Origin of the sequence: Citrobacter sp. BDA59-3 (assembly GCF_015167655.1) — a bacterium.
GTDB lineage: Bacteria > Pseudomonadota > Gammaproteobacteria > Enterobacterales > Enterobacteriaceae > Phytobacter > Phytobacter diazotrophicus.
In genome coordinates this window covers 1,957,868-2,013,667 of record NZ_CP063427.1, presented here as the reverse complement: position 1 = coordinate 2,013,667, position 55,800 = coordinate 1,957,868, and the positions used below count along the sequence as shown (strand labels likewise).

At 51.3% G+C, this 55,800-nt stretch carries 60 protein-coding genes and 6 pseudogenes (2 of these 66 only partly in view); 22 read left to right on the top strand and 44 right to left on the bottom strand.

The genetic code is table 11. The annotated features are described in order from the left end of the window. The 3 genes from prc to IP582_RS09480 form a co-directional block, all read right to left on the bottom strand. Positions 1–81, bottom strand: the 5' portion of a protein-coding gene (gene prc / locus IP582_RS09490; RefSeq protein WP_193795757.1) for a carboxy terminal-processing peptidase. The gene continues 1,968 nt to the left of window position 1, outside the view; only the first 81 of its 2,049 coding nucleotides appear in the window; it begins with the start codon at positions 79–81; the stop codon falls past the left edge of the window. Positions 82–100: 19 nt separating this feature from the next. After that, complete coding sequence (proQ, locus tag IP582_RS09485) at positions 101–787, bottom strand: RNA chaperone ProQ (protein WP_193795756.1); 687 nt, start codon at positions 785–787, stop codon at positions 101–103. Between the two features lie 97 nt (positions 788–884). Further along, positions 885–1,382 (bottom strand): GAF domain-containing protein, encoded by a 498-nt coding sequence (locus IP582_RS09480; protein WP_193795755.1) that lies wholly within the window; start codon positions 1,380–1,382, stop codon positions 885–887. A gap of 133 nt (positions 1,383–1,515) precedes the next feature. Between IP582_RS09480 and yebS the strand changes: the two genes are divergently transcribed. The 5 genes from yebS to IP582_RS09455 all read left to right on the top strand — a co-directional run bounded on the left by yebS (position 1,516) and on the right by IP582_RS09455 (position 7,569). Continuing rightward, complete coding sequence (gene yebS / locus IP582_RS09475; protein WP_039078784.1) at positions 1,516–2,799, top strand: membrane integrity lipid transport subunit YebS; 1,284 nt, start codon at positions 1,516–1,518, stop codon at positions 2,797–2,799. Next, the gene (locus IP582_RS09470) at positions 2,768–5,401 is read left to right on the top strand and encodes a PqiB family protein (protein WP_193795754.1); all 2,634 of its coding nucleotides are present in this window, start codon (positions 2,768–2,770) and stop codon (positions 5,399–5,401) included. Before yebS ends, IP582_RS09470 begins: the two co-directional genes overlap by 32 nt. Positions 5,402–5,479: 78 nt before the next feature. Continuing rightward, entirely contained in the window at positions 5,480–6,919 is a 1,440-nt protein-coding gene (gene rsmF / locus IP582_RS09465; protein WP_193795753.1) for a 16S rRNA (cytosine(1407)-C(5))-methyltransferase RsmF, read from the top strand. A gap of 114 nt (positions 6,920–7,033) precedes the next feature. Further along, on the top strand, positions 7,034–7,273 hold the full coding sequence (locus tag IP582_RS09460; protein WP_039078750.1) for a YebV family protein: 240 nt from the start codon (positions 7,034–7,036) through the stop codon (positions 7,271–7,273). A 104-nt stretch (positions 7,274–7,377) separates the two neighbouring features. Beyond that, entirely contained in the window at positions 7,378–7,569 is a 192-nt protein-coding gene (locus IP582_RS09455) for a YebW family protein (protein ID WP_193795752.1), read from the top strand. Here IP582_RS09455 and pphA read toward each other — a convergent pair whose 3' ends face one another. Then, entirely contained in the window at positions 7,570–8,214 is a 645-nt protein-coding gene (gene pphA / locus IP582_RS09450; RefSeq protein WP_193795751.1) for a protein-serine/threonine phosphatase, read from the bottom strand. A gap of 171 nt (positions 8,215–8,385) precedes the next feature. On the opposite strand from pphA, the gene IP582_RS09445 reads away from it, so the two are divergent. After that, on the top strand, positions 8,386–9,330 hold the full coding sequence (locus IP582_RS09445; protein ID WP_071195201.1) for a VirK/YbjX family protein: 945 nt from the start codon (positions 8,386–8,388) through the stop codon (positions 9,328–9,330). A 606-nt stretch (positions 9,331–9,936) separates the two neighbouring features. On the opposite strand, the gene IP582_RS09440 is transcribed toward IP582_RS09445, so the two are convergent. Beyond that, entirely contained in the window at positions 9,937–10,155 is a 219-nt protein-coding gene (locus tag IP582_RS09440) for a hypothetical protein (protein ID WP_039078747.1), read from the bottom strand. Positions 10,156–11,352: 1,197 nt separating this feature from the next. On the opposite strand from IP582_RS09440, the gene IP582_RS09435 reads away from it, so the two are divergent. Both IP582_RS09435 and IP582_RS09430 read left to right on the top strand, forming a co-directional pair. Further along, positions 11,353–12,024 carry an SOS response-associated peptidase gene (locus IP582_RS09435; RefSeq protein WP_193795750.1) on the top strand — a complete coding sequence of 224 codons (672 nt, stop codon included), beginning with the start codon at positions 11,353–11,355 and terminating at the stop codon, positions 12,022–12,024. 86 nt (positions 12,025–12,110) lie between these two features. Further along, entirely contained in the window at positions 12,111–12,425 is a 315-nt protein-coding gene (locus IP582_RS09430) for a hypothetical protein (RefSeq protein ID WP_228007957.1), read from the top strand. 388 nt (positions 12,426–12,813) lie between these two features. On the opposite strand, the pseudogene IP582_RS09425 reads toward IP582_RS09430, so the two are convergent. Then, positions 12,814–12,978 (bottom strand): annotated as a pseudogene (locus IP582_RS09425) (IS630 family transposase); the annotation flags it as partial. On the opposite strand from IP582_RS09425, the gene IP582_RS09420 reads away from it, so the two are divergent. After that, a complete protein-coding gene (locus IP582_RS09420) occupies positions 12,968–13,243 on the top strand; it encodes a hypothetical protein (RefSeq protein WP_228007956.1) in 276 nt (91 codons plus the stop codon). The pseudogene IP582_RS09425 and the gene IP582_RS09420 overlap by 11 nt on opposite strands. Before the next feature lie 27 nt (positions 13,244–13,270). Here the strand turns inward: IP582_RS09420 and IP582_RS25305 are convergent. The 10 genes and pseudogenes from IP582_RS25305 to IP582_RS09375 all read right to left on the bottom strand — a co-directional run. Further along, positions 13,271–13,422, bottom strand: a pseudogene (locus IP582_RS25305) (IS630 family transposase); the annotation flags it as partial. Between the two features lie 393 nt (positions 13,423–13,815). After that, positions 13,816–14,898 carry an acyltransferase gene (locus IP582_RS09415; protein ID WP_193795749.1) on the bottom strand — a complete coding sequence of 361 codons (1,083 nt, stop codon included), beginning with the start codon at positions 14,896–14,898 and terminating at the stop codon, positions 13,816–13,818. A gap of 248 nt (positions 14,899–15,146) precedes the next feature. Further along, positions 15,147–15,566, bottom strand: a complete 420-nt coding sequence (locus tag IP582_RS09410) for a tail fiber assembly protein (RefSeq protein WP_193795748.1) — start codon at positions 15,564–15,566, stop codon at positions 15,147–15,149. 1 nt (position 15,567) lies between these two features. After that, entirely contained in the window at positions 15,568–15,906 is a 339-nt protein-coding gene (locus tag IP582_RS09405) for a hypothetical protein (RefSeq protein ID WP_193795747.1), read from the bottom strand. Between the two features lie 133 nt (positions 15,907–16,039). Next, the gene (locus IP582_RS09400) at positions 16,040–16,447 is read right to left on the bottom strand and encodes a hypothetical protein (protein ID WP_228007955.1); all 408 of its coding nucleotides are present in this window, start codon (positions 16,445–16,447) and stop codon (positions 16,040–16,042) included. Between the two features lie 57 nt (positions 16,448–16,504). After that, positions 16,505–16,738, bottom strand: a complete 234-nt coding sequence (locus tag IP582_RS09395) for a cor protein (protein WP_193795746.1) — start codon at positions 16,736–16,738, stop codon at positions 16,505–16,507. A 108-nt stretch (positions 16,739–16,846) separates the two neighbouring features. Then, positions 16,847–17,521, bottom strand: coding sequence for a hypothetical protein (locus IP582_RS09390; protein WP_193796221.1), 675 nt, complete (start codon positions 17,519–17,521; stop codon positions 16,847–16,849). Continuing rightward, complete coding sequence (locus IP582_RS09385; RefSeq protein ID WP_193795745.1) at positions 17,521–17,823, bottom strand: hypothetical protein; 303 nt, start codon at positions 17,821–17,823, stop codon at positions 17,521–17,523. The genes IP582_RS09390 and IP582_RS09385 overlap by 1 nt, the downstream gene beginning before the upstream one ends. Next, positions 17,823–20,918: pseudogene (locus tag IP582_RS09380) on the bottom strand (phage tail protein); the annotation flags it as partial. The gene IP582_RS09385 and the pseudogene IP582_RS09380, both read right to left, overlap by 1 nt. Further along, positions 20,917–22,239: pseudogene (locus IP582_RS09375) on the bottom strand (ClpP-like prohead protease/major capsid protein fusion protein); the annotation flags it as partial. The pseudogenes IP582_RS09375 and IP582_RS09380, both read right to left, overlap by 2 nt. Before the next feature lie 418 nt (positions 22,240–22,657). On the opposite strand from IP582_RS09375, the gene IP582_RS09370 reads away from it, so the two are divergent. Next, positions 22,658–23,059, top strand: a complete 402-nt coding sequence (locus IP582_RS09370) for a BPSL0067 family protein (protein WP_193795744.1) — start codon at positions 22,658–22,660, stop codon at positions 23,057–23,059. After that, positions 23,046–23,414: an STY0301 family protein gene (locus tag IP582_RS09365; RefSeq protein ID WP_193795743.1), complete on the top strand. Its 369-nt coding sequence runs from the start codon at positions 23,046–23,048 to the stop codon at positions 23,412–23,414. Before IP582_RS09370 ends, IP582_RS09365 begins: the two co-directional genes overlap by 14 nt. A 110-nt stretch (positions 23,415–23,524) precedes the next feature. Here the strand turns inward: IP582_RS09365 and IP582_RS09360 are convergent, their stop codons facing one another. The 12 genes and pseudogenes from IP582_RS09360 to IP582_RS09305 all read right to left on the bottom strand — a co-directional run bounded on the left by IP582_RS09360 (position 23,525) and on the right by IP582_RS09305 (position 30,493). Further along, positions 23,525–23,713 (bottom strand): hypothetical protein, encoded by a 189-nt coding sequence (locus IP582_RS09360; protein WP_193795741.1) that lies wholly within the window; start codon positions 23,711–23,713, stop codon positions 23,525–23,527. A 7-nt stretch (positions 23,714–23,720) separates the two neighbouring features. After that, positions 23,721–24,071, bottom strand: coding sequence for a hypothetical protein (locus IP582_RS09355; protein ID WP_223878761.1), 351 nt, complete (start codon positions 24,069–24,071; stop codon positions 23,721–23,723). After that, positions 24,068–24,648 (bottom strand): annotated as a pseudogene (locus IP582_RS09350) (tail assembly protein). Before IP582_RS09350 ends, IP582_RS09355 begins: the two are co-directional and overlap by 4 nt. A 153-nt stretch (positions 24,649–24,801) precedes the next feature. Continuing rightward, positions 24,802–25,089: a hypothetical protein gene (locus IP582_RS09345; RefSeq protein ID WP_193795740.1), complete on the bottom strand. Its 288-nt coding sequence runs from the start codon at positions 25,087–25,089 to the stop codon at positions 24,802–24,804. Continuing rightward, a complete protein-coding gene (locus IP582_RS09340) occupies positions 25,076–26,992 on the bottom strand; it encodes a ClpP-like prohead protease/major capsid protein fusion protein (protein WP_193795738.1) in 1,917 nt (638 codons plus the stop codon). The genes IP582_RS09345 and IP582_RS09340 overlap by 14 nt, the downstream gene beginning before the upstream one ends. Next, the gene (locus tag IP582_RS09335; protein WP_193795736.1) at positions 26,989–27,183 is read right to left on the bottom strand and encodes a hypothetical protein; all 195 of its coding nucleotides are present in this window, start codon (positions 27,181–27,183) and stop codon (positions 26,989–26,991) included. Before IP582_RS09335 ends, IP582_RS09340 begins: the two co-directional genes overlap by 4 nt. 162 nt (positions 27,184–27,345) lie before the next feature. Continuing rightward, complete coding sequence (locus IP582_RS09330; protein WP_228007954.1) at positions 27,346–27,675, bottom strand: hypothetical protein; 330 nt, start codon at positions 27,673–27,675, stop codon at positions 27,346–27,348. Positions 27,676–27,693: 18 nt separating this feature from the next. Next, positions 27,694–28,056: a hypothetical protein gene (locus IP582_RS09325; protein ID WP_193795733.1), complete on the bottom strand. Its 363-nt coding sequence runs from the start codon at positions 28,054–28,056 to the stop codon at positions 27,694–27,696. Positions 28,057–28,236: 180 nt separating this feature from the next. After that, a complete protein-coding gene (locus tag IP582_RS09320; protein ID WP_193795732.1) occupies positions 28,237–29,607 on the bottom strand; it encodes a helicase RepA family protein in 1,371 nt (456 codons plus the stop codon). Then, positions 29,604–29,971 (bottom strand): annotated as a pseudogene (locus IP582_RS09315) (hypothetical protein). The gene IP582_RS09320 and the pseudogene IP582_RS09315 overlap by 4 nt, the downstream one beginning before the upstream one ends. After that, positions 29,968–30,222, bottom strand: a complete 255-nt coding sequence (locus IP582_RS09310; RefSeq protein ID WP_108700605.1) for a hypothetical protein — start codon at positions 30,220–30,222, stop codon at positions 29,968–29,970. The pseudogene IP582_RS09315 and the gene IP582_RS09310 overlap by 4 nt, the downstream one beginning before the upstream one ends. Beyond that, a complete protein-coding gene (locus tag IP582_RS09305) occupies positions 30,215–30,493 on the bottom strand; it encodes a host cell division inhibitor Icd-like protein (protein WP_193795731.1) in 279 nt (92 codons plus the stop codon). Before IP582_RS09305 ends, IP582_RS09310 begins: the two co-directional genes overlap by 8 nt. A 54-nt stretch (positions 30,494–30,547) precedes the next feature. On the opposite strand from IP582_RS09305, the gene IP582_RS09300 reads away from it, so the two are divergent. From IP582_RS09300 to IP582_RS09290, 3 genes are all read left to right on the top strand, one after another. Next, positions 30,548–31,108, top strand: coding sequence for a 3'-5' exonuclease (locus IP582_RS09300; protein WP_193796219.1), 561 nt, complete (start codon positions 30,548–30,550; stop codon positions 31,106–31,108). 64 nt (positions 31,109–31,172) lie between these two features. Further along, the gene (locus tag IP582_RS09295; protein ID WP_107222989.1) at positions 31,173–31,445 is read left to right on the top strand and encodes an excisionase; all 273 of its coding nucleotides are present in this window, start codon (positions 31,173–31,175) and stop codon (positions 31,443–31,445) included. Next, positions 31,420–32,526, top strand: a complete 1,107-nt coding sequence (locus tag IP582_RS09290) for a tyrosine-type recombinase/integrase (protein ID WP_193795730.1) — start codon at positions 31,420–31,422, stop codon at positions 32,524–32,526. The genes IP582_RS09295 and IP582_RS09290 overlap by 26 nt, the downstream gene beginning before the upstream one ends. A gap of 345 nt (positions 32,527–32,871) precedes the next feature. Here IP582_RS09290 and IP582_RS09285 read toward each other — a convergent pair whose 3' ends face one another. From IP582_RS09285 to yobA, 3 genes are read right to left on the bottom strand one after another with little or no spacing between them, the layout of a single operon-like run. Further along, positions 32,872–33,213: a YebY family protein gene (locus IP582_RS09285; RefSeq protein WP_107222991.1), complete on the bottom strand. Its 342-nt coding sequence runs from the start codon at positions 33,211–33,213 to the stop codon at positions 32,872–32,874. 14 nt (positions 33,214–33,227) lie between these two features. Further along, a complete protein-coding gene (gene copD / locus IP582_RS09280) occupies positions 33,228–34,097 on the bottom strand; it encodes a copper homeostasis membrane protein CopD (RefSeq protein ID WP_193795729.1) in 870 nt (289 codons plus the stop codon). Between the two features lies 1 nt (position 34,098). After that, positions 34,099–34,473 (bottom strand): CopC domain-containing protein YobA, encoded by a 375-nt coding sequence (gene yobA / locus IP582_RS09275; protein WP_039078744.1) that lies wholly within the window; start codon positions 34,471–34,473, stop codon positions 34,099–34,101. A gap of 137 nt (positions 34,474–34,610) precedes the next feature. Between yobA and IP582_RS09270 the strand changes: the two genes are divergently transcribed. Further along, the gene (locus IP582_RS09270) at positions 34,611–34,841 is read left to right on the top strand and encodes a DNA polymerase III subunit theta (protein WP_039078743.1); all 231 of its coding nucleotides are present in this window, start codon (positions 34,611–34,613) and stop codon (positions 34,839–34,841) included. Beyond that, a complete protein-coding gene (gene exoX, locus IP582_RS09265) occupies positions 34,838–35,515 on the top strand; it encodes an exodeoxyribonuclease X (RefSeq protein ID WP_193795728.1) in 678 nt (225 codons plus the stop codon). Before IP582_RS09270 ends, exoX begins: the two co-directional genes overlap by 4 nt. Here exoX and ptrB read toward each other — a convergent pair. From ptrB to IP582_RS09245, 4 genes are all read right to left on the bottom strand, one after another. Next, positions 35,512–37,572 carry an oligopeptidase B gene (ptrB, locus tag IP582_RS09260; RefSeq protein ID WP_193795727.1) on the bottom strand — a complete coding sequence of 687 codons (2,061 nt, stop codon included), beginning with the start codon at positions 37,570–37,572 and terminating at the stop codon, positions 35,512–35,514. The two genes, exoX and ptrB, sit on opposite strands and share 4 nt — an antisense overlap. 78 nt (positions 37,573–37,650) lie before the next feature. Beyond that, a complete protein-coding gene (locus tag IP582_RS09255) occupies positions 37,651–38,310 on the bottom strand; it encodes a tellurite resistance TerB family protein (RefSeq protein ID WP_193795726.1) in 660 nt (219 codons plus the stop codon). Between the two features lie 96 nt (positions 38,311–38,406). Beyond that, the gene (yebF, locus tag IP582_RS09250) at positions 38,407–38,754 is read right to left on the bottom strand and encodes a protein YebF (RefSeq protein WP_193795725.1); all 348 of its coding nucleotides are present in this window, start codon (positions 38,752–38,754) and stop codon (positions 38,407–38,409) included. Between the two features lie 65 nt (positions 38,755–38,819). Next, the gene (locus IP582_RS09245) at positions 38,820–39,161 is read right to left on the bottom strand and encodes a YebG family protein (RefSeq protein WP_193795724.1); all 342 of its coding nucleotides are present in this window, start codon (positions 39,159–39,161) and stop codon (positions 38,820–38,822) included. 133 nt (positions 39,162–39,294) lie between these two features. On the opposite strand from IP582_RS09245, the gene purT reads away from it, so the two are divergent. Continuing rightward, positions 39,295–40,473: a formate-dependent phosphoribosylglycinamide formyltransferase gene (gene purT / locus IP582_RS09240; RefSeq protein ID WP_193795723.1), complete on the top strand. Its 1,179-nt coding sequence runs from the start codon at positions 39,295–39,297 to the stop codon at positions 40,471–40,473. A 93-nt stretch (positions 40,474–40,566) separates the two neighbouring features. Here purT and kdgA read toward each other — a convergent pair whose 3' ends face one another. The 3 genes from kdgA to zwf all read right to left on the bottom strand — a co-directional run bounded on the left by kdgA (position 40,567) and on the right by zwf (position 44,764). Further along, the gene (gene kdgA, locus IP582_RS09235) at positions 40,567–41,205 is read right to left on the bottom strand and encodes a bifunctional 4-hydroxy-2-oxoglutarate aldolase/2-dehydro-3-deoxy-phosphogluconate aldolase (protein WP_039078734.1); all 639 of its coding nucleotides are present in this window, start codon (positions 41,203–41,205) and stop codon (positions 40,567–40,569) included. 39 nt (positions 41,206–41,244) lie between these two features. Next, complete coding sequence (gene edd / locus IP582_RS09230) at positions 41,245–43,056, bottom strand: phosphogluconate dehydratase (RefSeq protein ID WP_047370897.1); 1,812 nt, start codon at positions 43,054–43,056, stop codon at positions 41,245–41,247. A gap of 232 nt (positions 43,057–43,288) precedes the next feature. Then, positions 43,289–44,764: a glucose-6-phosphate dehydrogenase gene (zwf, locus tag IP582_RS09225; RefSeq protein WP_039078732.1), complete on the bottom strand. Its 1,476-nt coding sequence runs from the start codon at positions 44,762–44,764 to the stop codon at positions 43,289–43,291. A gap of 345 nt (positions 44,765–45,109) precedes the next feature. Between zwf and IP582_RS09220 the strand changes: the two genes are divergently transcribed. Continuing rightward, entirely contained in the window at positions 45,110–45,979 is an 870-nt protein-coding gene (locus tag IP582_RS09220; RefSeq protein ID WP_039078781.1) for a MurR/RpiR family transcriptional regulator, read from the top strand. A gap of 121 nt (positions 45,980–46,100) precedes the next feature. Next, entirely contained in the window at positions 46,101–47,543 is a 1,443-nt protein-coding gene (gene pyk, locus IP582_RS09215; protein WP_193795722.1) for a pyruvate kinase, read from the top strand. A 41-nt stretch (positions 47,544–47,584) separates the two neighbouring features. Here pyk and lpxM read toward each other — a convergent pair whose 3' ends face one another. The 3 genes from lpxM to znuA form a co-directional block, all read right to left on the bottom strand. Continuing rightward, positions 47,585–48,556, bottom strand: a complete 972-nt coding sequence (gene lpxM / locus IP582_RS09210) for a lauroyl-Kdo(2)-lipid IV(A) myristoyltransferase (protein WP_193795721.1) — start codon at positions 48,554–48,556, stop codon at positions 47,585–47,587. 118 nt (positions 48,557–48,674) lie between these two features. Continuing rightward, positions 48,675–50,003, bottom strand: coding sequence for a murein DD-endopeptidase MepM (gene mepM / locus IP582_RS09205; protein ID WP_193795720.1), 1,329 nt, complete (start codon positions 50,001–50,003; stop codon positions 48,675–48,677). A 15-nt stretch (positions 50,004–50,018) separates the two neighbouring features. Beyond that, positions 50,019–50,963 (bottom strand): zinc ABC transporter substrate-binding protein ZnuA, encoded by a 945-nt coding sequence (znuA, locus tag IP582_RS09200; protein ID WP_193795719.1) that lies wholly within the window; start codon positions 50,961–50,963, stop codon positions 50,019–50,021. A 78-nt stretch (positions 50,964–51,041) separates the two neighbouring features. Between znuA and znuC the strand changes: the two genes are divergently transcribed. Both znuC and znuB read left to right on the top strand, forming a co-directional pair. Then, positions 51,042–51,797, top strand: coding sequence for a zinc ABC transporter ATP-binding protein ZnuC (gene znuC / locus IP582_RS09195; RefSeq protein WP_193795718.1), 756 nt, complete (start codon positions 51,042–51,044; stop codon positions 51,795–51,797). Further along, positions 51,794–52,579, top strand: a complete 786-nt coding sequence (znuB, locus tag IP582_RS09190; protein WP_039078726.1) for a zinc ABC transporter permease subunit ZnuB — start codon at positions 51,794–51,796, stop codon at positions 52,577–52,579. Before znuC ends, znuB begins: the two co-directional genes overlap by 4 nt. 84 nt (positions 52,580–52,663) lie before the next feature. On the opposite strand, the gene ruvB is transcribed toward znuB, so the two are convergent. The 3 genes from ruvB to IP582_RS09175 form a co-directional block, all read right to left on the bottom strand. Then, positions 52,664–53,677, bottom strand: a complete 1,014-nt coding sequence (gene ruvB, locus IP582_RS09185) for a Holliday junction branch migration DNA helicase RuvB (protein ID WP_039078725.1) — start codon at positions 53,675–53,677, stop codon at positions 52,664–52,666. Between the two features lie 8 nt (positions 53,678–53,685). Then, positions 53,686–54,297 carry a Holliday junction branch migration protein RuvA gene (gene ruvA / locus IP582_RS09180; protein ID WP_039078724.1) on the bottom strand — a complete coding sequence of 204 codons (612 nt, stop codon included), beginning with the start codon at positions 54,295–54,297 and terminating at the stop codon, positions 53,686–53,688. 109 nt (positions 54,298–54,406) lie between these two features. Next, positions 54,407–55,276 (bottom strand): SDR family oxidoreductase, encoded by an 870-nt coding sequence (locus IP582_RS09175; RefSeq protein WP_193795717.1) that lies wholly within the window; start codon positions 55,274–55,276, stop codon positions 54,407–54,409. Between the two features lie 95 nt (positions 55,277–55,371). Here IP582_RS09175 and IP582_RS09170 point away from each other — a divergent pair, with 95 nt between their 5' ends. Continuing rightward, positions 55,372–55,800, top strand: partial view of a helix-turn-helix transcriptional regulator gene (locus tag IP582_RS09170; RefSeq protein WP_193795716.1) — the 5' portion only. 414 nt of this gene lie beyond the right edge of the window; 429 of the gene's 843 nt are visible here — the first part of the coding sequence; its start codon is at positions 55,372–55,374; the stop codon falls past the right edge of the window.

Genomic DNA, 55,800 nt, shown 5'->3' with positions numbered 1-55,800 from the left:
GGTAATATCTTCCACTGCGAAAACCTGGCCTGTTACTAATAACAGGCCAGCCAACGCTGTGCGCTTAAACAAAGTGTTCATGCCAGGCCAGGCCTCCGTTTCAGAACATCAAATGTTCTGCGCGTACAATCATCGACATACCCGAAATAAGCTGTACGCGAACGCCATCTTTGGTGATTTCCAGGACGGTGGCGTCCATCGCATTATTACCCGCTTTAACCTTGAGGTTTTGACCTACGGTCAGTGCAGATAAATCTGAAACTGGCGTATGGCGTTCTTCTCGTGGCGCACGCTGGGGTTTTGCGGCAGGTTTGTCAGTACGAGGTTTACGCTCGCTATTTTCCTTACGGCGCGGTGCCGGACGGGGTTTACGCTCACGACGCGGAGCCTCTTCCGTCTCACCTGCTGCAATGGCTGCTTCTCGTTTTTTCGCTTGTTGTTCAGCGCGTTGTGCCTGAACGCGAGCTTTGGCTTCTTCAAGCTGTTTACGGGCGTGCTCAACGTGTTGCTCATCCAGAACGCCACACGGGTTACCGTCGAGATCGACACGGGTCGCGCCAGCTTTGATACCGTACAGGTAACGCCAGCTTGAAGTGTAAAGACGTAAAGCGGAACGAAGCTGAGTTTTGCTGAGATTCATCTCGCCCTCAACTCGTGCTACTAAATCCTGAAAAATACCGATTTTCAGGGGACGCGCTTCGCCTTCTGCACTGAAACAGTGAGGAAAACGTTCGGACAAAAAGGCGATAACTTCTTTACTGCTATTCAACTTAGGTTGATTTTCCATGAAATTTCCTGATTACAACGGACGTTGCCAACAAGCCGCAGGCATGAACAGGCGTCATTATAATGACGCTATCCGTAAATGCTACGTTATCCGTTGATTATCCTGCGACGCTCGCAAAGAATTTTTTATAATCGGTCTGTACAAGCGTGTTTTCCAGGTGCGAAACCAGCTCACGCAACCCTTGTTCATCCTCTGCAGTAAAGCGCGAGAACGCGACGCTATCGATATCAAGTACGCCAATAATCTGATTATTCAGTGTAATGGGCAGTACGATTTCGGCATTACTGGCAGCATCACAGGCAATATGCCCGGAGAACTGATGAACATCTTCCACGCGTTGCACGCTATTTTGTGCCACAGCAGTACCACAAACGCCGCGTCCAACCGGAATACGCACGCAGGCAATCTTGCCCTGAAATGGCCCCAATACCAGCGTATCATCTTCAAGGAGATAGAAACCGGCCCAGTTCACGTCACTCAGCCGCTCAAAAAGCAGCGCACTGGTGTTAGCGAGTGTCGCTAAGAAACTGGTTTCACCTGCCATTAACGCCTGAAAATCACGGTTTAAATCCGCGTAAAATTCTATTTTGTTCATTATCCAATCACTTTATGTCTTACTTCGGTCATGCAGTGTAGCCTATTAAAATAAGCATTAAATGCATTGATGCTCAAGAAGTTCCCATCATGAGTTAAGATAGATTTATTCCTGATTTATTCATATGCATGCAATGGCCCTGAAAAACCGACAGATAACGCCTGCTAAAAAAATGGCCGTCCACGCCATCGGCGACGCCTTGCCCCGCGCACATTATCAGCGATGTCCGCAATGCGATACGCTTTTCGCCCTTCCGGTCATGAAATCGCACCAAAGTGCATTCTGCCCCTGTTGTGATGCGAAAATTCGCGACGGTCGAGACTGGTCATTAACCCGGCTGGCCGCAATGGCCGTGACAATGATACTGCTCATGCCATTCGCATGGAGCGAGCCGTTGCTGCACTTCTATCTGCTGGGAACACGCATCGACGCTAACCTGCTCCAGGGGATCTGGCAGATGACCGCACAGGGCGATCCGCTCACGGCTGCGATGGTGCTGTTTTGTACCGTGGGAGCGCCGCTGGTACTGGTCGCCGCGATCGCCTACTTATGGTTCGGTAACATACTGGGGATGAATCTCCGCCCGGTTCTGCTGATGCTCGAAAAGCTAAAAGAATGGGTCATGCTGGATATTTATCTGGTGGGCATCGGTGTTGCCTCGATCAAAGTGCAGGACTATGCCTTTCTGCAACCAGGTGTCGGCCTTATCGCTTTTGTTGCTCTGGTGATTTTAAGCATTCTGACGCTGATTCACTTGAACGTGGAGCAGCTCTGGGAGCGTTTCTACCCGCAACGACCGGCAAATCGTCCTGATGAAAAGTTGCGCATCTGCCTGGGATGTCACTTCACCGGCTTCCCGGATCCGCGAGGTCGCTGTCCGCGTTGCCATATTCCTTTGCGCTATCGCCGCCGTCAGAGCGTACAAAAATGCTGGGCTGCGCTTATCGCATCGTTAATTTTTCTGTTTCCGGCTAATCTTCTTCCCATCTCGGTGGTTTACGTCAATGGGGCACGGCAGGAAGACACAATTTTGTCCGGCATTATGTCACTGGCAAACAGTAACGTTGCCGTTGCAGGCGTCGTGTTTATCGCCAGTATTCTGGTGCCGTTTACCAAAGTTATCGTGCTATTTACACTGCTTCTTAGCATCCACTTCAAATTTGAACAGGGGTTACGTACACGCATCCTGCTTCTGCGCTTTGTGACCTGGATTGGGCGTTGGTCCATGCTCGATCTGTTTGTCATCTCACTGACAATGTCACTGATTAACCGCGACCAGTTACTTGCTTTTACCATGGGACCGGCTGCGTTTTATTTCGGCGCAGCCGTAATATTGACTATTCTTGCTGTGGAATGGCTGGACAGCCGCTTACTTTGGGATGCACATGAGTCAGGAAACCCCCGCTTCGCCGACTGAAGCGCGTATAAAAACAAAACGCCGCATTTCACCTTTCTGGCTGCTGCCGGTCATTGCGCTGCTGATTGCAGGCTGGCTGGTTTGGGGAAGCTATAAAGATCGCGGTAATATCATCACTATCGATTTTATGTCTGCTGACGGTATCGTCGCAGGCAGAACGCCGATTCGTTATCAGGGTGTTGAAGTGGGCACCGTTCAGGATATTCGCCTGAGCGAAGACCTGAAAAAAATCGAAGTGCGCGCCAGCATCAAAGCCAATATGAAAGATGCCTTACGCAGTGAGACGCAGTTCTGGCTGGTCACGCCAAAAGCCTCGCTGGCGGGCGTTTCCGGGCTGGATGCGTTGGTCGGGGGTAACTATATCGGTATGATGCCCGGTAAAGGGGAGCCGCAAGAGCATTTCACCGCCCTCGACACGCAGCCTAAATATCGCCTGAATAATGGCGAACTGATGATTCATCTTCATGCCCCGGACCTGGGTTCGCTTAACAGCGGGTCACTGGTCTATTTCCGAAAAATTCCGGTCGGGCGCGTTTACGATTACTCCATCAATAACAACAAACAAGGCGTCACTATTGATGTGCTGATAGAGCGCCGGTTTACCAATCTGGTGAAAAAAGGCAGCCGCTTCTGGAATATTTCAGGTGTCAAAGCGGATGTCAGCCTGAGTGGCGCAAAAGTCGAGCTTGAAAGCCTCGCCGCGCTGGTTAATGGCGCGATTGCATTCGACTCTCCGGACTCATCACAGCCAGCGACCCAGGATGATGAGTACGGTCTTTACGAAGATCTCGCCCATAGCCAACGCGGTGTGTTGATCAAGCTTGATCTCCCAGGCGGAGATGGGCTGAAAGCAGGTTCGACTGCCCTGATGTATCAGGGGTTGCAGGTCGGTCAGTTAACCAAACTCAATCTCAACCCCGGTGGCGCAGTGACCGGTGAAATGACGGTTGATCCGGGCGTCGTTAATTTACTGCGCGACAATACGCGTATCGAAATGCGCAGCCCCAAAATTTCACTTGATAACCCCAATGTCAGTTCGCTGCTGACAGGCACTACGCTTGAGCTGGTACCTGGTGAAGGTGAACCTCGCAATCACTTTGTGGTGCTTCCGGCGACAAAAAATCTGTTGCAGCAACCCGGGGTCATTACCCTGACGCTCACCGCACCGGAAAGCTATGGCATTGACGCGGGACAACCGCTGATTTTACATGGCGTGCAAGTCGGCCAGGTGCTGGAGCGAAATTTAACCAATAAAGGCGTTTCGTTTGCCCTGGCTATCGATCCGCAGTACCGCGAACTGGTGCACGGCGATAGCAAGTTTGTGGTCAACAGCCGTATTGACGTCAAGATGGGACTGGATGGCGTGGAGTTCCTCGCCGCCAGCGCCAACGAATGGCTCAGCGGCGGTATTCGCATTCTGCCCGGCAGCAAAGGCGAGATGAAATCCAGTTATCCCTTGTTCGCTAATCTCGATAAAGCCCTGGAAAACAGCCTAAGCGACCTGCCGACAACCACCCTGACGCTCACCGCCGATACTCTGCCGGATGTGCAGGCAGGCTCGGTGGTGCTCTACCGTAAATTTGAAGTCGGTGAGATCATTACCGTGCGTCCCCGCGCCGATGCGTTTGATATCGAGGTACATATCAAGCCGGAATATCGTTCGCTGCTGACCAGCAATAGCGTTTTTTGGGCCGAAGGCGGGGCGAAAGTACAGTTGAACGGTAGCGGCCTGACGGTACAGGCGTCGCCCTTGTCTCGTGCCCTGAAGGGAGCCATCAGTTTCGATAATCTCAGCGGCGCCAGTGCCAGCGCCCGTAAAGGCGACAAACGTATTCTGTACGCCTCAGAGACCGCCGCACGCGCCGTGGGAAGTCAGATAACCCTGCACGCCTATGATGCCGGGAAACTGGCTACGGGTATGCCGATTCGCTATCTGGGCATTGATATCGGACAGATTTCGAATCTCCAGCTCATTGCCGACAGAAGCGAAGTCCAGGCAACCGGGGTGCTTTACCCTGAATATGTACAGACTTTTGCCCGTGGCGGCACCCGTTTTTCTGTTGTCACACCGCAAATCTCTGCGGCGGGTGTTGAGCATCTTGATACGATCCTGCAACCCTATATCAATGTTGAACCTGGTCACGGCGAGGCGCGTCGCGATTTTGAAATTCAGGAAACCACGATCACCGACTCCCGTTATCTGGACGGTTTGAACGTGGTGGTTGAAGCACCGGAGGCCGGTTCGCTGAATATTGGCACGCCTGTACTGTTCCGTGGGATCGAAGTGGGTACTGTCACAGGCCTGATGCTCGGTTCCCTGTCAGATCGTGTAATGGTTGGCTTGCGGATCAGTAAACGTTATCAGCACCTGGTGCGAAATAATTCCGTCTTCTGGCTGGCTTCCGGCTATTCGCTGGACTTTGGCCTGACCGGCGGCGTGGTGAAAACCGGTACCTTTAACCAGTTTATTCGCGGTGGGGTGGCCTTTGCCACGCCGCCGGGAATCCCGCTGGCACCACAGGCGCAACCAGGCAAACATTTCCTGTTGCAGGAAAGCGAGCCTAAAGAGTGGCGTCAATGGGGTACCGCCCTGCCACGCTAATGCCTTACCGCTCCGGCGTGCCCGCGCCGGAGCGAGTATGTTACACTGCGCCCCTCTCTGCTTTCCTTGGTATAACCTGTGGCTCAAAACGCTGTTTATCTTCCTGACGAATTTCTGGCACAAATGCGTGATTTGCTGCCAGCCCATCTCTCCTTCGACGCATTTATCGCGGCCTGCCAGCGGCCTTTACGACGCAGTATAAGAATTAATACGCTCAAGATTGCCGTTGAGGATTTTCTGACGCTGATTGCGCCTTATGGCTGGCAACTGACGCCAATTCCGTGGTGTGCCGAAGGGTTCTGGATTGAGCGGGATGATGAAGAGGCGTTGCCGCTCGGTAGCACCGCAGAACATTTAAGCGGCCTGTTTTATATCCAGGAAGCCAGTTCCATGCTGCCGGTTAGCGCCCTGTTTGCCGATGGCGAAATGCCTGAACGAGTCATGGATGTTGCGGCGGCCCCGGGTTCAAAAACCACCCAAATTGCCGCGCGTATGGGCAATCGCGGCGCCATCCTCGCCAATGAGTATTCCGCCAGCCGCGTGAAAGTACTGCACGCCAATATCAGCCGCTGCGGTGTATCTAATGTCGCGTTAACCCATTTCGATGGCCGCGTCTTCGGCCCCGCGTTGCCAGAGATGTTTGATGCCATTTTGCTTGATGCGCCCTGTTCTGGCGAAGGTGTGGTGCGTAAGGATCCGGATGCATTAAAGAACTGGTCGCATACCAGTAACCTTGAGATTGCCGCAACCCAACGCGAATTGATCGATAGTGCTTTTCATGCTCTGCGTCCGGGCGGCACGCTGGTCTATTCAACCTGTACGCTAAATCGCGACGAGAACGAAGCCATATGCCACTGGCTAAAAGCGCAATATCCTGACGCAGTGGAATTTTTGCCCCTTGATACGCTGTTTACGGGTGCGCAACAAGCGCTGACGGAGGAAGGCTTTTTACATGTTTTCCCACAAATTTATGACTGCGAAGGGTTCTTTGTCGCACGTTTGCGTAAAACCGCGGCTATCGCACCGCTGCCCTCCCCAGGCTACAAAGTGGGTAACTTCCCGTTTGCCCGTATGAAGCCTAAGGAAGAGGCTCAGTTAGTTAATGCAGCGGCCGCCGTTGGCCTGCACTGGCACGAAGACCTGGTACTGTGGCAACGGGATAAAGAGGTTTGGCTGTTCCCGGCACACATCGAACCGCTTATTGGCAAAGTGCGCTTCTCACGGCCTGGTATCAAGCTCGCTGAAAGCCATAATAAAGGTTATCGCTGGCAGCATGAGGCCGTCATCGCCCTGGCGGGAGTGGATAACCCGCTCGCCTTTGAACTCACGCATCAGGAGGCGGAAGAGTGGTATCGCGGGCGCGATGTTTATCCGGAAACCCCTCCGGCAAAAGACGATGTTATCGTGACTTATCAGCGCCAACCTCTGGGTCTGGCGAAAAAAGTGGGCAGCAGACTTAAAAATAGCTATCCACGCGAACTGGTAAGGGATGGCCGTTTGTTCGCCAGCAATACGTGACGGCGAGCAAAAAAACAGCATTTTCTGACTGGCATCTTGCTCTGTGTTGTACCAGGCTGAATGTTGGGCGGCTGCACTGGTCGTACCACATGACTACCATCAACGGAGAGCATTATGACGAAAGCCAACGTGCGCATTGGCGCATTCGAAATCGATGATGCCGAGCTGCAAGGAGAAAAACAGGGTGAGCGAACGTTGCGTATCCCTTGTAAATCCGACCCGGATTTATGTATGCAGCTTGACGCCTGGGACGCGGAAACCAGCATTCCGGCGATCCTTGACGGCGAACATTCAGTTTTATACCGCGAGCATTACGATCAGAAATCTGATACCTGGGTCATGCGTCTTGCCTGATTCAATGGGAACCCGTCCATGAGACGGGTTATTTACCTGCCTGATTTCCCCTGCCTCCAATCATCCCCTACAATTACATCATGCTGTAATGAACCGAGGATGGAATGTTCGCTCTGGTCTTGTTTGTTTGCTACCTGGACGGTGGGTGTGAGGACATCGTTGTGGATGTCTTTAATACCGAACAACAGTGTCTTGTCGCTATGGAAGTACAACGTCTGCGCTATGGCGGATGCTATGCGGTAGAAGATTTTATTGACGGCTTCTGGCGCCCTGCCCAGGAGTACAGTGATTTTTAACTACTGTACCTGCGCTAACGTCATTTCACCGCCGAAGACGGCGCCGGTATCAATGTAATGCTGATTGCTGGCATCTACGCGATGTTTAAGCGGCGTATGGCCAAACCAAAAGTGGTCTGCACCGGCAATGGCTACCCCCTTCCCCGCCAGATGTTCACTCAAACGCTCACGACGCCAGAGCACCGATTCTTTGTCTACGGGTTTTTGCCACGCGTAATGATCGGACGGGTAATCGGCATGGGCGATAATATTGACGCCGCTGGCGCAGTGGAGCTCAATAATGTAAGGCAATTGCTCGCATTCCCGTAGCGCATCGTAAGCTCTGTGCTGTTCCTTTTCGCTGAGGTTACTGAACCAGGCGCCGCCATTGAATGACCAGAGAGTCATCTCCCCCGCGTTAAGCGCGTCGATAGCCATCTGCTCATGGTTTCCCCTGACCGTTTTAAACCACGGTCGTTTAAGCAGTTGCAGGCACTGCAGACTGTCAGGACCACGATCAATTAAATCGCCAACACATATGAGTAAATCCTTATAGGGATCAAAGTGGCGCTCGCGCAGTTCATTCAACAGACGCTGATGGCAGCCGTGCAGATCACCTACGATCCAGATATGCCGCCAGGTATTCCCATCGATACGTTGATACATAACTCCCCCTTATTTTTAGTATAGAAAGGAGACTTGACTCTGCGTAATCATGTTCAAATTCGGCGCAACTTAAATCCTCGTTAAACGAACCCGAAATAAACCACAGTGTTCAGGTTAATTTGCCACGGCGTAATCCCTAGAATAGCTATTGAACATTCAGAGGGTCCTACCGTGTCTAATATCAGTCTGCAAGAAAAACACCTGCAAAATCACCATCAGCATATTATTCGCGAGCTGGTCTCCGGACGTCTGGTTCCTGGCCCTATCTGGACTAAACGAAATTATCGCCTTAAATTCCTGCTCCGTTCGCTGTTGTTCTGGTCTTCAACGGTAAAAATGCTGAGCGCATTATCGCAACGTCCAGGATTTGAGCGTTTACTGAATGCCCAGGTGACACTGCCGAGTAAATCGCATCGTCAATATCTGACGCTGGGGCTCAATGCGGCAAAGCGTGCCGATGCGATTGTTAGCCACTATCAGTGGGTTGACAGTTGCCTGTCAGCCAGAGCTGCCGATGCAATGACCGCCGTCAACCATCAGCACATCTTGCAGTGCAAAGGTAAAGATGATACCGAATTTAACGTTTTTGCCTCCTGCGCCCATAAAGCAGAGCGTGAAGGCGAAAGCACCCTGTGGCTGTACGACGGCAACAATGTCCTGCTGGCGAGCGCCACATTCAGCGTAATCGAGGAAAAAGGCCAGCGTGCCTTAGTGATTGGCGGTCTGCAGGGTCCCCGCAGAAACATCTCCCATGAAGTCATCAAAGTGGCAACACGTGCCTGCTACGGTATTTTCCCTAAACGTTTGCTGATAGAAGTGCTGTGGCAGATGTGCGCGCACACCGGCATTAGCGCGGTTTATGGCGTTAGCGATGATGGTCATGTCTTTCGCGCGTTGCGTTACCGCTTTAGCAAAGGTCGCCATTTCCATGCCAGCTATGATGAGTTCTGGGCCTCTATTGATGGTGAGAAAGATAATGCCTGGCGCTGGCGTTTGCCATTAATGCTGGAACGGAAACCGCTTGAGAGTATCCCAAGTAAAAAACGTGCCGAATATCGCCGCCGCTTCCAGTTACTCGACGATATGAATAGCAGTCTGGCCGATTTTTTCCGCTAAATATTGAGAGCAGTGGTATCACCACTGCTCTTTGTTATTACTGTTGGTATCAATACCTTATTTATTCTCATTTTTATTGCCAGTAATTATTATTTTATTCCTATTATTTACTAAATATCTCCACCCCAACATTCTACCAATAACGTGCTCTTGTCTGGCGCGCATCGCGGTTCTGCTGGTCAGCACACAAATTGATGCAGCGCATTCATATAGTAAAAAAACGAGATGATACGGCTAAAACGTAACGATATATCTTTCAAGGCTTTTTTTTCATGCTACTGTGGTTTTTCCATTTAACGGCCCGGAGGGGCTATTCCAACCTTAAAATTCGTTTGTCCTGTCTGCAAAGGAAATTCGTTTTTTTTCACGCAATTTTGCCCGGATAACAATTACCCTCACGGTGCAATTTGTTCAGGGTGTGGCTCACGTCTTACGGCAAAAGCCTGTATTCCAGTCAGACGGAGATGGCCTAAAAAAGCCTCCTGATGCGAGGCCTCGACGTGAGGCCTTTCTAACACGTGCAAAATCATTTATGCGCCATCTGCAGAACACGGGAAAATCATTTTCCCGTACAGACCACGGTTTAATGCAGTTGTTGGTGGCAGGTTAATAAAACTGACGAATGGCCTGTTCAGTTTCACGCGTAGTGACTAATTCAGAAAACTTGGCTATCAGGAACTCTTTGCCATCCAGCACATACGTTTCGATCGGCATATCAAGGAAGGAGCGCTGATCATTTCTGTAGCTGACCTTCTTTAGGTCGTCCGCCACCGAGATGTGATCGACCTTTCCACCGGGGAGTATTACCACAACATCTTTGCTCATGTCGTTATCCTCAGTTGTTTAAATTGCATACGACATTAGCACAGCCTTTCGGTCATCGTCTCTTGTTATGTTCAGGCATCATGACAAGGTTGAAGGAGAAAGCGGCGGCGCCATTACGGAAACCCACTCTCCGCTCACCCATTTCACTTCGAGACTTTACCAACCAGGCCAGGTGCCTGACGCTTGTTCAGGCAAAAAAAACCGCTCGGACAGAGCGGTGAATGAAGCTTACCAAGGAATAATAATGAAGCATGGATGCAATGACTATAGCTGGCTAATAGTTGCTTAATGAAAACCAGGACGATTCTCAAAGCATATATTCTTTATAATTAGCAAACTAAGGGTCGTAACGAAGAATTTATTAGCTTTCAAGCAATTGCTTCCCTCAGGAGAAGAGCGGATTTCCCTCTCCTGAGGGATTTTTATTTACAAATTTCGCTGTTGAGCTTATTAAAGGTCTCGATCTGTCGATGATATTCATCAATCGTGAACGGATCGTTACCGCTATATGCAATGGGGCGGCATGAATATTTGAAGCCAATAACCGGATGATAGGGTTCTGCAGTAATGAATCTTACGCCTATGCTTCTTCCAGGGTTCGTCTCCCCTGAGATAACACCACAGACATAAGGATGCCCCTCAGATAGCAGCTGATCTATCGTAAAGGAGTGGGACGAGAATTTCGCGCAACGTCTTCTGGCTACAAGAACTTAAAATGCCAAAAAATACCTGGACGCCCGCGGTGCAGAGTATGTTATGGTTTACATCGTATGCAGAAAGTTTTGTCTGTTATCTGTATGCCCTGATTTGGCTCTTTTGGGAAACCAAGAGCAAAAAAAGACCGAATACGATTCCTTTTCTCGCCCAGATATATCACAACCCTTTATTTTCAATAAGTTAATAGGCAATCTGCACATTAATTAACCAATCAAGCATGTGTTTGTGCCCTTTTAAAATCAGCAAGTTGCTAAGTAATTCGGACATATTCGGACCAAAATCGGACAAACTTAGTGTGGTTTTTTCACTGAAATAACCTATTTTCGGCCCGTGTTAATTTCCTAAAGCTTGCCCCGACTGCTTATTGATTAGAGCCAAAAAATTACATTCCGAACCACTTTTAAATCTTAATCCGCTTACGGGTGCGCGCCGCTTTTTTCTCTTTCTCTATACTTTTAGTCTGACTGGCTGGAGGTGCACATGTGCGGACGATTTGCCCAGGCGCAAACGCGTGAAGAATATCTGGTATACCTAGTGGAAGAAGCCGAACGCGACATAGCTTATGACCCCGAGCCGATTGGCCGATATAACGTCGCTCCTGGCACGAAAGTTCTCCTGCTCACTGAACGTGACGAGAAACTACATCTTGATCCTGTAATCTGGGGTTACGCTCCCGGGTGGTGGGATAAAGCACCATTGATTAATGCTTGCGTCGAGACGGCAGCCACCAGCAGAATGTTTAAACCGTTATGGCAGCATGGCCGGGCTATTTGTTTTGCTGACGGCTGGTTTGAATGGAAAAAGGAAGGCGACAAGAAACAGCCATACTTCATTCACCGCGCTGACGGCCAACCAATTTTCATGGCTGCGATCGGCAGCACCCCGTTCGAACGTGGCGACGAGGCTGAGGGGTTTCTCATTGTGACTTCCGCTGCTGATAAAGGCATGGTCGATATTCACGACAGGAGACCGTTGGTATTGACGCCGGAAGCAGCCCGGGAATGGATGCGACAGGACAATGGCGGGAAGGAAGCGGGAGAAATTGCAGCCGATGGTGCAGTATCGGCTGATAACTTTGTCTGGCACGCTGTTACACGTGCCGTGGGTAATGTTAAAAATCAAGGATGGGAGTTAATCGACCCGATTCGTTAATACTTACAAGATATACTAAGCCGTCTGCTATGAGCGACAAGTGGACATCGTGACTCGAAAAGGATCCCTGCTAAGATAAGGCGTTGATGAAAAAGCATTCATTTGCCAGAAATTGGCGAAGACAATGGAAGGGAGGCGTAATGTTTACCCCGGAGTTTATAAATGAAGAACGCGGCGAGTTTTTCCTTGTGGCCAACCACAGCCTGGAATCCCCGGAATCGATAAAACTCAGTATTGCGTACAATATTGCCAGAATATGCTGGGGACTATCGCAGCTTCCACCGCACATTCAAACTTGCCGGGTCGTCTATGACGTCAGAGGGCAATCTATCCCTGACCAAGTTCAGGCGCAGGTCAGGCAAGCGCTTGAGCAGGTAGCCATTGTGGAGTTTAAAAGCTGATGGGACTTCAATTAATTATCAAAGCAGAACGTAACAAGATAGAAAAAACATTGGGATCTCTGACATCAGAATGTGAAATATTTCCGGTCGATGAAGGCCTTTTCGGTATTTCCATTTCGGAGCGAAGCCTCTCATCCGCGGGTGAGGCTGCCGTTCTAAAAAACTTGAACCACTCACACGTTTTGACCTGTGGCAGGGAGCCTGGCAAGAACCCAGACGACGTTGGCTTTGGTGATTTTCAGTACTGGGCGAGGAGCGGAAGTTCGCATTTGCTTTTGCCGCTAACAAGGGTGTAGTGTATTAGCTAAACGGGGCCAGTCAGTAAAAATTTTGCGACAATTGAAAGTCCATTACTTACCGATGCTATTGCTGAGCCTAATATCGCTCCACTTTTGCCTGTCCAGAATATTCTGGCAACATCGTTGACCCGTTCAACCCGATGAAGCTTCAACACAGATGTAATTCTGCGGCCATAATTTTTATCGCGTGTTATATGGATAGCTTTCTGCATCAGGCGTCGTTCGTCACATGATAGTGGTGCTATGATTGGCATCGCTCAGTCCTATTTTGAAAATAAGCGGAAACATCTTATGCTGGAATATAGCGTCGGTAGCTCGGTTGATCGTGAAGATCTTTATGCAGAACTCTCTTTTAATAGCGTCCAGTGGGGTGAAATATCACTATCACAAGACAGGAAATCAGTGAATATTATTATTTACACAAACGAAAACAATATCCTTGAGTTTCAATATGATGACTTCTTACAGCTCATAGAAAAGGCAAAATCACATCTTCTTCGTCTTGAGCCTTTGTCTTAATGATATAGTAAGCCTAAATAGCCGTGCCTAATACCGCCAGACTTTTTCCTGTTCATGTTTTTCCCTGGGAAATGAGCTGGCGGTTCTATAAAATGGCGAACCTTTTTCAGCAACTCCCCCTTTGAGCAGTACTGATGATTGCGGGTTATCGTATCATGCAGCGCCTGCCGTTGCCGCTCTGACCTCCCCCACCGCTTAGTACGTTCCTATCTTAGCAATGTACGCTCCTGCCACGCAGCAGACAGGTTTCGTGATCATTATGCCTGCTGTGAGCGAGGAGCAGACATTCGGAATGTATACTTACAGCAAGGTATCTTAAGCAATGGGGGGTAGGTCACAAGAAGATTGATTCTTTCGCTGTCGGAAAGGGAATCATTACTAGTACTACCAGACGACGAATTAATGTTGACTCGAAGGGCGTATCTACGATAGCAGCATTAATTACAGATTTAATGGACCTGTAATTGATAAGCGTAATACCCATCACAAATAAATCATGATGGGCATTATCTATTGCTTTTGCATTAATAATTATCTCTCTAACGCATTAATAAATGCTCGATGATGATTATTTAAGGCAATGTACCCCTAAGGTTGCCTGTCCTTTTTTTTGCATGTGAAAGTGGATATTCAATATAAAGCCACGATAGCCAGGATAGTGCGATAGAGAGAGCCAGCGAAAGTAAAAATCTTCCGTAGCCGTCTTCTAGACCGATAATTGAAAAGCGACTCCCAATTCCATTATTCATTAAGGTATGTATAAGATAGAGTGAGAATGATATATTCCCCAACCATAATAAAACACTCGGAACATATTTACCAATGACATCTTCCGACAGCACTACGCTGATTAGTATCAAAGCATAAATCCATCCTGAACTAAGTATTCCATGCCCCGTAAACAAACCATGGCTGAAAAAATATGCTGCGGAAATTATGATAAAAAAGGTAGCGCACGCCATAACCTTAGGAGAGACCCATTTGAGGTAAGGTAAGAGCAAACCAAGCATCATACCTACAATGAACAACCAGATTATTGGATTCGTTATTAGGCCGAGTAATGGATGTGATGTTTTATAACCTTCTGGTTCTAAAATTAATGAGTACCCTAACAATATAGGAAGTATAATTAAACTTATCGCAAAGAAAACCCCACTCCATATCCAACGCTTTGTAAAAAGCAAAGCTACTGAAATGAAAATATAAAACATGACTTCATAATTCAATGTCCATCTTATGCCATACACTCCGTTGTCATCTACATAGAAAGGTGCGTGGTCAGACATAATCGGCATAAAAGTAATTGCACTTATTAAATTGGCTGTTTTGTCTTGATAGTGAAACGTACTCATTGCCCCCGTTAGGAAAAAAGTGAACAACAAAATAATGTAGTAGGCAGGTAATATTCGCAATGCTCTTTTTTTCAAAAAACTTAGCATTCCTCTTATTCCCTGAGGGGATCTGGCCGCACTCAGAGTTATGACAAAGCCACTTATAAGAAAGAACAGATCTACACCGGTTGCCCCCCAGCCGAAAAGCTTATCGCCTAAACCTGGATTAACCGCATTGATATTCCACCGGAAGTGAAACAACACGACGCTAAGCGCTGCAAATCCTCTCAACGCCTGTACGCCCTTAAAAGAAGAATTAGTCATAAAAATCGAAGATACACATTTCAATGTAATGAAGGAATTGCAATATTACATGTTTTCTCATTCCCTTGCACAGTTAGCTATGACACTACTCTAAAATTCTGATCTATTCAGAAACAGAATTCCGGCATGATAAACACTTTTCTGAACGGATTGTGGCGCTGATGAAAAATCACGATTCAACCAAGAGCTGATTGTTGTTGCCCTCAAGCAGCAGATTTTTTTGGTTTCAGTGCAGCGCAATGTGCTGTTCAGGAGGTTGGGGCGGGTTTTTCAGGCCACTGAATATCTGGCGCGGTGATATCCAGCTCATTCAGCGCATCGCTGTAGCTCAACCAGGCATGCAGGGCTGCAGTCTCTGAATCACTCAGTTTCATACCCACCAGGATTTTTGTCTGCCATACAGAAATGGTCGGGGCGATTTCTGACAGCAACAGCCGCCGCTGATTTTCTGCTATCGCCACCGGGTCCAGTTCTGGCAGTCGCGAAACGCGTGGGCCGTTCTCGTCAAATATCCCCGCGAAGCCAGCAGGAGGATTAAAAAACGCCAGATAGTCAGCTTCGCTGATTTCTTGCAGGTCCGCAGGTAGTGAGCCAGCCGCTTCATACGCATCCAGCATACCGTTATCGAGGTAAAATCCCTGCGTGCTGATGCTGTAAAAATATTTCATATCAATACCCCACCACTCTTACATTAAGATACGGGATCCAGCCTGTCTGAACTGCTTTAACGCTGACGGTTAAATATGTTGTCAATAGCCCGGTGCCGTTATCGTTGTCTCTGCATGTTTTTACGTCTGCATTGTATCCGGGGTTTTGATTACCAAACCTGTCACCTATGATATTTGCCAAAGCGACCATAATGCCGTTTGGTAATGCCATCGGCAGGGCTAATTTATAGTAGTGAGTATAATAAGTCAGACCTCCCACCACTGATGGGTTATATGCTCCTACTGGTGCCCCGCCACTTATGAGGAAATCCATTTGATAAATATCACCAATTTTTATCACGCTGGCGTTTGTTCCTGATCTGACATAGGTGATACCCAGATTGGACAGCGCGGTGTCTCTGGTTGTCGCCCCGGTCCCTCCCTATGAAAGCGACAATGCGGTCGTTAGCCCCGACAGACTGGTGATATCTGAATTAGCCCCTTTTTTTTGCCAGCGATTTCTGGCCGGGAACTGTTACTGGTACACCGTTAGTCGTGATAGTAACGTCACCCGCCCCGTTCATCACGTCAGCGAAACCGCTCATATTCCGCTGATACAGCGTCAGCGTTTCAGCAATATTCTGTGCCAGTCCATCAACGCTCAGCGAATCGCTCAGCAGGATGGCGTAAGCGGTACCGGCTGCAATTGCCGGGTTTGCCGCAGGCGTTACGATGAGCTGGGTTGCGCTGCCGATTGCGGTTATCTGGAATATCTGTACCGGGTTTGCCAGAGTGACCAGAGTGCACCCAACGCGGATTAACGAGCCTGCTGCTGTAAAATTTGTGCCAGTACCCGTCAGCGTGTTTCTGGCAATAGCAATAGTGCCAGTTGTGTAAATCATATTTTCTCCAGGCATAAAAAAACCCACCGGAGCGGGTTTATTTGATGTGATTTAAATTTATTTGCAGGTAGACGCGGTGAAATTATTTTTATTCACCCATTGCCAGTTAAATGGATACCCAGCCCTGTATTCAATTTGATTAGCGACTGTGCGCACCCCGTAAATCTGTACGGTATGTGGCAACTCACCTATATTGGCAGTTGCTTCGCAGACAGGATTTTGCTTTTCGAGAATGCCTGAACAGGCAGACAGAGATAACACCAGAGATAAGGAAATAATTATTTTATGCATTTTAACTTCTCGTAAAGAGAGTGAATATACACATTACAAAATAACTAATCCGCTTTAAAATAGATTTAATAGATCAATTATCCATAAACGATCGATTAAAACGATCAATTAATCACAGGCGGCTGTATTAATCGCCGTCAGTGCTATTCCTGTATTTGTGCTCCCGACAGGGACACCCGTTGCTGTGGTGCCGGGTGCGGCATTTATTCGGGTGTTTGCTCCATCAAACCGCGCGGCAGAATATGCAGTAATATTGATAATGGTCGGTGGTTGTGTTGAGTTGTTCTGAACGTTTGTAGACCCCAGCATGCCGGGAGCAACAGCCCATGAACCGCTCAGCGTCTGGTCAATATTTATTCCACCATTTACACCCGGTGTGCCGACTGTCACCAGGTCACTCAATACCTTACTTTCATTTGTCAGCACCAGTTTTCCGGCAGCATCCCATATAGCGAAGCCCCATGACGGAAGGGTTTGAGGAAATATTGCGAAGACATACGCGGTAAGCGTGTGCGATTGTCCGTAAGCATTGTTTGAGTTTACAAAAATGCTATTTCCTGACCTGCTCGCCCCGACGCCGGTAGGTTGCGCCGTATTCGTGGTTTTGCAAAAAACCAGTGCCGGGTAAGATGCGTCGATGGCTATCGTAGTCGATGCAGCATGTGCCGATCCATTCTGGGCTGAGTTAATGCTGACTCTGGCGTACAGACAAAACGGCGTGGATTGTGGCGTAACAAACGGATTGCCATTATCCATCAGAATCATTGCCCCATAATCAGCCATCACGCCTTCTCCATAAATACGACTAATTCACAGGTTGACGCCGGGTAATTACCAGTCCCGATATCACTGGCTGGCGACAGAGTAATGGTATTCCCGGCGGTCACAATGTGACGACCTACGCTCACAGCCCCAACATCAAGCGACACGACGAAACCAACTTTAAAACCAGTGGGTACCGTAAAACTCCAGGTCCCTGATGTCTGCCCCGCTGACAAAGGGATGCGCCCAATAACAGAAACTGGCTTAATTCCATAGTTATTCGGGACGCCGTTAGCGTCCCATGTCTGAATACCATAAGCCATCAGAACACCCCATCCAGAAGCCCAAACTGTACTCGCAATACATTATTGGCGTCCCTGACGCTAATTTTCTGGTTGGTCTGTCGCATGCCTCCCTGACCAGCAACACTGCCGTTGTTTTCAAACGTGCCGTCTTTACCCAGCCGCCACCCTACAGAACCTGCCACAAAGTTATTCGACTGGATATACGCCCCAATTTTCGCGTTAGTGATCGTCCCATCCTGGATAAACGTGTCACGAATAAACGTCTGGCCGTTCTGAATAACAAACGGAAGCGTGACGGCTGAACCAGCCTGAGACATAACAGCGAAGCGGTCAGCAAGGAAAATAACCTGTGATTGCATGCCTGAAGGAGTGTTCTGAACACCCAGCCCCATCCCTGCCGCGTACTGCACGCCGTTGACATCCACGCCAACCTTTATCGAGTACATCGCGTTCAGGTTGCCGTTGATATCCGCTACTGCCTGGGCGTTAGTGGTAATTGCGGCAGCCTGGCCGTTTACCGTAACGCTCAGTGAGTTGATTTTCGTCGCCGATACCTGACTGAAATCCGCCATCGCTTTCGAAAAATCAGTCACGTTTGATGTATTGCCGCCAGCGGCCGCGTCCAGGGCTTTCAGCGACTCGCTGAGTGCTTTCGTTGCATCGGCCATCACATTATCAACGCGATTAATGCCAGCCGCGTTGGCACCATACTGCGCACTCTGTTTTACCTGCTGGCTCACCTGCGCCAGTGTGTTCTGAATCAGTGCAATAGCTGTGTTTTGCACCCCACCGGACGCATTAGCCGTTTTCCCTGATAGCTCATCGAACCGGCTCGCCGTCGCGCTGTCGAGCGTGGACACCGCCTGTGTGAGCTGGGTTACGTTAGCGGCATTGTCCTCCGTTTGCGCCGTCAGTGTATCAACCGTCGTGACGCGGGCCTGCGTCTCATCGGCGAGCGCCTGCGTGAGCTGCGTTACCTGTGCCGCGTTCTGGTCGGTTTTCGCCTCCAGGCGCGTCACGTCCGTAACGCGGGCCTGTGTTTCTGTGGCAATCACCTCCCGCAACTGAGTGAATGAGGCGCTGTTTGCGCCGTTCTGTGCAGATTGCCTGACCACCACATCAGCGATGGCCAGGGCATTACCAATGATGGCCTCTGCCGTCTGCCGGTTCGCGCCCACTGCCGCCGCCAGTTGGTCGGCGTTTTGGGTAATTGCTGTGGCGAGGTCAGCAACGGTTTTACTGGTTTCCACTGCGTTTTCGATGATTTCTTTAAATACCGCGGTGTCCTTCATCTGCTCAAGAATCTCAGCAGAAATGGCGCTGACATCAACCGATGATTGCCCCATTACCCAGGCGGTCCACTCGCCGACATTGCCAATTCTGTCCACAAGCCGTGCACGATACCATTGCCGCACACCCGCCAGCATTGGGCCGTGCTGATAGCTGGCCGCCGGATAAGGCACCAGTGTCAGCAGTTCGGGATTTGCCTTATCGTCCGTGGTGGCGCGCTGTAGTTCGGTGTATGCAGTGTCACCGGCTCCGTCAGGAAACGCCCAGGTAATGTCGATAGCCCAGACCACATCATTTGAAGCGAGGAGTGACTGCGGCGTGCCCGGTGTACCATTTTTCCCCGTCAGGTGGGTCGTATCGGCATAACCCCAGGGCGACGACGAATCCTGCGCATTCAGGGCACGCACACGCACATCATAATTGCCGGAATAAATGCCCTGAACGGAAAACCCCTGGGCACTGGCAACCGGAACGTTAATCCAGTCGCCATTGTCCTTACGCCATTGAGCCTGGTACCGGACAGCACCATCAACCTTGTCCCAGGTACTGTTCAGGCTGGCGACAGTCAGCCCCTGATCGATAAAATCAGTCTGGCTGATAAGTATATTTTTCGGCGAAGGCAGCACAGATATCGGCGTTACCGTAATCGGTGCAGGCGTGATCCGCACACCATCATCAATAAACCGGTATTTATTGGGATCGTGCTGAACACCGGACACGTTAAATGTCCCGTCGTCATTTGCAGCAACGGACGTCACACGAAATTGCTGAATAGCCAGCCTGTCACTGTCAATGGCCCACACTGTGCCAGCAACGGGAGCCAGCCGGTAATCGGTACTGACCGTGACGGTCTTTTTATCGCTGCTGATCGCGCTGATGGTGCGTGTCTGCGTTGTTCCGTCGGGGAGATTCAGCGCCAGCCTGTCACCGGACGCATATTCAACAGCGCGATCCAGCGTAATATTCCTGCCGTTTACTGCGCTGATTCGCCCTCCATTCTGCATTCCGGCGCGGAACGGGTCCGCAACACCAATAACGGATGCAGGCAGCGGAATATGTCCGTCAAGACCGACGTTAAACGAGATTGTGCCGTCTTTTGCGTTGGACAGTAATACCCAGCGCCCCCTGCGGTGGGCCTCACTTTGCGAGGTGCATCCAACAGCAGTCAGTTGCGTCTGATTAATGTCGTAACGTGCCACCAGATCGCTGTCGTAAACGCCCTCGATGGTGTCGCTGTAATGGTTCTGCGGATCAGACCATGACACCAGGCAGGAACTGTAGCGGTTTTTATAGGAGCCACCCGCGTAGTTAAACAGCCCGTCCACCACGTTTGAGGCGGTATAAACAAAATCCAGATCTGCCACCGGAACATCAGCGTTTACGTAAATCTGTTCATTACCCCAGAATGTAATACCCCGGAATATTGCGGCCAGATCTTTCAGAACAGCGTATGCATCCTGCTGGCTCTGGATGTAAACGTTACAGGTAAAACGCGGTTCAGTACTGCCCGCACCGTCAGATACCCTTTCATCGCAATACTGAGCAATGGCGTAAACCTCCCATTTATCAATCATGGAAGCATCCACACGGTTGCCCATGCCGAAAATCTTATCCAGCACCAGATCGTAAAAAATCCATGCCGGGTTGTTGCTGTATGCCCATTTGAAGTCGCCTGCCCATGCACCGGAACTTTCGCGGGTAACAGGATCGTAGTTTGACGGCACACGAATCCGGCGGCCCAGAGGGACGCAGGTCACTTTAGGGGCGCTCCCATTAAAGTGGCTTGCATCAACTTCGATATAGAGCAATGCGGTATTCGGATACCAGCATAAAGGCAGGACGGATATTGAGAGAGCGGTCGCCCTCTTTTTGCAGACGCATCAGTTTACGGCTGTCGTCCAGGCTGGATACCGAGATAGCACCTGAGCTGAGGTTCGCATGGTCGGTATGGAAAAGCGCCTTACCGTCAGACAGTTTTGCGTTACCTGTCAGCACGGCATAAACCAGATCGCCGATAGTCCCTTTAGCCGCGCGCCCCATTTTCATGGGGACATCGGTCAGTTGATTGAGATCATCGTTAATAATGGCCTGACGGGTGACAGAAAAGATCTCACCGTAAGTGGCCAACGCGATAGTCTGCCCTTTGTCACCCGTGGTGACGTATTTATACTCGGCCCCCTCACGCACCTGGCGCAATGACGGGAAGCCCCCCATGCCGACGCGGTGCGCAGTTTTAAAATCGCTCAGGCTGCCTTTTTTGGTCCACAATTCGAAGCTTTCCGTCGCCTCTTCCCAGCCCTGCAGTAACGCCTTGTTGGATACGTCCAGTAGAATGTTACCGAAGTCAGACGTGCTGTGCGTCAGCGCAAGCCCCACCATCTGGACCGGGTTAAGACCTGAAACACCAATACCTCGCTCAGTCAGTGCCATGCGGGCCAGTTCGCGCAGCGTCATACCGTTATAAAAGTTATCTTTTTCCTGCGCTTCATAACCCGCGCGGGCCATCAGGGATTTACGGATGCCATCACCGACGATGTTTCCGTTACCCGCATAAATGTGGGGCGGGTTATTTTTATTGGACGGAGTCGTGTCTTTGCCCAGTTCGGCCAGCAGTTTATCTTTCGCCATGGCGACGGTGCATTCGACATCGCTGATGCAGGCGGCCTGCAGTTCCTGGTGTTTACCACCGAACATGGCAAACACATCCTGAATGCCGCTTACACGGGCTTTCTGTTCAGCCACAACCCGCGCGACAATGGCATTTTCATCCAGAACGGGGGCTGCTGGTTGCTGCTGCGGGGTTGCCAGGCTCGCAGGTTCACGCGCCGTGGTGTTGCGCGGCGGCGTGATCATATCACGGATGGCGTTAGGCATCTTTTCAAATTCCTCAATACGTTTTGACTGAATGCAGGCCATCGCCTGCAGTGATGGTGTGGTCTGGTCTGCAAATCCCTGGGCAACACATTCACTGCCGTTCATCCAGGTTTCGTCTTCCAGCATGGCCGCGATTTCTTCCGCCGATTTCCCCGTTTTTTCTGCATATGCGGGGATCTGAACAGACTCCATTTTGTCCAGAAGGTCGGCGTAATCCCGCATATCGTTCGCGTCACCGCCTGCAAATCCCCACGGTTTGTGGATCATCATGCAATGGATTGAAAAGAAGCGATTGATTTGAATATAAATTTTCTTATCGGTGAAAGTTGCCAAAACCCACTGCAATACATATTGCAATACACAGCAGCGCGAACCACGCCGAACAATAACGTTAGATATCGACGTGCTGTACAGGGGTATGCGCTAGTGGCACAGTGAGTTGCAAATTAGCAACACGGTTACGGATGATAAGTTGCTCCTGTCCGTTCAATGCATGGTCCTGTTGCCTTTATCGCCTCTTCGAGATTTTGCGCGATACTGGTGAAACTGATAACGCAACATCAATTGAATAAGCTTCGACACCTACCAGGAATTTTCCTAATCGACCACTCTCCCTTCATTCCGCGCTTGCCTGCAATCTGGCATGTAAAAGAATATGTGAGCACTAATCCACAAAGGAATAAAGGAAATGGCTTATATAGCGGCAACGCCACGGGCTTATATCGGGAAATCTGTTGGCAGCGGTCAGTGTGTGGCGTTTACTCAAAAAGCCGCCAATATGCCCAGAACGGCGGCATGGCGACGCGGTGCACTGGTTAAAGGAAATACATCGATTGCACCAGGTACAGCAATAGCAACGTTTGATGCCGATGGTAGATACGGGAACCATACCGATGGCAGATCCCACGCAGCCATTTACCTTGGGCAAGATGCAAATGGGATTCAGGTTCTGGATCAGTGGATGGGACATAGTGCCGATAAGCGAGGCGAAAAAGTAATAACACCTCACCCTGTCAGTCAGCGAACAATCCGCTTCACTCAGCAACCGCGCCCCGAAAACGTCGGAGGGAATTACTATGTCGTGGAGTAAGGTATTAATTTTAGGTAGCTTGGCCTTACTTTTTTCCAGTTCTGTTTTTGCCGAAAAAGTAAACTGCCCGTCTGTTTTAAAAGAAGGCAATAAAACACACCGAATGAATTTAGTTGATGTTTTCGTCGGCCCGCCAGAAGAAAGGGCTTCATTATTGCCGGATACAGATGAAGAAATGGTATGGACACTTAAGGACTCACAGGATTATGCGAAGGAACATAACACGTCCGTATTTCTTGTTTGCCAATATAAGGGAACACATAAAACTGCCACTGTAAAAGTCCCCGCAACAGCCCAGAAATGTTCTGCGTGGTATGGATACAGCAAAGAAGAATTTTACGCCTCCTGCGAATAAGTCCATCTTATTGCCAGATACCCCACAGCCGGTGGTTCTGGCAATTGCTTTCCCACAGAAACGAGATATGCATAAATTACAGGGCCACCAGCACCAGCCAGGTAAAAGGATTATCTTCGGGGTGCGGGCTTGCGCCATCGATATTCGGGTGCGGTCATGCGCTGACGGTGGCGCTCTTTAGCAGAGAGAGCGCTGTTAAGACGGGTACGGATGATGAGCTTATCCTGTCCGTTCAGTTCATGGCCCTGCTGACGGGCCATTTCCTTTAATGTTTCTTCGATATTATTCCGATCAAGCATACTAACCTCAGTTGATGGAGTTTGTACCCTGAGCAAATACAGCCAGGCTTACAGCAAGCCGTTCTTTCATATGCTCGGCCCAACCATTAAAAATTGCTTTGTCTGTGCCGGGAAACGTCACCAAAAAAGATATCAGAATGTCATCAGTGAGCTTGTCCTGCTGATCCCAGTCAACGATGAACTGCCGAAATAGTGAGTACGCCTTTTCCGGGTCTGTGTTCTGCCACGTCGCCACTACAGCATCGAATGGAGGCACGATGTAAGTCACCAAAACGGGTAAAGGCTCATATTTTGTTGGTATCAGCACCTCACGAATGAAAGTCTCACCTTCCGGCCATAACTGAGGGGTCTTTATCACTGCTGATCCTCCACATAGATACCAGCAGAAATAATTGCCCCCCCGATACGGCGTTTACCATAGCAAAGCGGTACAGGGAGCCCCTGAGCTGTTGTGTTTACAGGGCTACCAAATGCATAGGAGGGTTTATTATCGGCGTCCTGTTTACTGGCTAATCCCGCAGCCTGCGGGGAAAGCATCTGGACAATTCCCCCAGCCATCATTCCCGCACCACCAGCTACTAAGGCTGCGCCGCCGTAAGCATATGTCAATGCTCCAACGACGACTAAAACAGCACCGAGGATGGTCTGGAGTAATCCCCCCGTTTACTGCCAATAACTACAGGCACAATTCGGATTTCACGTCCCGCGTTTGGGTAATCAAGATCATCTTTTCCAATGCTGTCTTTCCCACGGAATACGGCATATGTTAGCCCGCGCGAACGACTTGACCGCATGTAAGCTTCAAAGCCTGGAATAGTTGCGGCAAGGGCTCTTCCGGCCTCCCCTGTTGTTCGGATAAGCCGGTGATGGACCTTGCCAAAAAGCTTACCCAGTTGGCCCCCAAGGCGAATCGTTGTCATTACTTCCTGGTTCATTATGGGCATGATTTTTTGCTCCTGCTGTAGATGACGTTCAGAACTGTTTTTAAATCGAATAACTTTCTTCTTGAGGTGCTACCGGATAGTGGAGGCGTACCCGCCAGGTGTTTCGCAACTGTTTGACGATGTAATCCAGTGACCTCAGCCACATCACTTATCGTTAGAACCCACTGCTTTTTCTTCATGATTGAATGCCAATGATGTCGAACAAAAAACATACAAACCATCATCTTTGCCACTTTTTGTAATTTCGCGCCCTTTTAAATCAGCAGGTTGCCGGATGATGATGATGACCACGAATATAGAAAACCAGCCGTTTCCCGCGATGCCGCCGACCCGTGGCAGGTCGTATGTCCAGGAGCACCTTTTCAAATGAGAGCTATTCTCAAATGAGCAAAGGCGACCGAAGCCGCCCTTTTTCCTGTCACGCCGCGCCATTCGATTTGACCAGCCCGCGATAGTCCAAAGCGGCCACACCCGCATCAATGCGCACCTTCCAGGCCACACCATCGACCGTGAAGCCGTCCATCTGCTCCAGATATGGCGTATCCATACCATCGAGATAAGCCACCTCGATGGTGTCCGTACCCTGTGCGGCGGCTACATACCACTGTTTGTTATGGGCCTTGTCCAGACGTGGCTCCACAATAACCTGAGCCATATCCTTCACCATGTTGATAATGCCGGGGTTCTGGTTCAGCGTGCCGTTCTGATCCACAGGGAACAAAGAAGAGGAAGAGAGCACAGCGCGATTTGCTGCACCTTCCAGCGCGGCAGGTACAAGGATATAGGCCGGGATGACATTAATCGGATCACCGTTCGCATCCTCCTGCAGGCGCATAGCCTTGCGGGCCTCGTTCAGTCCGTCCGTATCCATTCCTTTTGAAATGAGGTTGTTGTGATCCGCATGGAACAGCGCCTTACCATCGGTGAAGCTGGCGTTTGCGGTGAGTTGCAGATAGACAAGATTACCAACCGTTCGCGCTGCTGCTCGTCCCATAGCCTGGGGAATGGTGGAAAGCTGACTCAGGTCGTCATTGATAATGGCCTGGCGGGTAACAGAGAAAATATTGCCATACGTCGCCAGCGCAATAGGGACGCCGTTGTCACTGGTAGTGACGTATTTGTATTCAGCCCCCTCTGGCACCTTTTCCAGTTCAGAGAAACCATTCAGGCCCACACGTTTTGCTTCATGGAAGTTAGACAGGGAGCCTGTTTTAGTCCACTGCTGGAAAGTCTCGCCGCTGTTCTGCCAGCCTGTGAGTACAGACTTCTCAGCGCCACCAGCAAGGATATGGGAAAAGTCGCTGGTACTGTGCGTAAAGGCCAGATTCACAATCTGCGAGCGGTTGCCAAATCCGCTGATGCTGATGCCACGATCCACCAGCGAAGCCTGAGCCATTTCAAACAAGCTCATCATTGCATAGGGATTTCCACGTTCCGCGCGTTCATGCCCCAGACGGGCATTAAGCCCCTGGCGGATACCGTCGCCAACGATGTTACCGTTGTCCGCATAAACATGGGAAAAAGCGTTTTTATTGGATGGTGTGGCAGTACGCCCCATTTCGGCCAGCAGCAGGTCTTTTGCTTTGTCCGGTGTACAGTCGGCATCTTCCAGGCACTGCATTTTCAGCGCATCATGCTTGCCACCAAACATGGCAAACAAATCTTTAATACCGTTGATGCGGTTCTGTTCCGGCACAATCGAACCAGTAGAGCCTTTAGGCTGGGTGATCATCCCTTTGATGTTGTCGGGCATATGTTCAAAATCCTCAATTCGTTTTGATTCGATTCGGGCCATCGCACTGACAGCCGGCAGTAACTCATCTGCAAATCCCTGCGCCACACATTCGCGGCCATCCATCCAGGTTTCCTCCTCCAGCAGGGACGCCAGCACCTCAGCAGACTTACCTGTTTTACGTGCATAGGCGGGGATCAGGACGTTTTCTACCTTGTCCAGCAACTCGGCATAGTCGCGCATGTCGTTTGCGTTTCCGCCAGAAATGCCCCATGGCTTGTGAATCATCATGAGGGCGTTCTCAGGCATGACGATACGATCACCAGCCATCGCAATGACTGACGCCATAGACGCGGCCAGTCCATCGATATGCACCGTGATTTTTGCCGGGTGTTTATTCAGGAGGTTGTAAATAGCAATGCCGTCAAAGACATCGCCACCGGGTGAATGAATGTTCAGATTGATATGGGAAATATCGCCCAGTGCTTTCAGGTCTTCGGAGAACTGCTGTGCCATAATCCCCCAGCCGCCTATCTCTTCATAAATCTGAATGGTTGCACTTGCGCCATCGCTGGCCGCTTTGATGTTGTACCAGCCTTTCATCCCCATCCCCCCAGCGTGTGGTGATGCCAGTAATTCACGCTGCTACGCACAATCTGGCCTTTAGTGGGGACAGGCATTTCAGGGTGATTCTTTTTAATGAACGCCTGGTACTCCTCAATTTTCTTCATTGTTTCTACATCGATATGGACCGTACCACCCTTATCGCGCGTCGATTTGTTCCTATCTTCCATCTTCTTCCCCCTATCGTGGTTGATGGTAAAAATACAATAATTGATCGATAAAAGTGGTAAGTAAACTATTTTTTATCAGAAATACAGATTTATAAGATTGAGGTGCAAAAAAACCGGGTTATCCCGGTTTATTAGCGTTAATCCATTTTATAATTCTGGTTTTTAACGACGATCCTGTATCTGACGTATCCAGTAATTCAGTGTGAATGAGGTATCGCAGATATGTTCATTAACACTCTCACTTGGTTTTGACCCTCGTCTGATTTTATCCAAGGAGGTTGAATACACTTCGTTGATAGCGGGTTCAATGAAAGCAGACTCTAACTCTGATAATCCCCCTTTCTTTTTCTGCTTCTGAATTTTGTTATATTCAGCCTCAACATAGTCTTTGAGGTTGGTGATCTGTTCTGTTAATTCCTGATTAGCTTTAAAATGTGGATATTGTTCGTTAAGTGCGTCTTCTATTGAATCAAGCCTGCTTTTAATTTCCATTAGTCGATTCATAACACTTTATCCCTTAAGTGAATTAAATGTTGCTACAGCTGATAGTATGCTGCCGATATAGACACATATGTAAAATAAAAAAATAAAAGACTTCAAATACTTACCGCATTCTTCTTGCTTGTTAATTACATCAATTATGACTAAAAAGCATGTAAAGAAACCTACAGTAGCAACTAGTGCAATAAATGTTATTGAACAGTACATCAACCCATGAAATTGATTTTTTTTCATGACAGCAGCGGTCATAACTAAACCCTGAATAAGGGCTAACGCCAGCGTTCCAGAGCATTTTTCCGCCACTTCATGGAATGCATTCCGATATCGTATTAAGTATCCATCCACTGCAGTACGAGCTGCTTTTTCTTTCATTTCCCCACTTCCTCCCCATTTATTTCGTTTCCCACTCATTACCCACCTACATTTTCGCAAACCCATCTCAAACCCAGTAATGACGCGGGTTTAAAGAGTTTTCCCCACTTAGTCCGTGTATATGGGCGCAAAGTGGGGAATTAGGGGCATCGCTCCCCACATCCCCCACCAGCACCCCACTTAGTTACCCACTTCTCTCAGGGATTTCACAGTCAGCAAATCACCATCCTGAATAACCAAGCCATCATCAATCAACTTCTGTAGCCAGCGAGCATAATGCTTGGTATTAATGCCAGTAGCTTTCAGGTCGTCACGAATGACAGCCCTGTTACATGGCTCACCCCGCGCTATCCGGCTTCTGATTGCCTGCCACAGCGCCATGTGGTTATCGGTAAGTTTCTCTACCCCGGCCAATTCAGGATCAACCTCTTTAGCCTCACGAGGCATATCACGAACCACCAGCGAGCATACCATTTCCCCGTCTTCATCCGTGTACAGTTCGGCGGTACGGAGGTCATAGGCTTTACGTTCTGGCTCCTCGGCATCCTTCATCTTGGTGCATGACAGGATTAGCGCCTGTCCTTCTCCTTCACGCTTCACATTGAACTCAGCATCAAGCGCTGCCCGGAACGAACTGGAACCACGCGCCCCTTTAGCCTCATCCTTGCCAGAGTGATGAACCACCAGCACCGTGGCGCCTGTTTTCTGCTTGATAACGTCACAGCCTTCAATAAATGCTCCCATGTCACGAGCATCGTTTTCATCATTACCGCCAAAGCAACGCGCCAGCGTGTCGATCACCACCAGCCGCACAGGCATAGCGCATTCCGCTGTGATCTGCCTGGCTGCCAGAATGACTTCTGATACCTCGGATTCACGTACAGGGAAGACGGGACGGTTAACCAGCCAGAGGTTATCAACCTGCTGGCCATGTACCTGCTCCCACGCTTTTATACGGCGGGGAACGCCTACACCGCCCTCACCAACCACATAAAGCACAGCGCCGCGCTCAACCTTCTTACCAGACCATGAAGCGCCAGCTGCAATATGGCAGGCCCATGAAACAGCCAGGAAGCTTTTATACGAACCGCTGGGGCCGTATATGCTGCAAAGTGACTTTGCCGGGAGCATATGCTTAATCACATAGTCCTGACGGACGTTATAGCCCTCGGAGCCGCGTGTAAGTGGTAGCTTTGAGCGCTTTTTATCAATGGTGGCCTCCGGGAATGCTCGCTGTATGCGCTGCGTGTCCGCCAGCCAGAGATTCATTTCCTCTTCGCCGATTTCATCCACCAGCACAGAGCGGCGGGCAATAATCATCTGCTTACGGTCGGTATCGAGATAACCGGCATCACACAGATCCTCATACGACATCTCGACTATTTGCTTTAACCGTACCGCCAGTTTGCCATAGCGCGTGGTCGGGTCTTTATGCTGGTGGATTGCCTTTTCCAGATCAGTGCGGCTGTAGTGCTTACCATGAGCCCAGAGATAAGAGCACGTAAACAGGGCATCCGATACTGTCTCTACTGCTGTCAGTTGGACTGTCATTTCGGAATGCCTCCGCTCATCTGGAACTTGCCAAGCAGTGGATGAAACCAGTACGCCGAACCGTATTTACGCTTGGCGCTGCGGAGAACCAGTCGGGCCGCTTCCCTGAATTTCTCATCAGGCGCAACAAAACCACCGGATTTCAATTTCACCAGCATCACACCTGTGTTTTTCGCCAGTTCCTCGGCCTTTTGGTAGAAATGCCATACTCAGCCGCCAGCGTTGCGACAGGAGTCATACCCGGAGGTATTTCTCCACCCTGGCTATCTGTGAGCACTCTGACCTTCTCTTCCAGCACAGTGACTTTATCCACCAGCAGATCGAAGCGTTTTTCCAGTTCGTTGAATTTGACGTTGCTGATCATGGGCACACCTCGCTATTTCTATCAAAACGCTCACGTTCGGCTTTAAGAAACTCATCGACGTTGTAGGCCAGGCTCTCAAACAGTTGCCCCAGCGCGGATATTTCTTCGTTTTCTATCTGATTCGGATAACACACCAGCAGCGTAGAAATGAATTTCGCCTGTGCTGCGCTTAATGCTGCGATACGTAAAGCCTCTTCATGATGTTCAATGGTTTTGTTGTCCCCAATGTACCGGATTGCGTACTTAGCCATGACGCACCTCCGGAGGGAGTTGAATCTCACTTCCAATAATCGACCAGAGAGTTGCACGCTCATAATCAGACCAGGTAAACGAATAAGGGCTTTCAGTCCTGATTTTCGCTGCAAAGATTAAATTCCAACCAGGCAAGGCGGCACGGGCTGTGTCTTCGGTGTCTGCATCAAAACGCAGGACGATAGGAGAGCACTCCGTTTGGTGCTTTGGTGTCGCTAGGAATAGCCATGTAAATTCAGGGCGAGTTTGGGTAGACTGCAATTCAGCCATAGTGTTAGCTCCGATACCGGGCATCAAATTAACGATGGCGAATCATACACCCTGATGACGCATGTGATGGTTGACCTGGAAACGATGGGCAACAATCCGGAAGCACCGATTATCGCCATCGGCGCGGTATTTTTCGATCCGGGAATAGGCAAAATGGGTGAGGAGTTCTATCAGATTATCAGCCTCGAGTCCGCAATGGAGTTCGGTGCGAAACCTGACGCTGCCACAATAATTTGGTGGATGAAACAGTCAGCAGAAGCACGCGCAGCGATAACCGGCGGCGATGCAATTTCGCTGATGGACGCCATCGATAACCTCGACGAATTTATTCACACGAATTCAGCCAACGGCATCAAGTATGTGCAGCTCTGGGGCAATGGCTGCTCATTCGACAACGTAATTTTGCGCCGCGCATATGAGCAGGTTGGCGCGGAATTGTCCGTGCCGTTCTGGAATGACCGTGACGTGCGCACCATTGTCGAGTTGGGCAGAGTTGTCGGTATCAACCCGCGCTATCAGATCCCTTTCGACGGCGACATGCATAACGCACTGGCCGATGCCCGGCACCAGGTCAAATACGTTTCAGCTATCTGGCAAAAAATGACCCAGAACTGATTTTCAAAAATCACCTTTTACCTGGCTGGGGGATTACTCTTCTGGCCGGGGCTAAGGAGACGTTATGTCAAAACTGATGCCTCTCGAAGAATGGGCCAAAGAGACGTATGTAAAACCCCCAACGCTGAACACATTAAGGCGGTGGGCTCGGATGGGGAACATCTACCCTGCTCCGGAAAAACACGGGACGAGTTACCAGGTTTGCCCCAACGCCATCTATATACGCCCAAACAAATTATGTTCAGTCGCCCCGGTTAACGGAATGGATACAAGACACCCCAGAAAGGGGTCATTACTGGAGAAGTTGCAACATGACAAAAAGGCGGGAAAATTATGATCAGAATCTCCCCAGAAACCTGACATACCGCCAGTCACGCAAAACGTACGCCTGGCGCAACCCGCTCACTGGCAAGGAGCTCTCTCTCGGTAAGATTTCCAAACGTGAAGCTGTTGCCCAGGCTATCGAGGCTAATCACTATCTTGAGCAAAATTACACCCCGGTCACGCTGCTCGAGCAGTTGAAAGGCGAGCATGAATACACTGTTGCTGAATGGCTAAAAGAATACTGGGAAATTTTGGGAAAAAGAGAGCTTTCGCCGATCACTCTCAAATCCCGTAAAGGACATCTTGAGGTGATCCGCCAATCGCTGGGGGAAATGATCCTCGCAAAAGTTTCTACTCTGCATATTGCAGACTTTCTTAAGCGCTGGACAGATGAGGACAAAATGACGATGGCTACCACTTACCGTTCGGTCCTGTCAGATGTGTTCCGTGAGGCCATCGTGAATGGCCGGGTGGTAGCCAATCCGGTTGAGCCCACAAGAACACCAACAATCAAAGTTAAGCGGGAACGCCTGGAACTAGAAACCTTTATCTCGATAAGGCATGAAGCGGAAGTTCTTCCCGTCTGGTTTCGCAACGGAATGGACCTTGCACTGGTCACCGGCCAGCGCCGCGAAGACATAGTGGAAATGCGTTTTTCAGAGATCAGAGATAATCGGCTTCACGTAGTCCACATAAAAACGGGAATGATGATCGCCATCTCTCTGGATCTGGAATTGCGTTGCGCCGGTCTGGTCCTGGGGGATGTCATTGAGCGCTGCCGGAAAGGTAATTCTACGGATTTTTTGATTTCTGCTGGCGTCAGAAAAAACAGCCTGGCGGGGTCGATTCACCCGGACGGGTTAACCAAATATTTCGTGAAGGCAAGAAAACTATCTCAGATCGCTTTCAGCGAATCCCCTCCTACGTTTCATGAAATCAGGAGTCTGGCCGGGCGCCTGCATGAGGCTGAATATTCAGAAATTCACGGCAAAAAAGAAGGCAAAGCATTCGCACAACGACTGCTGGGGCACTCCTCAGAAGCGACTACGAAAAAGTATGTAGATCCGCGCAAAAAGGAATTTATTCTGGTATAAGGGTTAGGTCGCCGAATATGGGAATTCGGACGATTTTCGGACATTTTCGGACGGAGCCACATAAGTGCTTGTCTGGAAAGGGTTCCAAAAAAAGACCGAATACGATTCCTGTATTCGGTCCAGGGAAATGGCTCTTGGGAGAGAGCCGTGCGCTAAAAGTTGGCATTAATGCAGGCTAAGTCGCCATGCACTTTAAGAATAGATGACGACGCCAGGTTTTCCAGTTTGCGGCAAATCCGGTCTGAAAAATTCGGTTATCGTCACGCTTAAAAATGTTAAAACCGCAAGTTCTGAAGAATCAGACTTGCGGTTTTTTATGGAAAATCAGTCAGATATTTTCGTTTATTAACAGAGTTTTTCCGCTCGGGCAATAAAGGGCTCAAGACTCATCTTTTCGCCGGGTCTGGCCGGGTCGTCAATTTGGATAACGCTGACAGGCTGCGCGGTTGTTTTACCGCTTGCCACCTGCTTTTGCGCCTCTTCATTCAGTGGGTATTGCACCAGTGTGCTGGGATTGATGGCATAAAGCGCATGGTCAGGTCGACAGGTGAGCATCACCTCTTCGCGATTAAATGCCCATTTGTCCTTACCCACTTCAAAGCGGCTTACGGTAATCACCGACGGCGCGGCAAAGGCGCCAGCGGAACATGCCAGTAAAAGCATCGTCAGTATGGTTTTTTTCATCATTTTCGCCCGGTTAATCAGAAGGGTTCCCAGGTTGCGAACAGGCTGACCGCCGCCAGCACTAGCGCGCCCAGGACCACTTCGGTCCATGTCATCCAAATCAGGAAATGTCGTGCCTGCGAGTTTTTCAGGCCTAAGCGTGGCACCAGAACATACCTGTTCGCTAACGCTATTGCCACCATTAGCGCCACCAGCGCACATTTGATCAAGAGCATGCGACCATAGTTTGTCTGTGTGGACCATATGCTGCCCTGAATCAACAGGGTATTGATAATACCTGTGGCAAGCACACCTGCGACAGCGACATGGCCATAGCGTGAAAAACGCATCATCGCCATAACGGCATGCTCTCGCCTGCGGGCCTGGCTCAATCGCATACAAAATATCACTGGCAATAATCCGCCAAACCAGGCCGCGGCACACAGCAAATGAAAAGCGTGGTTTGTACGTTGTAATATGCCCGCCATGCCATCGTGCATGGCGGCATGACCAACGCCCGCCATCAGGATCAGTTGCGCGCCTGCCAGCAACATCAACCGTCCCTGCTGTTGTGGTTGCAGGTAACCGACAAGCATCGTCATAACGGCAATGATAATCTGCCATAGCCAGATACTGCCAAACTGTGTGCCGGTAAGCAGCAGCCAGATTTGCGGACTGAAAACATCTGTCCAGCCATCACCCATGATCCCGCCCTGTAGGGCAAACATGAAGACGGCACTCAACACGCTCATGCCAAGGCAGATCCGCGTTAATAGTGTAAAACGCGTTACCATAACAGGTTGCAGATGGCGAGGCGCCAGCCGACTAATAAAGAGCGCGCAGCCGAAAAGCAGCATCACGGCGGCAAAATGGATGCCGCGCAACCCAATATAGCCAGCCGTTAGCATCTTATTTCACTGAAAAAGTATAGGTACCGCGGGTTTTGTGGCCATCGACCGAGACGACGTGCCAGTCAACGGTATAATTGCCCGGTTGCAGCGCCTGCTCCAGCGGAACGATCATTTGGGTCTTGTCCTGTTCGTTACGTTTGACCGCACCTGTCTTGATACTCTGTTGCTGCGCCCCCGTCAGGGTGACACCGCTAAATTTAGGTTCAATGCCCTCAGAAAAATTCAGGGTTAATGCCTGCGGGGCGGCCGTCACCTCGGCATTTGCTGCCGGGTACTGGTTTTTCAGATGAGCATGTGCGAAAACGGCAGGCGTTGTGGCGAGAGCCGCAGCAAAAACCAACGCGCGTGTCAGGTGGGATGCGGTGAATAACATGTCTGGCATTCCTTTTTGTTATGTTTAAAGCGACGAGAATAACTCTGTATAATGGTCTCGTCGAGTATCATCATCGGCAGACTTGTCTTTCTGCAACAGGCTTAGTAACTTTTGCGGCATAAACCCAGGAGAAACGCATGAATACCAATCTGGCCCGTCTTTCACAGGAAGAGATGGACAAAGTCAACGTCGATTTGGCGGCGGCCGGTGTAGCTTTTAAAGAGCGCTATAACATGCCAGTTGTCGCTGAGGTGGTGGAACGCGAACAGCCAGAACACCTGCGCAACTGGTTTCGTGAACGGCTTATTGCTCACCGCCTGGCGTCCGTCAATCTGTCTCGTCTGCCTTACGAGCCGAAAAGCAAATGACCACCGAAACCGTACTGCGCGTCATCGATACCGAAACCTGCGATTTGCAGGGCGGGGTTGTCGAGATTGCGTCCGTGGATGTGGTGAACGGGCAGATTATTAATCCAATGAGCCATCTCGTGCGCCCGGATCGCCCTATCAGTCCGCAGGCGATGGCTATCCATCGGATAACCGAGTCCATGGTGGCGAATCAACCGTGGATTGAAGAGATTATTCCCCACTACTACGGCAGTCATTGGTATGTCGCCCATAATGCCAGCTTCGACAGGCGCGTCTTACCCGAAATGCCCGGTGAATGGATTTGTACCATGAAGCTGGCGCGTCGGCTCTGGCCCGGCATTAAATACAGCAATATGGCTTTGTATAAATCACGCAAACTTAGCGTGCAGACACCTGCCGGATTGCATCATCACCGTGCGCTTTATGATTGCTATATCACCGCGGCCTTGCTGATTGACATTATCAACACATCAGGCTGGACCCCGGACCAAATGGCAACGGTTACCGGCAGACCCGCTCTGCTGACAACCTTCACCTTCGGTAAATATCGGGGTAAAGCCGTTGCCGAAGTCGCAGAGCGCGACCCCGGTTACCTGCGCTGGTTGTTCAACAATCTGGACCGAATGAGTCCGGAACTACGGCTGACGTTAAAGCATTATCTCGACGATAATTAATCCGCTTTTTTGTCCGGGAGCGTGCCTTGCGCCAGCGCGACCAAGAAAGCGAACTCCAGCGCCACGCCCTCGTAGGATTTAAAACGGCCTGATTTGCCGCCGTGACCGGAGTCCATATCTGTACAAAGCAGCAGCAGATTATTGTCCGTTTTAAGTTCTCGCAGTTTCGCGACCCATTTGGCGGGTTCCCAATATTGCACCTGAGAGTCATGCAGCCCTGTGGTAACCAGCATATGGGGGTAGTCATGGGCGCCGACATTATCGTACGGGCTATAGCGTTTTATGTAGTGATAGTAGGTCTCATCCTGCGGGTTCCCCCACTCTTCAAACTCACCGGTGGTCAGTGGGATGGATTCATCCAGCATCGTAGTAAGCGTATCCACAAAAGGCACCTGAGCGATGACGCCGTGAAACAGTGACGGACGCTCGTTGATGACGGCCCCCATCAACAACCCCCCGGCACTGCCGCCCATGGCATAGCAGAAAAGCGGAGAGCCATACTCCAGTGCCAGCAGCCCATCCGTGACATCGATAAAATCGTTGAAAGTATTTCTTTTGTTCAGGAATTTACCGTCCTCATACCACTGTTGCCCCAGTTCCCCGCCGCCACGAATGTGGGCAATCGCATAGACAAAACCACGATCGAGCAAACTTAACCGGCTACTGCTGAAATCGGCATCCATGCTGGCACCGTAGGATCCGTAGCCATAGACCAATAACGGATTTTCCCCTTTGCGGAAGTGTTTGTGGTTGTAGACCAGCGATACCGGCACTTCCACGCCATCCCGCGCGCGGATCCACAGATGCTCGCTACGATAGTCACTGGCATCAAACCCGGCCACTTCCGTCTGTTTGATCACCCGGCGTTCGCCGGTATCCATGTCGAGTTCAAACAAGGTATCGGGCGTCGTCATGGACGAATAGCCATAGCGCAGACGCGAGGTCTCTGGCTCCGGGTTATAAGCAAGCCAGGTAACATATGCCGGATCGTCAAACGCAATTCCAGTGACTTCTCGGGTTTTACGGTTGATCTGCCGCAGGCTGGTGAGGCCACGCTGTCTTTCCTCGACCACCAGCCAGTCGGTAAACAGGGTGAATCCCTCCAGCATGACATTATCCCTGGCAGGAATCAGTACCTCCCAGCGTCTTTCATCGCGCACTTTGGTGCGATACAAGCCGAAATTTTTGCCATCGCGGTTTGAACGCAAATAGAACGAGTGCTGAAAATGATCGAGGCTGTAATCGTGATCCTTACGACGCGCTAAAAAACAGAGCGGCTGTGCATCCGGCAATTCGGCATCCAGTAGCAATACCTCACTGGTCGTCGCACTCGCAAGATGAATAATGATGTAGTGTTGGGAGCTGGTTTTGCTCAGGCTGACGTAAAAAGTATCGTCCGCCTCTTCGTAAATCAGTTCATCTTGCGTTGAGGGCGTTCCGACGGTGTGACGCCAGACCTGGTAAGGCAACAAGGTCGTGGCATGCTTACGCACATAATAAAGGGTTTCTGAATCGTTAACCCAGACGCAACCCGGTGAGACATTGTCGAGCATCTCGGGATACCAGTTGCCGGTTTCCAGGTTACGAAAGCGTACCCCGTACTGGCGGCGCGAAAGGTAATCCTCGGAAATGGCCATAAGCGTATTATCCGGTGATATGGCAATCCCACCAAGGGTATAGAATTCGCTATGCGAAGCGCGCTGATTCGCATCCAGCAGCACCTGCCACTCATCCCATTCAGCAGACAACGCTGACTGGCGTTGGTAAATGGGATACTCACACCCCGGCTCGAAGATGTGGCGATAGCGATAGCCATTCTTAACGTAGGGCGCTGAAACCTCGCGCTGCGGAATACGCGAAATGATCTCTTCCAGCAGACTATCCTGTAGCGCCTGCTGGGAAGCCATAATGCAGCGGCCGTACTCATTTTCAGCTTGCAGGTACTCGAGAACATCTGACTGCGAACGGGTGTCGTCGCGCAGCCAGTAATAGTTGTCCAGACGTGTATCGCCATGAACTGTCATGGCGTGGGGGATTTGTTTAGCTTTTGGCGGCATAGCTCTGTTCTTATTTGTTTAACACACTATAAGGTTGGCAAAAGCCGCGCGTGATGCAAGCGAAACGAGAAAGTAGCGTTAGTCGATGAGCCCCTTTTTTTGTTGTCGCAGGTCTTCTTCGATACCGTCCCTAACCTCCTGCGGGATCTTAAGCGCATCACCTAAGGCGGCCAGATAGCTGCGCTCCATAAAGTGGTCGATATCTATCGCAGCACAGCTCAGGAAGTACACTTCCAGCGCCTCTTCCTCATTTTTGATTCCGGATGCAAGACGGTGCGGATCCAGTGGTAGTTCGATCGCTTTCGCAATCAGCGCTCTCCCCTGTTCTTCAATATCGGCCTCGTTTAGTTGTTGTTCGATAGCGGCACGTTCTCTGTCATCAATATGTCCGTCGCTCTTCGCGGCAAACACCAGGGCCAGAATAAGACGTTCCGTGCGCGCATCAATAGACGAACTCTGGTGACCAAACTGCGCTTCCCCCTGATGGGCAGTACGCACTTTGTCTTTGTATTTATTCCACAGCACGCTGCCCGCCACGGCCCCGCCGCCAACAAGCAGCGCACTGGTACCGTATTTGGTCAGTAATTTGCGAGAGGATTTGCTGGCGACCAGCAAACCAGCAAGCCCACCTAAGGCACCGGGCACGAGTAATTTGCCGGGATCCTGCCCGCCGGAGGATGACGATGACTGGCCTTGTTGGCCAAGAAGAGACTGTAATTGGTTTAACCAGCTTGACATGATTCCCCTCACTTAATCGTTTCGTAAACGAGAAGCCTAAGCGAGGGGGTGTCAGGAAATGTCTAAAACAGCAAAAGATGAGAAAAGGTCGCAGCCTTAACGAGGCTGATACTCCGCTTTTCCTGCTTTACAATCGATTTTGACGAGATAGTGAATGTCTGTACTCTTGCCGCGAACCGTCAAGGGAACATCCCATTGATCGTTCTTACCCCGAATGTCTTTCGGAGTAACCCAGGCAACGGGATCCGCCTGGCCAAGTTTTTTTTGGTCATCAGCCCAACGTACGATGCGGTTTTGCAAATAATCGCGTTTGACGCTCGCAGCGATCCCCTCGGCGGTCATGCCTTCGCAAGAGGGAAATTTCACCGATTTGGCAGTGGCAGCCGACGCGACTACACTGCCCGCCAGTAATATTGTACCCAGCAACACTCCTGCTATTTTCATGCTTTTCTCCTGTGCATAGAGCCCAATCAAAGCATGGTACAAATTACTGGCAGTGCAAGCCGGGATCAGGCGGCAGAGCGTTTCGCTTTTGACTTAATATCAACGGCGTCTGTTGACGCTATTTCTGCGTCATCCTGAGCCACTTCTGGTACGCTCTCCTGGGTGTCCGAACCCGGTAACTTACCGGACTTCAGGATATGGCTGAGCACATCTTTTTGTTCAGCCAGCCAGAGCGCCATTTGATCGCGCTGGTCTTCTTCAAGCGTCACTGGCGCTTCGCCCAGCCAGCCTTCAAGTACCTCGGCCAGGTCGAGCATTTTATCGTAAGCGTCAGCTTCCTTTTTGCTGGCAAAAGACATTTTTTCCTCACCTTCACGAATCACAACATACTTGACTTCAACCGCCATGATGCAGCCCCTTTTAACTGTATTTATATACAGTATTTTACTGCGCTATTTATCTGAGCGCAAGTCGTAAAAGACAGACGCAAACGTTTTCGTATATACTGCCGCCAGATTTTTTTAAGAAGGTCGACTTGCTATGACTCTATTAGGTACTGCGCTGCGTCCGGCGGCGACTCGCGTAATGTTATTGGGTTCAGGGGAATTAGGCAAAGAAGTGGCCATTGAATGCCAGCGTCTGGGCATTGAAGTCATTGCCGTAGACCGTTATGCCGACGCGCCCGCAATGCATGTTGCCCACCGCTCGCATGTTATTAATATGCTTGATGGTGAGGCGTTAAAAGCGCTGGTCGCGCTGGAAAAACCGCATTTTATCGTGCCGGAAATCGAAGCGATTGCCACCGATACACTGCTGGAACTTGAAGCTCAGGGTCAGCATGTTGTGCCCTGTGCACGGGCAACCAAATTGACCATGAACCGTGAAGGTATCCGTCGTCTGGCAGCCGAGGAACTTGCCCTTCCTACATCAAGCTACCGCTTTGCCGACAGTGAAGAGGCGTTCCGTCAGGCCGTTGATGAGATCGGCTTGCCCTGCATCGTGAAACCCGTAATGAGTTCTTCCGGTAAGGGCCAGAGTTTCATTCGCAGCGCCGACCAACTGGCGAAAGCCTGGGCGTATGCGCAACAAGGCGGGCGCGCGGGTGCCGGTCGCGTTATCGTTGAAGGTGTGGTGAATTTTGATTTTGAAATCACCCTGTTGACCATTAGCGCCTCAGATGGCGTGCATTTCTGTGCGCCAGTCGGTCATCGCCAGGAAGATGGCGACTATCGTGAATCCTGGCAGCCACAATCAATGACCGACCTTGCGCTGGAACGTGCAAAAGAGATCGCCAGTAAAGTAGTGCTGGCGCTCGGGGGCTATGGGCTGTTTGGTGTCGAATTGTTCGTCTGCGGCGATGAGGTGGTCTTTAGCGAAGTCTCTCCACGTCCGCACGATACAGGCATGGTTACGCTGATTTCTCAGGATGTTTCAGAATTCGCCCTGCATGTTCGCGCCTTCCTCGGTCTGCCCATTGGGCAAATCCGCCAGTACGGCCCATCGGCATCGGCGGTGATCCTGCCTGAGCTGAAAAGCCAGAACGTCACGTTTGATAACGTGCAAAATGCCGTTGGTGCGGGCCTGCAGCTCCGTCTGTTTGGCAAGCCCGAAATCGACGGTACGCGTCGTTTAGGCGTTGCGCTGGCAACGGCAGATACCATTGAAGAAGCTGTTGAACGCGCAAAAGCCGCGGCGGCAGCGCTGAAAGTGGCGGGTTAAATAAGATCATGCAAAAAAAGCCCGGTAGCAGTGACGCTTACCGGGCTTTTCAATTTTATAAGCAGTCAGCAATACGCCGCCTACTGAAACAGATTACTTCGCGCCTTCTACCGCTTCGCGAGCCAGTTTAGTGATGCGGTCATAATCGCCTGCTTCCAGCGCATCGGCCGGAACCAGCCAGGAACCACCGATACACAGCACGCTTTTCAGCGCCAGGTAGTCGCGGTAGTTCGCCGGAGAGATACCGCCAGTCGGGCAGAAACGCACCTGAGAGAACGGGCCTGCGATGGCCTGCAGCGCTTTGGTGCCACCGTTTGCTTCCGCCGGGAAGAATTTAAACTCTTTCAGACCGTAGTCCATGCCCAGCATCAGTTCTGAAACCGTGCTGATACCTGGGATCAACGGGATGGTGCCTTCGGTGGCGGCTTTCAGCAGCGGCTCAGTCAGACCCGGGCTAATCGCGAACTGCGCACCCGCTTCTGTCACTTCTTTCAATTGCTGCGGGTTAAGGACGGTACCAGCACCGATAATGGCGTCCGGCACTTCTTTTGCAATCGCGCGAATCGCATCGATGGCACAGGCAGTACGCAATGTCACTTCAAGAACGCGCACGCCGCCTGCAACCAGTGCTTTCGCCATTGGGACAGCGTGCTCCAGTTTGTTGACAACGATAACCGGCACTACCGGGCCAGTTTTCAGGATTGCTTCTGCACTCGTTTTCCAATTTTTCATCAGAATTATTCTCTCGCCTGAACTAAAAATCTTGTCGTTTTAAAAAGTAATGCAGGTCGCGCCCTGCTCAGCACCGGAAAGTTTTTCTCGCAGTGCGCCAAACAGCTCGCGTCCTGTGCCAACGCGCGCAGCGCTCAGGTCAGGAATATGCGGCTGACGTGCAGCAAGCTCGTTATCATCGACCAGCAGCGTCAATTCGCCAGTCTGTCCGTTTACACGGATGATGTCGCCATCACGTACTTTCGCCAGCAATCCACCGTCATACGCTTCGGGTGTCACATGAATCGCTGAAGGCACTTTACCTGATGCGCCGGAGAGTCGTCCATCTGTAACCAACGCAATTTTGAAACAGCGGTCCAATAATACACCAAGTGGCGGCATAAGTTTATGTAATTCTGGCATGCCGTTCGCTTTTGGCCCCTGGTGACGCACCACCACGACGCAATCTTTGTTCAATAGCCCCGCATCAAAAGCCGGTAACACATCATGCTGACTCTCAAATACCACCGCCGGCGCTTCAATGACCTGATATTCAACCGGTACGGCAGAGGTTTTCATCACCGCGCGGCCAAGGTTGCCGCTCAACACTTTGGTACCACCATGACGAGAGAACGGTTTCTCAATTGTGGCGATAACGTCCGCATCCAGCGACGCTGCCGCCCCTTCGCGCCAGTCCAGTTCACCGTTATTGAGCCACGGCTCCATGGTGTAACGGGAGAGGCCAAAACCGGCCACCGTGTTCACATCCTCATGCAGCAAACCGCCCTTAAGCAGTTCCCGCATTAACACAGGTACGCCACCCGCCGCCTGGAAGTGGTTAATATCCGCCGGACCGTTCGGATAGAGTCGCGCCAGCAGCGGCACCACGTCCGACAGTTCAGAGAAGTCATCCCAGTTAATAATGATGCCCGCAGCGCGCGCCATTGCCACCAGATGCATAGTGTGGTTGGTAGAGCCACCGGTTGCCAGCAGTGAAACGATACCGTTTACCACCACTTTTTCATCGACCATTTTTCCTATCGGCATCCATTCGCTGCCGTTACCGGTTAAGCGTGTCACCTGGCGTGCGGCAGCCGAAGTCAGCGCTTCACGCAGTGGTGCATCCGGGTGCACGAAGGAAGAACCTGGTAATTGCATGCCCATGAATTCAACGACCATCTGGTTGGTATTGGCCGTACCGTAGAAAGTGCACGTACCCGGCGCGTGGTAAGACGCCGCTTCGGATTCCAGCAGCGCCATACGATCGACTTTGCCTTCTGCATAAAGCTGACGAATGCGTACCTTTTCTTTATTTGCCAGACCGCTGGCCATCGGACCTGACGGGATAAACACGGCGGGCAGATGACCAAACGAAAACGCGGCCATCGCGAGGCCGGGGACGATTTTGTCGCAGACGCCAAGGAACAACGCCCCGTCAAACATATTATGCGACAGGCCGACTGCCGCCGACATGGCGATCACTTCACGACTGAGCAGCGAAAGTTCCATCCCGTCCTGACCCTGCGTAACCCCGTCACACATAGCCGGCACACCGCCTGCCACCTGCCCGACCGCGTTCACAGAATGCAGCGCTTTGCGGATGATATTTGGATAGGTTTCGTACGGTTGATGTGCTGAAAGCATATCGTTATAGGAGGTGATGATGCCGATATTGTTACGCAGCATACTTTTGAGCGAAGCTTTGTCGTCAGGCTGGCAGGCGGCAAAACCGTGGGCCAGGTTTCCACACGCCAGCGAGGAGCGGTGCACGGTTTCGCTCTTCGCCTGATTGATGCGTTTTAAGTAGGCAGTTCGGCTTTCGCGCGAGCGTTCAGTAATACGATTTGTTACGCGTAACAATACTGGATTCATAAAGGCTCCTGAAATTTATCTGTCCGGGACAACGATATGCAGGAGGTTTTCAGCATTTTAATTCCAGCAGAAACGCCGCCACACCGCGCCCAAAGGCAAAATTACTGTAGCCAGTGTAATAAAAAAAGCTCCGCTGGTGAATCCAGTCGGAGCCTGAAAGTTGAAATATTGGCCTGATTTCTGAGTTAGATCATGTTACCGGTAAAACTCCGTAACATTGGCAACAACCTGATTACTCAAATTCGTTCCACGAACGGCCATCACGGGTGATCATCGCCACAGAGGCAACCGGTCCCCAGGTCCCGGCCTGATACGGTTTCGGCGAGTCGTTATCCATCGCCCAGGCTTCGGTGATGGAGTCAACCCACTTCCATGCTTCTTCAACTTCGTCACGGCGCACGAACAGTGCCTGAATGCCACGCATGGTTTCCAGCAACAGACGCTCGTAAGCGTCCGCCAGATGCGTTTCGTTGAAAGTTTCGGAATAGCTCAGGTCCAGCTTCGTGGTCTGCAGATTGTGCTTGTGATCCAGCCCCGGCACTTTATTCAGTACCTGGATATCCACGCCTTCATCTGGCTGCAGACGAATGGTGAGTTTGTTCTGGGGCAGATCCTGCCATGACTCTTTAAACAGGTTCAGCTCCGGCGTTTTGAAATAGACCACGACTTCTGAGCATTTCGTCGGCAGGCGTTTACCCGTGCGCAGGTAGAACGGCACGCCCGCCCAGCGCCAGTTGTCAATATCCACGCGAATAGAGACGAAGGTTTCGGTGTTACTGGACTTGTTCGCGCCCTCTTCTTCCAGATAGCCCGGAACTTTTTTGCCCTGCGCAAAGCCGGTAGTGTACTGACCACGAACGGTTTTCTCGCGCACGTTCGAGCGATCGATGCGACGCAAGGATTTCAGCACCTTCACTTTTTCGTCACGAATGCTGTCTGCGGTGAGATCGGACGGCGGAGACATAGCGATCATGCAAAGGATTTGCAGCAGGTGGTTCTGGATCATGTCGCGCATTTGACCTGCCTGGTCAAAGTAACCCCAGCGACCTTCAATACCCACCTCTTCCGCCACCGTGATTTCCACATGATCAATCGTACGGTTATCCCAGTTGTTCACAAACAGGGAGTTGGCAAAGCGCAGCGCCAGCAGGTTCAGTACCGTCTCTTTACCCAGATAGTGGTCGATACGGTAGACCTGGCACTCTTCGAAATATTCGCCAACCTGATCGTTAATTTCGCGTGAGGTGGCAAGCGAGGTACCCAACGGTTTTTCCATGACCACACGGGCAGGTTTCGCATTCAGCTTCGCCTCGCCCAGGCCTTTGCAAATTGCGCCAAAGGTGCTTGGCGGCATCGCAAAGTAGTTAATAGTGGTGCGATTCTTCTGGTCAAGCATGGCGCCAAGGCGTTTAAACGCTTTGGTGTCATTAACGTCCAGGTTGCAGAAATCCAGGCGGCCGCTCAGCGTGTCCCATAAGCTTTCATCGATTTTTTCCTTCATGAAAGTTTCGAGCGCTTCACGCACCACTTTTATATAGGCTTCTTTATCCCAGTCGGCGCGTCCGACACCCAGGATACGCGTATCCGGATGGATCTGACCCGCTTTTTCCAGTTGATACAGGGAAGGCAGCAATTTCCGGCGTGCGAGGTCGCCTTTCGCGCCGAAAATGACCAGGTCACATGCCTGGGCTGTTTGCGTTACCGCCATGTCATTCTCCTCAGTTGGCTATCCTGGTGCTTATGCCAGGTTTTAGTTGTAATTTTATTACACTGCACTGTACTGCTTTTACGTAATTCCCGAAACCGCTAACGCTTGGCTACGTGTGCGTTCTTCTGCTCTTCGGCAAAAATCTGGGTTTTCGCCTTGAAAATGCTGGATGTTTGCCCGATACGCAGCGAATAAAATCCGACTGTGATCATGTAATGAAAAAAAACAACAACATTTAATGTTGTCGCTTACCTTTCTTTGCGGCAGAAAGGTATATTCTTGCTAAAACGCATCACGATTTCACCTTTCTGTGGAATCGTTTCACTGATGAGCGATTCGTTAAAAATGAATATGCTGGAAAAAATCCAGTCTCAACTGGAACACCTTAGCAAATCCGAGCGCAAAGTGGCGGAAGTGATCCTCGCCTTCCCCGATCAAGCCATTCATTCCAGTATCGCCGCCCTCGCCCAGCAAGCGGGTGTCAGCGAACCAACGGTGAACCGATTTTGCCGCAGTCTGGATACCCGCGGGTTTCCGGATTTTAAACTGCATCTGGCACAAAGTCTGGCAAACGGCACCCCCTATGTTAATCGCAACGTCGATGAAGATGACAGTGTCGAAGCCTATACTGGCAAAATTTTCGAGTCAGCGATGGCAAGCCTGGACCATGTGCGCCAGTCGCTCGACATGACGGCGGTCAACCGCGCCGTAGACCTGCTGACGCAGGCAAAGAAAATCGCCTTTTTCGGTCTTGGCTCGTCCGCGGCCGTTGCGCACGATGCGATGAACAAATTTTTCCGCTTTAACGTACCGGTTATTTATACCGACGACATTGTGTTGCAACGCATGAGCTGTATGAATTGTAGTGATGATGATGTGGTTGTGCTGATTTCTCATACCGGCCGCACAAAGAGCCTGGTTGAACTGGCACAGTTGGCGCGGGAAAACGACGCCATGGTTATTGCGCTGACATCAGCCGATACACCGCTTGCGCGGGAAGCGACACTGGCCATTACTCTCGACGTTCCGGAAGATACCGACATTTATATGCCCATGGTGTCACGTCTGGCACAGCTCACGGTCATTGACGTTCTCGCCACCGGTTTCACATTGCGACGTGGCGCAAAATTCCGGGATAACTTGAAGCGTGTCAAAGAAGCACTGAAAGAATCGCGCTTTGATAAGGAGTTGCTCATCCGGAGCGATAAACATTAATAGACCGATAGTAATAACAAAGTTGTAACATCTTACGCTGTTCGGTTAAATTCTCATTTTGATAACTTAACTGAATCCATGTTCACGCAACACCTGGTTGTTTTAGACAACGGAGTATTACATGTCCAGAAGGCTTCGCAGAACCAAAATTGTTACCACTTTAGGCCCGGCCACTGACCGCGATAATAATCTTGAGAAGATTATCGCCGCAGGCGCCAACGTGGTACGCATGAACTTCTCACACGGCACACCGGAAGATCATAAATTACGTGCGGATAAAGTGCGTGAAATTGCGGCAAAACTGGGACGTCATGTTGCTATTCTTGGCGATTTACAAGGACCGAAAATTCGCGTGTCCACGTTCAAGGAAGGCAAAGTATTCCTTAATATTGGCGATAAATTCCTGCTTGATGCCAACCTCGGCAAAGGCGAAGGCGATAAAGAAAAAGTCGGCATCGACTATAAAGGCCTGCCCGCTGACGTGGTGCCTGGGGATATCCTGTTGCTTGATGATGGCCGCGTTCAGTTAAAAGTACTGGAAGTTCAGGGCATGAAAGTATTCACCGAAGTCACGGTGGGCGGCCCGCTGTCTAACAACAAAGGCATCAACAAACTGGGCGGTGGCCTCTCTGCAGAAGCACTGACCGATAAAGACAAAGCAGATATTGTGACTGCGGCACTGATTGGCGTGGATTACCTCGCCGTCTCCTTCCCGCGCTGCGGCGAAGACCTGAATTATGCACGCCGCCTGGCGCGCGACGCTGGCTGTGACGCAAAAATTGTCGCCAAGGTAGAGCGCGCAGAAGCGGTCTGCAGCCAGGAAGCGATGGATGATGTGATCCTCGCCTCCGACGTGGTGATGGTTGCCCGTGGCGACCTCGGCGTAGAAATTGGCGACCCGGAACTGGTGGGTATCCAGAAAGCGCTGATCCGTCGTGCGCGTCAGCTTAACCGTGCGGTCATCACCGCCACGCAGATGATGGAATCGATGATCACCAACCCGATGCCAACTCGCGCAGAAGTGATGGACGTAGCAAACGCTGTGCTGGATGGTACCGATGCGGTTATGCTCTCTGCGGAAACAGCCGCAGGCCAATACCCGGCAGAAACCGTCGCTGCGATGGCACGCGTGTGCCTGGGTGCGGAAAAGATCCCCAGCATCAACGTATCGAAACACCGCCTGGATATTCAGTTTGATAACGTGGAAGAAGCGATCGCCATGTCGGCAATGTATGCCGCTAACCACCTGAAAGGGGTAACGGCGATTATCACCATGACGGAGTCCGGGCGTACGGCGTTAATGACTTCACGTATCAGCTCCGGCCTGCCGATTTTCGCGCTCTCCCGCCATGAGCGTACGCTGAACCTGACCGCGCTATACCGTGGCGTAACGCCGGTCCATTTTGACAGCGCGAGCGAAGGCGTTGCCGCTGCCAACGATGCGGTCAATCTGCTGCGTGATAAAGGTTACCTGATTTCTGGCGATCTGGTGATCGTCACCCAGGGCGACGTGATGAGCACCGTGGGCACCACTAACACCACGCGCATTCTGACCGTGGAATAAGCAGTATCCAAAAAGCAAAAACCCCGCCAGGCGGGGTTTTTTTATTTCTTCGGGAATAACTCTTTGCGTCTGTACGGTTCAGTCTCGCCCGGCTTGCGTGTTTTCAGCAGTTTTAAAATCCAGGTGTACTGCTCAGGGTGCGGGCCGACGAACACTTCAACCTCTTCGTTCATTCGGCGCGCAATGGTGACGTCATCCGCCGTTAACAGATCGTCCATCGGTGGGCGCACCTGTATGATCAGCCTGTGCGTCGTCGCATCATACACCGGAAAAAGCGGCACAATGCGTGCACGGCACACCTTCATTAAACGGCCAATCGCCGGAAGCGTGGCTTTATAGGTGGCAAAGAAATCAACAAATTCGCTGTGCTCAGCACCGTGATCCTGATCGGGCAGATAGTAGCCCCAGTACCCCTGGCGTACGGACTGAATAAACGGTTTGATACCGTCGTTACGTGCGTGCAGACGTCCGCCAAAGCGGCGGCGCACCGTATTCCAGACATAATCGAACACTTTATTGCCCTGATTATGGAACATCGCCGCCATTTTCTGCCCCTGGGATGCCATCAACATTGCCGGGATATCAACGCCCCAGCCGTGCGGGACCAGAAAAATCACGTTTTCGTTGTTGTCGCGCAGGCCATCAATAATCTCACGGCCCTGCCACTCAATGCGCGGCAGGATCTTCTCTGGCCCACGCAGCGCCAGTTCCGCCATCAGTACCATTGCCTGCGGTGCAGTGGCAAACATCTCATCAATGATCGCTTCGCGTTCCGCTTCTGATTTTTCCGGGAAGCAGTACAGCAGGTTGATCTTTGCACGCCGGCGCGCGCTCTTACCGAATTTACCGGCAAGTCGCCCCAGCGTTCCCAACAACGGATCGCGTAACGACGCAGGGAGCAGCGCTACACCGGCAAACGCAAAAACACCCATCCACGCGCCCCAGTAGCGTGGGTGGCGAAAGCCTTCTTCAAATTCGGGAATGTATTCAGAATTATTTTTCTTCGTTTCCATGCATGTTCCGCAGGCAAGTATTCAAGTAAGCAAAGTAAGAATAGTGTAACGAGGTGCGTTAATTCCTACAAAAGAAAAAGCCGGCGTGTGTCGACGCCGGCTTGTATGCTGTAAGGCGTTAATCGAATTTCAATTGCGGAACGATGTCCTTCACCTGCGCCAGATAATCACGACGATCGGTACCGCTCAGACCTTCGGTCCTTGGCAGTTTCGCCGTTAAGGGGTTCACCGCCTGCTGGTTGATCCACACTTCATAATGCAAATGCGGGCCTGTTGAACGACCGGTGTTACCGGAGAGCGCGATGCGATCGCCACGTTTCACTTTCTGCCCTTCTTTCACCAGCAATTTGCGCAGGTGCATATAGCGCGTGGTGTAGGTGCGGCCATGGCGCACCGCGACATAATACCCCGCCGCACCACTGCGTTTGGCAACCACCACTTCGCCGTCACCCACAGAGAGAACCGGCGTCCCCTGCGGCATGGCGAAATCCACGCCTTTATGCGGCGCAACGCGACCCGTGACCGGGTTCAGACGACGCGGATTAAAATTGGAGGAGACGCGGAACTGTTTCGACGTGGGGAAGCGCATAAAGCCTTTCGCCAGCCCGGTACCGTTGCGGTCGTAAAATTTACCGTCGTCGGCGCGAATCGCAAAATAATCTTTACCATCAGAGCGCAGACGAACACCCAGCAGTTGGCTCTGTTCCTGTTTCCCTTCCAGCATTTCGCGGGACATCAGCACAGAGAACTCATCGCCTTTTTTGAGTTTACGGAAATCCATTTGCCACTGCATCGCTTTGATGACGGCGCTGATTTCGACATTGGTTAAGCCGGCTTCTTTCGCACTGCTGACAAAACTGCCGCCAACCGTGCCTTTCAGCACGGAATTGACCCAATCGCCTTCCTGAATCGCACTGGTCATTTTAAAGCCGCCATCAACGCGGTCATAAGTGCGGGTTTCACGGCGGGAAACTTCCCAGGTCATGCGCTGCAAATCGCCGTCTGCGGTCAACGTCCAGGAGATCTGCTGACCAATTTTCATGTTACGCAGGTCTTTATCTGCCGCGGCGAGCTGGCTGATATCACCCATATCGATGCCGTACTGATTCAGGATACTGCTCAGCGTATCGCCGGTCGACACGACATATTCGTGTACGCCCTCTTCACCGGCAGTTTTATCGTCAAGTTCATCCTGGGGAATGTCTTCAACTTCGTCGGGCATAGACTGATCGATAGGCTCACTGGCCTCAGGCAGCAGCGAACGAATCTCTTTCTTTTCCAGCTCGATGGTTTTGACAATAGGTGTCGGCGCGGATTCAGGGTGGTAGACATATGGTCGCCAGACGGCAACCGTTAAAGTGAGAACTGTAAGTGACCCCAGCATAACGCGGTGGGGTCGGGGCAGATTATTAAATGCCAGGGCGACAGAGCGGGCTATCTGTTGCACGTATCCACTTCCTCGTTAATCTCCTTTCAGGCAGCTCGCATACTGGTTAGACAACTGGGCAAGGAACTGCGAATAGCTCTCTTTGCCAAGCTTGATACTGGTACCAAGGGGATCCAACGTTCCCATTCGAACAGATGTCCCTCTGGCAACAGCTTCAACGACCGCTGGCCTGAACTGTGGCTCAGCAAAAACGCAGGCTGCTTTTTGCTCAACCAACTGTGTTCTGATTTGATGTAAACGCTGCGCACCAGGTTGAATTTCAGGGTTGACGGTAAAGTGACCTAACGGAGTCAGCCCGTAATGCCTCTCAAAATAGCCATAGGCATCATGAAAAACGAAATAACCTTTACCCTTCACTGGCGCCAGCTCGCTGCCAACCTCTTTGTCGGTTTGTGCCAGACTGGCCTCAAACGCTTGCAGGTTGGCGTCCAGCCGTGCTCGGCTTTGGGGCATAACTTCTACTAATTTATCGTGGATTGCAACCGCCGACAGCCGTGCAATCTCTGGTGAAAGCCACAGATGCATGTTGTAATCACCGTGATGGTGATGTTCGTCACTATTTTCGTCGCCGTGATGGCCTGCGTCATGGTCGTGGTCGTCATCATCGCTGCCCTTGATGAGTAACGGTTTCACGCCAGGCAGTTCCTGCATGAGCACCTGCTTTGCCGCCGGAATCTGCTGGGCGGACTTATCCATGAACGCTTCCATGTCCGGGCCTACCCAGAAGACTAAGTCCGCGTTCTGCAAGCGTTTTACATCAGACGGGCGCAGGGCATAATCGTGCTCAGAAGCCCCATCGGGGAGCAGTACTTCTGTTGTCGTTACCCCATCCGCAATCGCGGAAGCGATGAAGCCCAGAGGCTTGAGCGACGCGACAACAGCGGCGTTTGCGGTGCTCATTACTCCACCGGATAAGGCAGTGCAAAGCGCTGCGCAAAGAAGCGTATTTTTATGTAACATAATGCGACTAATTATCGTAATGAATGTGTGGAATGTGATATTATAACATTCGACAACTTGTGCAACCCTTTAAATGCTATGACTAATCTGGTAACGCTGGAAAATGTCTCCGTCAGTTTCGGCCAAAGACGCGTACTGTCTGACATTTCGCTCACTCTACAACCCGGTAAAATTCTTACCCTGCTCGGCCCCAATGGCGCGGGGAAATCGACGCTGGTGCGCGTGGTACTGGGGCTTGTAGCACCCGATGCCGGGACGATCAAGCGTGGCAATGCCCTGCGTATCGGTTATGTGCCGCAAAAACTGCATCTCGACACCACGCTGCCGTTGACCGTGGGTCGCTTTATGCGTCTGCGGCCCGGCACCCGTAAAGATGATATTGTTCCGGCGCTAAAACGCGTGAATGCCGCGCACCTTGTCGATGCCCCGATGCAAAAATTATCCGGCGGTGAAACGCAACGCGTGCTGCTGGCCCGTGCCCTGCTCAATCAGCCGCAGTTGCTGGTACTGGATGAGCCAACGCAAGGGGTCGATGTTAACGGTCAGGTGGCACTCTACGATCTTATTGATCAATTACGTCGCGAGCTTGATTGCGCCGTACTGATGGTCTCCCATGACCTGCATCTGGTGATGGCAAAAACGGATGAAGTCCTCTGCCTGAATCACCATATTTGCTGCTCCGGCGCACCGGAAGTGGTCTCCATGCACCCTGAGTTTATCTCAATGTTCGGCCCACGCGGCGCAGAGCAGTTGGGTATTTATCGCCACCGCCATAATCATCGTCATGATTTGCAGGGGCGCATTATATTACGTCAGGGAAATGGACGCGGATGATTGAATTACTGTTGCCCGGCTGGTTAGCCGGGATGATGCTCGCCTGCGCCGCTGGCCCGTTGGGTTCATTTGTGGTCTGGCGTCGCATGTCTTATTTTGGCGATACCCTCGCCCACGCCTCATTGCTCGGTGTCGCTTTCGGTTTGCTACTCGACGTTAACCCCTTTTATGCGGTGATTGCCGTCACGCTGCTGCTTGCCGCCGGGCTGGTCTGGCTGGAAAAACGCCCTCATCTTGCTATTGATACATTGCTGGGGATTATGGCTCACAGTGCGTTATCCCTCGGCATGGTGGTTGTCAGCCTGATGTCGAATATTCGTGTCGATCTGATGGCCTACCTGTTTGGCGACCTGCTGGCAGTCACGCCCACGGATTTAATCTCCATTGCTGTTGGTGTTGTACTGGTTATCGGGATCCTGTTCTGGCAGTGGCGTAATCTGCTGTCGATGACCATCAGTCCGGAGCTGGCGTTTGTCGATGGCGTGAAGTTGCAGCGTGTCAAGTTGCTGTTAATGCTGGTCACCGCGCTGACAATTGGGGTGGCGATGAAGTTTGTCGGGGCGCTGATTATCACCTCCTTGCTGATAATTCCCGCGGCCACCGCGCGCCGCTTTGCCCGGACGCCAGAGCAAATGGCGGGAGTAGCAGTAGGTGTCGGCATGATTGCCGTCACCGGTGGGCTAACCTTCTCTGCCTTTTACGACACACCAGCAGGACCGTCTGTCGTGCTGTGCGCCGCGCTGTTGTTCATTTTCAGTATGATGAAAAAAAGCGCTACCTGACCCTTCTTATCTGGCCGAAATCCGTTGTTTCGGCCTTTCTGCCATTCAGATCAGAATAGCGACGACGGTTGATGCGGAAAAATGTCAGGGCATCTCCGGCGGCGTGATCCCGAAATGGTTCCATGCCCTGACCGTCGCCATGCGGCCACGTGGGGTACGCTGCAGGAAGCCTTGCTGAATTAAAAAGGGCTCCAGCACATCTTCAATGGTTTCACGCTCTTCCCCGATTGCGGCGGCAAGGTTATCCAGCCCTACCGGCCCACCAAAGAATTTATCGATGACCGCCAGCAGCAGCTTGCGGTCCATGTAATCAAACCCTTCCGCGTCCACGTTCAGCATATCAAGCGCCTGAGAGGCGATATCAAGCGTAATTGCGCCATCATGCTTCACTTCGGCAAAATCACGCACCCGGCGCAGCAGACGGTTAGCGATACGCGGCGTGCCGCGCGAACGCCTTGCGACTTCCAGCGCGCCCTCTTCGCTCATCTCCAGCCCCATGTAACGGGCGCTGCGCCCGACAATGTGCTGTAAATCCGCCACCTGATAAAACTCCAGCCGCTGCACAATACCGAAACGGTCACGCAGCGGTGAGGTCAATGAACCTGCACGCGTCGTTGCGCCAATCAGCGTAAAGGGAGGCAAATCAATTTTGATTGAGCGTGCCGCCGGGCCTTCGCCGATCATAATATCGAGCTGATAATCTTCCATTGCCGGATAGAGTACCTCCTCTACCACCGGCGAGAGACGGTGAATTTCATCGATAAACAATACGTCATGCGGCTCAAGGTTGGTGAGCATCGCCGCCAGGTCGCCCGCTTTTTCCAGCACTGGACCCGAGGTGGTACGCAGGTTGACGCCCATCTCATTAGCGACAATATTCGCCAGGGTGGTTTTCCCAAGCCCTGGGGGGCCGAATATCAGCAAGTGATCCAGCGCGTCACCACGCAGCTTCGCCGCCTGGATAAAAATTTCCATTTGCGAGCGCACCTGCGGCTGGCCCACATACTCCGCCAGCAATTTAGGGCGGATCGCGCGATCCGCGACCTCTTCCGCATTAATAACGCTGTCGGGGGAGACCAGACGGTCTGCTTCAATCATCCTTTACCTCACAACGCGGCGCGTAATGCTTCGCGGATCAGAGTTTCACTGTTGGCGCCCGGTTTGGCGATTTTGCTAACCATCCGGCTGGCTTCCTGAGGTTTATAGCCCAACGCCACCAGTGCGGCAACCGCTTCCTGCTCTGCATCATCCGCAGCCGGGCTGGCGGGTGATGTCAGCACCAGATCGGCGGCTGGCGTGAACAGGTCGCCATGTAACCCTTTAAAGCGATCTTTCATTTCGACAATCAGTCGCTCTGCCGTTTTCTTACCGATACCAGGCAGTTTAATCAGTGCCGCAGGGTCTTCGCGTTCGACGGCATTCACAAATTGTTGCGCGTTCATGCCGGAAAGAATGGCCAGCGCCAGTTTTGGCCCCACGCCATTGGTTTTGATCAGTTCGCGAAACAGCGTGCGCTCTTGCTTGTTGTTAAAACCAAACAGCAGATGCGCATCTTCACGCACCACAAAATGGGTGAAGACCACGGCCTCTTTCCCCGCCTCCGGCAGTTCATAGAAACAGGTCATCGGCATATGCACTTCGTAACCCACGCCTCCGACTTCCATCAGGACTAAAGGGGGCTGTTTTTCCAGAATAATGCCTCTGAGTCTGCCTATCACATGACGCTCCTGCGTTAATGGCCGAAGTAAGAATGCTGTATCATAAAAAAAGGCTGGATAGATATCCAGCCGCTTATTGATGAAAAGCGAAGTGTATTAATTTACTGGCCTAATATTGCGCCTGCGCGAGGTCAGCAAGTAGCGTTGGATACGTCGGGTTCCAGCTCAGAACCTCGCGCGTCTTTTCACTGCTTGCGGCCATATCGAGAGAAGCAAAATCAGCAAACCAGCCAAAATGTTCCCTCGCCCGCGGCTCAGCGGGTACCCCAAGATGTTTACCGATGGCCTGCGCGATATCGCGAAACAGGATGCCCTCTTCCGCCGCCGCGTGATAAACCGCCTGAGTCACCCCCGTCTCAAGCGCTAAGCGATAAAGCGTGGCGGCATCCCGGCGATGCACCGCCGCCCAGCGATTTTCTACGTCCTCAGGCCAGGCCGACACACCCGTTTGCTTCGCAAGGCCCATCAGGATAGGAATAAATCCATGATCGCCCACGCCGTGGACTGTCGGCGACAGGCGTATCGTTGCGGCACGCACGCCCTTGTCTGCCAGCTCACGTGCCGCAAGCTCAGAACGGCGTGGATATGCTGGCGCGACAAACGGCAGGTCGTTTTCTGTCGCCAGACGTCCTGGGGCAATCATCGCCAACCCGGAGGTCACCAACAGAGGGCGGTCGCTACCGCGTAGCGCCTCCCCCAGAATCTGGATGGCGCGCTCATCCTGCGCGCAGTTCTCGCTAAAACGTGAAAAATCATGATTGAAGGCAGTATGGATAACCGCATCGGCACGTCTTGCGCCATCATGCAGCAATTGATGATCGTCCAGCGTTCCCGTGACCACCTGTATTCCCAGGGTCACCAGCGCCTGTGCTTTTTGCGCATTGCGCACCAGCCCGGTAACCTGATGTCCGGCCGCCAGTAGATCTTCAGCAACGGCTGAACCAACCCAGCCAGACGCCCCCGTCAGAAAAACATGCATAGCTAACTCCCCTTGTGTTGACTCATCATGTGATAGTGATGAATATCCTCAGAGGTGAAAAGTAGTGACATTATCGTGGTATAAGGACTAACAGGATGCAGCGCGATACCCGTCCCACAGAGTTAGGCGATTACCTCAAACACCGCCGTGCGCGGCTCGACCCGGATGCGCTTGGTTTTCATACCGGGCGTCGTCGTACACCCGGATTACGTCGTGAAGAAGTGGCGCAACTGGCCTGTATTAGCGCTACCTGGTATACCTGGCTGGAGCAAGGGCGCGGCGGCACCCCGTCCGCAGAAGTGCTGGAGCGCTTATGCCACGCTTTACAACTTAGCCCACCCGAACGTGAACATGTCTTCCATCTGGCGCTCGGACGCGCTCCTGAGGTGCGTTATACCCCGTCGCTGGCCGTCACGGCGCGGCTGCAAAAGGTGCTGGATTGTATGACGCTCAGCCCGGCGATGATCCGCACCGCGACCTGGTGTGTACTGGCATGGAATCAGCCCGCTGCCGTCGTGCTGACC

What these genes read in the sequence shown, in the direction of transcription:
- znuC (WP_193795718.1), top strand. Translation starts at nt 51,042, where the DNA reads ATGACTAATCTGGTAACGCTGGAAAATGTCTCCGTCAGTTTCGGCCAA.
- IP582_RS09335 (WP_193795736.1), bottom strand. Translation starts at nt 27,183, where the DNA reads ATGGAAGATAGGAACAAATCGACGCGCGATAAGGGTGGTACGGTCCAT.
- IP582_RS09440 (WP_039078747.1), bottom strand. Translation starts at nt 10,155, where the DNA reads ATGAGCAAAGATGTTGTGGTAATACTCCCCGGTGGAAAGGTCGATCAC.
- IP582_RS09290 (WP_193795730.1), top strand. Translation starts at nt 31,420, where the DNA reads ATGACAAAAAGGCGGGAAAATTATGATCAGAATCTCCCCAGAAACCTG.
- IP582_RS09300 (WP_193796219.1), top strand. Translation starts at nt 30,548, where the DNA reads ATGACGCATGTGATGGTTGACCTGGAAACGATGGGCAACAATCCGGAA.
- edd (WP_047370897.1), bottom strand. Translation starts at nt 43,056, where the DNA reads ATGAATCCAGTATTGTTACGCGTAACAAATCGTATTACTGAACGCTCG.
- IP582_RS09320 (WP_193795732.1), bottom strand. Translation starts at nt 29,607, where the DNA reads ATGACAGTCCAACTGACAGCAGTAGAGACAGTATCGGATGCCCTGTTT.
- exoX (WP_193795728.1), top strand. Translation starts at nt 34,838, where the DNA reads ATGACCACCGAAACCGTACTGCGCGTCATCGATACCGAAACCTGCGAT.
- yebF (WP_193795725.1), bottom strand. Translation starts at nt 38,754, where the DNA reads ATGAAAATAGCAGGAGTGTTGCTGGGTACAATATTACTGGCGGGCAGT.
- IP582_RS09330 (WP_228007954.1), bottom strand. Translation starts at nt 27,675, where the DNA reads ATGGAAATTAAAAGCAGGCTTGATTCAATAGAAGACGCACTTAACGAA.
- IP582_RS09285 (WP_107222991.1), bottom strand. Translation starts at nt 33,213, where the DNA reads ATGATGAAAAAAACCATACTGACGATGCTTTTACTGGCATGTTCCGCT.
- IP582_RS09370 (WP_193795744.1), top strand. Translation starts at nt 22,658, where the DNA reads ATGGCTTATATAGCGGCAACGCCACGGGCTTATATCGGGAAATCTGTT.
- yobA (WP_039078744.1), bottom strand. Translation starts at nt 34,473, where the DNA reads ATGTTATTCACCGCATCCCACCTGACACGCGCGTTGGTTTTTGCTGCG.
- IP582_RS09480 (WP_193795755.1), bottom strand. Translation starts at nt 1,382, where the DNA reads ATGAACAAAATAGAATTTTACGCGGATTTAAACCGTGATTTTCAGGCG.
- proQ (WP_193795756.1), bottom strand. Translation starts at nt 787, where the DNA reads ATGGAAAATCAACCTAAGTTGAATAGCAGTAAAGAAGTTATCGCCTTT.
- IP582_RS09455 (WP_193795752.1), top strand. Translation starts at nt 7,378, where the DNA reads ATGTTCGCTCTGGTCTTGTTTGTTTGCTACCTGGACGGTGGGTGTGAG.
- pphA (WP_193795751.1), bottom strand. Translation starts at nt 8,214, where the DNA reads ATGTATCAACGTATCGATGGGAATACCTGGCGGCATATCTGGATCGTA.
- IP582_RS09365 (WP_193795743.1), top strand. Translation starts at nt 23,046, where the DNA reads ATGTCGTGGAGTAAGGTATTAATTTTAGGTAGCTTGGCCTTACTTTTT.
- IP582_RS09415 (WP_193795749.1), bottom strand. Translation starts at nt 14,898, where the DNA reads ATGACTAATTCTTCTTTTAAGGGCGTACAGGCGTTGAGAGGATTTGCA.
- IP582_RS09420 (WP_228007956.1), top strand. Translation starts at nt 12,968, where the DNA reads ATGATTGGCATCGCTCAGTCCTATTTTGAAAATAAGCGGAAACATCTT.
- IP582_RS09470 (WP_193795754.1), top strand. Translation starts at nt 2,768, where the DNA reads ATGAGTCAGGAAACCCCCGCTTCGCCGACTGAAGCGCGTATAAAAACA.
- IP582_RS09270 (WP_039078743.1), top strand. Translation starts at nt 34,611, where the DNA reads ATGAATACCAATCTGGCCCGTCTTTCACAGGAAGAGATGGACAAAGTC.
- IP582_RS09435 (WP_193795750.1), top strand. Translation starts at nt 11,353, where the DNA reads ATGTGCGGACGATTTGCCCAGGCGCAAACGCGTGAAGAATATCTGGTA.
- IP582_RS09245 (WP_193795724.1), bottom strand. Translation starts at nt 39,161, where the DNA reads ATGGCGGTTGAAGTCAAGTATGTTGTGATTCGTGAAGGTGAGGAAAAA.
- IP582_RS09385 (WP_193795745.1), bottom strand. Translation starts at nt 17,823, where the DNA reads ATGGCTTATGGTATTCAGACATGGGACGCTAACGGCGTCCCGAATAAC.
- IP582_RS09345 (WP_193795740.1), bottom strand. Translation starts at nt 25,089, where the DNA reads ATGGCGCGGCGTGACAGGAAAAAGGGCGGCTTCGGTCGCCTTTGCTCA.
- IP582_RS09325 (WP_193795733.1), bottom strand. Translation starts at nt 28,056, where the DNA reads ATGAAAGAAAAAGCAGCTCGTACTGCAGTGGATGGATACTTAATACGA.
- ruvB (WP_039078725.1), bottom strand. Translation starts at nt 53,677, where the DNA reads ATGATTGAAGCAGACCGTCTGGTCTCCCCCGACAGCGTTATTAATGCG.
- IP582_RS09400 (WP_228007955.1), bottom strand. Translation starts at nt 16,447, where the DNA reads ATGATTTACACAACTGGCACTATTGCTATTGCCAGAAACACGCTGACG.
- copD (WP_193795729.1), bottom strand. Translation starts at nt 34,097, where the DNA reads ATGCTAACGGCTGGCTATATTGGGTTGCGCGGCATCCATTTTGCCGCC.
- IP582_RS09410 (WP_193795748.1), bottom strand. Translation starts at nt 15,566, where the DNA reads ATGAAATATTTTTACAGCATCAGCACGCAGGGATTTTACCTCGATAAC.
- yebS (WP_039078784.1), top strand. Translation starts at nt 1,516, where the DNA reads ATGGCCCTGAAAAACCGACAGATAACGCCTGCTAAAAAAATGGCCGTC.
- IP582_RS09430 (WP_228007957.1), top strand. Translation starts at nt 12,111, where the DNA reads ATGAAAAAGCATTCATTTGCCAGAAATTGGCGAAGACAATGGAAGGGA.
- IP582_RS09395 (WP_193795746.1), bottom strand. Translation starts at nt 16,738, where the DNA reads ATGCATAAAATAATTATTTCCTTATCTCTGGTGTTATCTCTGTCTGCC.
- IP582_RS09460 (WP_039078750.1), top strand. Translation starts at nt 7,034, where the DNA reads ATGACGAAAGCCAACGTGCGCATTGGCGCATTCGAAATCGATGATGCC.
- lpxM (WP_193795721.1), bottom strand. Translation starts at nt 48,556, where the DNA reads ATGGAAACGAAGAAAAATAATTCTGAATACATTCCCGAATTTGAAGAA.
- IP582_RS09220 (WP_039078781.1), top strand. Translation starts at nt 45,110, where the DNA reads ATGAATATGCTGGAAAAAATCCAGTCTCAACTGGAACACCTTAGCAAA.
- kdgA (WP_039078734.1), bottom strand. Translation starts at nt 41,205, where the DNA reads ATGAAAAATTGGAAAACGAGTGCAGAAGCAATCCTGAAAACTGGCCCG.
- IP582_RS09295 (WP_107222989.1), top strand. Translation starts at nt 31,173, where the DNA reads ATGTCAAAACTGATGCCTCTCGAAGAATGGGCCAAAGAGACGTATGTA.
- IP582_RS09390 (WP_193796221.1), bottom strand. Translation starts at nt 17,521, where the DNA reads ATGGCTGATTATGGGGCAATGATTCTGATGGATAATGGCAATCCGTTT.
- IP582_RS09175 (WP_193795717.1), bottom strand. Translation starts at nt 55,276, where the DNA reads ATGCATGTTTTTCTGACGGGGGCGTCTGGCTGGGTTGGTTCAGCCGTT.
- IP582_RS09360 (WP_193795741.1), bottom strand. Translation starts at nt 23,713, where the DNA reads ATGCTTGATCGGAATAATATCGAAGAAACATTAAAGGAAATGGCCCGT.
- ptrB (WP_193795727.1), bottom strand. Translation starts at nt 37,572, where the DNA reads ATGCCGCCAAAAGCTAAACAAATCCCCCACGCCATGACAGTTCATGGC.
- purT (WP_193795723.1), top strand. Translation starts at nt 39,295, where the DNA reads ATGACTCTATTAGGTACTGCGCTGCGTCCGGCGGCGACTCGCGTAATG.
- IP582_RS09255 (WP_193795726.1), bottom strand. Translation starts at nt 38,310, where the DNA reads ATGTCAAGCTGGTTAAACCAATTACAGTCTCTTCTTGGCCAACAAGGC.
- IP582_RS09340 (WP_193795738.1), bottom strand. Translation starts at nt 26,992, where the DNA reads ATGAAAGGCTGGTACAACATCAAAGCGGCCAGCGATGGCGCAAGTGCA.
- IP582_RS09310 (WP_108700605.1), bottom strand. Translation starts at nt 30,222, where the DNA reads ATGGCTAAGTACGCAATCCGGTACATTGGGGACAACAAAACCATTGAA.
- pyk (WP_193795722.1), top strand. Translation starts at nt 46,101, where the DNA reads ATGTCCAGAAGGCTTCGCAGAACCAAAATTGTTACCACTTTAGGCCCG.
- znuB (WP_039078726.1), top strand. Translation starts at nt 51,794, where the DNA reads ATGATTGAATTACTGTTGCCCGGCTGGTTAGCCGGGATGATGCTCGCC.
- znuA (WP_193795719.1), bottom strand. Translation starts at nt 50,963, where the DNA reads ATGTTACATAAAAATACGCTTCTTTGCGCAGCGCTTTGCACTGCCTTA.
- zwf (WP_039078732.1), bottom strand. Translation starts at nt 44,764, where the DNA reads ATGGCGGTAACGCAAACAGCCCAGGCATGTGACCTGGTCATTTTCGGC.
- IP582_RS09305 (WP_193795731.1), bottom strand. Translation starts at nt 30,493, where the DNA reads ATGGCTGAATTGCAGTCTACCCAAACTCGCCCTGAATTTACATGGCTA.